At 35.8% G+C, this 57,671-nt stretch carries 48 protein-coding genes, 1 riboswitch and 3 other annotated features (1 of these 52 running past the window's edge); of the genes, 12 read left to right on the plus strand and 36 right to left on the minus strand.

The features are described from left to right. Window positions 1-781: IS256 family transposase (locus TE34_RS03870; RefSeq protein WP_047983079.1), on the plus strand; the 781-nt coding region annotated here is incomplete at its 5' end. A 244-nt stretch (window positions 782-1,025) separates the two neighbouring features. Here TE34_RS03870 and mbcS read toward each other — a convergent pair. Next, on the minus strand, window positions 1,026-2,594 hold the full coding sequence (mbcS, locus tag TE34_RS03875) for an acyl-CoA synthetase MbcS (protein ID WP_047983514.1): 1,569 nt from the start codon (window positions 2,592-2,594) through the stop codon (window positions 1,026-1,028). A 189-nt stretch (window positions 2,595-2,783) separates the two neighbouring features. Then, window positions 2,784-2,869, plus strand: a riboswitch (cyclic di-GMP riboswitch). A 103-nt stretch (window positions 2,870-2,972) separates the two neighbouring features. Between mbcS and TE34_RS03880 the strand changes: the two genes are divergently transcribed. The 4 genes from TE34_RS03880 to TE34_RS03895 all read left to right on the plus strand — a co-directional run bounded on the left by TE34_RS03880 (window position 2,973) and on the right by TE34_RS03895 (window position 10,878). Beyond that, complete coding sequence (locus TE34_RS03880; RefSeq protein WP_053074957.1) at window positions 2,973-5,531, plus strand: EAL domain-containing protein; 2,559 nt, start codon at window positions 2,973-2,975, stop codon at window positions 5,529-5,531. Between the two features lie 502 nt (window positions 5,532-6,033). Continuing rightward, window positions 6,034-7,269, plus strand: a complete 1,236-nt coding sequence (locus TE34_RS03885; RefSeq protein ID WP_047983515.1) for an MFS transporter — start codon at window positions 6,034-6,036, stop codon at window positions 7,267-7,269. Between the two features lie 527 nt (window positions 7,270-7,796). Next, window positions 7,797-7,992, plus strand: a binding site (T-box leader). 63 nt (window positions 7,993-8,055) lie between these two features. Beyond that, window positions 8,056-8,249, plus strand: a binding site (T-box leader). A 67-nt stretch (window positions 8,250-8,316) separates the two neighbouring features. Further along, window positions 8,317-8,509, plus strand: a binding site (T-box leader). Window positions 8,510-8,599: 90 nt separating this feature from the next. Then, window positions 8,600-10,015, plus strand: coding sequence for a Na+/H+ antiporter NhaC (gene nhaC, locus TE34_RS03890; protein WP_047983516.1), 1,416 nt, complete (start codon window positions 8,600-8,602; stop codon window positions 10,013-10,015). Next, complete coding sequence (locus TE34_RS03895) at window positions 10,012-10,878, plus strand: MBL fold metallo-hydrolase (protein WP_053074958.1); 867 nt, start codon at window positions 10,012-10,014, stop codon at window positions 10,876-10,878. The genes nhaC and TE34_RS03895 overlap by 4 nt, the downstream gene beginning before the upstream one ends. Before the next feature lie 202 nt (window positions 10,879-11,080). On the opposite strand, the gene TE34_RS03900 is transcribed toward TE34_RS03895, so the two are convergent. The 9 genes from TE34_RS03900 to TE34_RS03940 all read right to left on the minus strand — a co-directional run bounded on the left by TE34_RS03900 (window position 11,081) and on the right by TE34_RS03940 (window position 20,680). Next, a complete protein-coding gene (locus tag TE34_RS03900) occupies window positions 11,081-12,265 on the minus strand; it encodes a M24 family metallopeptidase (protein ID WP_047983518.1) in 1,185 nt (394 codons plus the stop codon). A gap of 14 nt (window positions 12,266-12,279) precedes the next feature. After that, window positions 12,280-13,248 carry an ABC transporter ATP-binding protein gene (locus TE34_RS03905; RefSeq protein ID WP_047983519.1) on the minus strand — a complete coding sequence of 323 codons (969 nt, stop codon included), beginning with the start codon at window positions 13,246-13,248 and terminating at the stop codon, window positions 12,280-12,282. Between the two features lie 21 nt (window positions 13,249-13,269). Next, window positions 13,270-14,283, minus strand: coding sequence for an ABC transporter ATP-binding protein (locus tag TE34_RS03910; RefSeq protein ID WP_047983520.1), 1,014 nt, complete (start codon window positions 14,281-14,283; stop codon window positions 13,270-13,272). 18 nt (window positions 14,284-14,301) lie between these two features. Then, entirely contained in the window at window positions 14,302-15,135 is an 834-nt protein-coding gene (gene nikC, locus TE34_RS03915) for a nickel transporter permease (RefSeq protein WP_047983521.1), read from the minus strand. Window positions 15,136-15,147: 12 nt separating this feature from the next. Next, the gene (locus TE34_RS03920) at window positions 15,148-16,068 is read right to left on the minus strand and encodes an ABC transporter permease (RefSeq protein ID WP_047983522.1); all 921 of its coding nucleotides are present in this window, start codon (window positions 16,066-16,068) and stop codon (window positions 15,148-15,150) included. A gap of 143 nt (window positions 16,069-16,211) precedes the next feature. Beyond that, window positions 16,212-17,786 carry a glutathione ABC transporter substrate-binding protein gene (locus TE34_RS03925; protein ID WP_047983523.1) on the minus strand — a complete coding sequence of 525 codons (1,575 nt, stop codon included), beginning with the start codon at window positions 17,784-17,786 and terminating at the stop codon, window positions 16,212-16,214. Window positions 17,787-17,808: 22 nt separating this feature from the next. After that, entirely contained in the window at window positions 17,809-18,840 is a 1,032-nt protein-coding gene (locus TE34_RS03930) for a succinylglutamate desuccinylase/aspartoacylase family protein (protein ID WP_047983524.1), read from the minus strand. Window positions 18,841-18,844: 4 nt separating this feature from the next. After that, entirely contained in the window at window positions 18,845-19,663 is an 819-nt protein-coding gene (locus TE34_RS20160) for a tetratricopeptide repeat protein (RefSeq protein ID WP_236687097.1), read from the minus strand. Window positions 19,664-19,699: 36 nt separating this feature from the next. After that, window positions 19,700-20,680 carry a dipeptidase gene (locus TE34_RS03940; protein ID WP_047983525.1) on the minus strand — a complete coding sequence of 327 codons (981 nt, stop codon included), beginning with the start codon at window positions 20,678-20,680 and terminating at the stop codon, window positions 19,700-19,702. A 227-nt stretch (window positions 20,681-20,907) separates the two neighbouring features. On the opposite strand from TE34_RS03940, the gene TE34_RS03945 reads away from it, so the two are divergent. Further along, window positions 20,908-22,083, plus strand: a complete 1,176-nt coding sequence (locus TE34_RS03945; protein WP_047983526.1) for a CdaR family transcriptional regulator — start codon at window positions 20,908-20,910, stop codon at window positions 22,081-22,083. A gap of 632 nt (window positions 22,084-22,715) precedes the next feature. Next, complete coding sequence (locus TE34_RS03950; protein WP_053074960.1) at window positions 22,716-24,938, plus strand: YcdB/YcdC domain-containing protein; 2,223 nt, start codon at window positions 22,716-22,718, stop codon at window positions 24,936-24,938. Between the two features lie 234 nt (window positions 24,939-25,172). Here the strand turns inward: TE34_RS03950 and TE34_RS03955 are convergent, their stop codons facing one another. The 10 genes from TE34_RS03955 to TE34_RS04000 form a co-directional block, all read right to left on the minus strand. After that, window positions 25,173-25,862, minus strand: a complete 690-nt coding sequence (locus tag TE34_RS03955) for an SDR family oxidoreductase (protein WP_047983528.1) — start codon at window positions 25,860-25,862, stop codon at window positions 25,173-25,175. Between the two features lie 67 nt (window positions 25,863-25,929). Further along, entirely contained in the window at window positions 25,930-26,829 is a 900-nt protein-coding gene (locus TE34_RS03960) for a DMT family transporter (protein WP_047983529.1), read from the minus strand. Continuing rightward, entirely contained in the window at window positions 26,826-27,722 is an 897-nt protein-coding gene (gene rbsK, locus TE34_RS03965; RefSeq protein ID WP_047983530.1) for a ribokinase, read from the minus strand. Before rbsK ends, TE34_RS03960 begins: the two co-directional genes overlap by 4 nt. Next, a complete protein-coding gene (locus TE34_RS03970; RefSeq protein WP_047983531.1) occupies window positions 27,719-28,546 on the minus strand; it encodes an energy-coupling factor ABC transporter ATP-binding protein in 828 nt (275 codons plus the stop codon). Before TE34_RS03970 ends, rbsK begins: the two co-directional genes overlap by 4 nt. Continuing rightward, window positions 28,546-29,400 (minus strand): energy-coupling factor ABC transporter ATP-binding protein, encoded by an 855-nt coding sequence (locus tag TE34_RS03975; RefSeq protein WP_047983532.1) that lies wholly within the window; start codon window positions 29,398-29,400, stop codon window positions 28,546-28,548. The genes TE34_RS03970 and TE34_RS03975 overlap by 1 nt, the downstream gene beginning before the upstream one ends. Beyond that, a complete protein-coding gene (locus TE34_RS03980; RefSeq protein WP_047983533.1) occupies window positions 29,397-30,140 on the minus strand; it encodes an energy-coupling factor transporter transmembrane component T in 744 nt (247 codons plus the stop codon). The genes TE34_RS03975 and TE34_RS03980 overlap by 4 nt, the downstream gene beginning before the upstream one ends. Before the next feature lie 88 nt (window positions 30,141-30,228). Further along, window positions 30,229-30,849 (minus strand): ECF transporter S component, encoded by a 621-nt coding sequence (locus TE34_RS03985; protein ID WP_047983534.1) that lies wholly within the window; start codon window positions 30,847-30,849, stop codon window positions 30,229-30,231. Continuing rightward, a complete protein-coding gene (locus TE34_RS03990; protein WP_047983535.1) occupies window positions 30,842-31,816 on the minus strand; it encodes a nucleoside hydrolase in 975 nt (324 codons plus the stop codon). Before TE34_RS03990 ends, TE34_RS03985 begins: the two co-directional genes overlap by 8 nt. Next, window positions 31,813-32,832 (minus strand): LacI family DNA-binding transcriptional regulator, encoded by a 1,020-nt coding sequence (locus tag TE34_RS03995; RefSeq protein WP_053074961.1) that lies wholly within the window; start codon window positions 32,830-32,832, stop codon window positions 31,813-31,815. The genes TE34_RS03990 and TE34_RS03995 overlap by 4 nt, the downstream gene beginning before the upstream one ends. A 501-nt stretch (window positions 32,833-33,333) precedes the next feature. Continuing rightward, on the minus strand, window positions 33,334-34,362 hold the full coding sequence (locus TE34_RS04000) for a YeiH family protein (RefSeq protein WP_047983537.1): 1,029 nt from the start codon (window positions 34,360-34,362) through the stop codon (window positions 33,334-33,336). Between the two features lie 112 nt (window positions 34,363-34,474). Between TE34_RS04000 and TE34_RS04005 the strand changes: the two genes are divergently transcribed. Then, entirely contained in the window at window positions 34,475-35,389 is a 915-nt protein-coding gene (locus tag TE34_RS04005; protein WP_047983538.1) for a LysR family transcriptional regulator, read from the plus strand. Between the two features lie 287 nt (window positions 35,390-35,676). Here the strand turns inward: TE34_RS04005 and TE34_RS21585 are convergent, their stop codons facing one another. From TE34_RS21585 to TE34_RS04055, 11 genes are all read right to left on the minus strand, one after another. Beyond that, window positions 35,677-35,805, minus strand: coding sequence for a hypothetical protein (locus TE34_RS21585; protein WP_269083146.1), 129 nt, complete (start codon window positions 35,803-35,805; stop codon window positions 35,677-35,679). 100 nt (window positions 35,806-35,905) lie between these two features. After that, window positions 35,906-37,246 carry a hypothetical protein gene (locus tag TE34_RS04010; RefSeq protein ID WP_047983539.1) on the minus strand — a complete coding sequence of 447 codons (1,341 nt, stop codon included), beginning with the start codon at window positions 37,244-37,246 and terminating at the stop codon, window positions 35,906-35,908. A gap of 794 nt (window positions 37,247-38,040) precedes the next feature. Further along, a complete protein-coding gene (locus TE34_RS04015) occupies window positions 38,041-39,009 on the minus strand; it encodes a carbohydrate kinase family protein (protein WP_047983540.1) in 969 nt (322 codons plus the stop codon). Between the two features lie 102 nt (window positions 39,010-39,111). Beyond that, a complete protein-coding gene (locus tag TE34_RS04020) occupies window positions 39,112-40,563 on the minus strand; it encodes a glycoside hydrolase family 32 protein (protein WP_053074962.1) in 1,452 nt (483 codons plus the stop codon). A gap of 13 nt (window positions 40,564-40,576) precedes the next feature. Beyond that, window positions 40,577-42,181: an extracellular solute-binding protein gene (locus TE34_RS04025; protein ID WP_047983541.1), complete on the minus strand. Its 1,605-nt coding sequence runs from the start codon at window positions 42,179-42,181 to the stop codon at window positions 40,577-40,579. Window positions 42,182-42,300: 119 nt separating this feature from the next. Beyond that, window positions 42,301-43,179, minus strand: coding sequence for a carbohydrate ABC transporter permease (locus TE34_RS04030; protein WP_047983542.1), 879 nt, complete (start codon window positions 43,177-43,179; stop codon window positions 42,301-42,303). 18 nt (window positions 43,180-43,197) lie between these two features. Further along, the gene (locus tag TE34_RS04035) at window positions 43,198-44,133 is read right to left on the minus strand and encodes an ABC transporter permease (RefSeq protein ID WP_407944350.1); all 936 of its coding nucleotides are present in this window, start codon (window positions 44,131-44,133) and stop codon (window positions 43,198-43,200) included. Window positions 44,134-44,498: 365 nt separating this feature from the next. Next, window positions 44,499-45,470, minus strand: coding sequence for a LacI family DNA-binding transcriptional regulator (locus TE34_RS04040; protein WP_047983544.1), 972 nt, complete (start codon window positions 45,468-45,470; stop codon window positions 44,499-44,501). Window positions 45,471-46,131: 661 nt separating this feature from the next. Then, window positions 46,132-46,689, minus strand: coding sequence for a hypothetical protein (locus TE34_RS04045; RefSeq protein ID WP_047983545.1), 558 nt, complete (start codon window positions 46,687-46,689; stop codon window positions 46,132-46,134). Window positions 46,690-46,864: 175 nt separating this feature from the next. After that, on the minus strand, window positions 46,865-47,428 hold the full coding sequence (locus TE34_RS04050) for a DUF7686 domain-containing protein (protein ID WP_047983546.1): 564 nt from the start codon (window positions 47,426-47,428) through the stop codon (window positions 46,865-46,867). A 201-nt stretch (window positions 47,429-47,629) separates the two neighbouring features. Continuing rightward, window positions 47,630-48,601, minus strand: coding sequence for a DUF2971 domain-containing protein (locus tag TE34_RS04055; RefSeq protein WP_047983547.1), 972 nt, complete (start codon window positions 48,599-48,601; stop codon window positions 47,630-47,632). A gap of 394 nt (window positions 48,602-48,995) precedes the next feature. Between TE34_RS04055 and TE34_RS04060 the strand changes: the two genes are divergently transcribed. The 3 genes from TE34_RS04060 to TE34_RS04070 all read left to right on the plus strand — a co-directional run bounded on the left by TE34_RS04060 (window position 48,996) and on the right by TE34_RS04070 (window position 51,527). Then, a complete protein-coding gene (locus tag TE34_RS04060) occupies window positions 48,996-49,949 on the plus strand; it encodes a ParB/RepB/Spo0J family partition protein (protein WP_047983548.1) in 954 nt (317 codons plus the stop codon). 422 nt (window positions 49,950-50,371) lie between these two features. Beyond that, complete coding sequence (locus TE34_RS04065) at window positions 50,372-50,911, plus strand: DUF6932 family protein (protein ID WP_047983549.1); 540 nt, start codon at window positions 50,372-50,374, stop codon at window positions 50,909-50,911. Window positions 50,912-51,089: 178 nt separating this feature from the next. Then, a complete protein-coding gene (locus TE34_RS04070) occupies window positions 51,090-51,527 on the plus strand; it encodes a helix-turn-helix domain-containing protein (protein WP_047983550.1) in 438 nt (145 codons plus the stop codon). Between the two features lie 240 nt (window positions 51,528-51,767). On the opposite strand, the gene TE34_RS04075 is transcribed toward TE34_RS04070, so the two are convergent. After that, the gene (locus TE34_RS04075; RefSeq protein WP_047983577.1) at window positions 51,768-53,453 is read right to left on the minus strand and encodes a tyrosine-type recombinase/integrase; all 1,686 of its coding nucleotides are present in this window, start codon (window positions 53,451-53,453) and stop codon (window positions 51,768-51,770) included. A gap of 489 nt (window positions 53,454-53,942) precedes the next feature. Then, complete coding sequence (locus TE34_RS04080) at window positions 53,943-54,149, minus strand: hypothetical protein (protein ID WP_047983551.1); 207 nt, start codon at window positions 54,147-54,149, stop codon at window positions 53,943-53,945. A gap of 330 nt (window positions 54,150-54,479) precedes the next feature. Between TE34_RS04080 and TE34_RS20165 the strand changes: the two genes are divergently transcribed. Beyond that, window positions 54,480-55,160 (plus strand): helix-turn-helix domain-containing protein, encoded by a 681-nt coding sequence (locus TE34_RS20165; RefSeq protein WP_053074963.1) that lies wholly within the window; start codon window positions 54,480-54,482, stop codon window positions 55,158-55,160. A 59-nt stretch (window positions 55,161-55,219) separates the two neighbouring features. Here TE34_RS20165 and wecB read toward each other — a convergent pair whose 3' ends face one another. From wecB to murJ, 3 genes are all read right to left on the minus strand, one after another. Further along, complete coding sequence (wecB, locus tag TE34_RS04090; protein WP_047983552.1) at window positions 55,220-56,320, minus strand: non-hydrolyzing UDP-N-acetylglucosamine 2-epimerase; 1,101 nt, start codon at window positions 56,318-56,320, stop codon at window positions 55,220-55,222. 149 nt (window positions 56,321-56,469) lie between these two features. Continuing rightward, window positions 56,470-57,570: an O-antigen ligase family protein gene (locus TE34_RS04095; RefSeq protein ID WP_047983553.1), complete on the minus strand. Its 1,101-nt coding sequence runs from the start codon at window positions 57,568-57,570 to the stop codon at window positions 56,470-56,472. A 56-nt stretch (window positions 57,571-57,626) separates the two neighbouring features. Continuing rightward, window positions 57,627-57,671 carry the end of a murein biosynthesis integral membrane protein MurJ gene (murJ, locus tag TE34_RS04100; RefSeq protein WP_047983554.1) on the minus strand. Its footprint extends 1,488 nt past the window's final position, so only the last 45 of its 1,533 coding nucleotides appear in the window; the start codon falls outside the window, past its right edge; it ends in the stop codon at window positions 57,627-57,629.

Here is a 57,671-nt window from a genome sequence, read left to right on the forward strand (position 1 = left end):
GCCTGAACTAGAAGACTGGCAAAGTCGTCCTTTAAATGAATGTTATCCTTTTGTTTTTGTAGACTGTATGTATACAACCATACGCAATCAATACGAAACTAAAAAGTATGCCGTTTATACTATTTTGGGCTATACAATGGAGGGCAAAAAAGACATCCTTGGCTTGTGGCTAAATGAAACAGAAAGCAAGCATAAGTGGATGCAAATCTTTGATGAAATTAAGGCAAGAGGAGTTGAAGACATCTTCTTTATTTCCATGGATGGTGTATCTGGATTAGAAGAAGGAGCTCGCTCTATTTTCCCTGATGTCACTGTCCAAAGATGTATTGTCCATTTAATTCGTAATTCCATTAAATATGTTCCAAATAAGGATTATAGAGCTTTTACATCTTCTTTAAGGAAGGTTTATGGAGCTCAAAGTCTAAAGGCCTGTCAAAGTACGTTTGAATCCTTTAAGCAACAATGGTCTGCCTATCCTGGAGCTATAGATGTCTGGGAAAGAAACTTTGAACATGTAGAACAATTATTTGACTACGGTAGTGCTGTCCGTAAAATCATGTATACAACTAACGCAGTAGAAAGTATCCACTCTAGTTTTAGAAAAGTAACGAAAAAAGGAGCATTTCCCAACGAAAATGCCCTACTTAAAGTACTGTATTTAAGAGTGAAAGAATTAGAAAATAAGTGGAATGGTGGCGGCTTTATTCAAGGCTGGTCTCTAGCCTTAAACCAACTATTAATGAATGAACGATTGAAGGATAGGGTTCTCAAATATAGCTAGTGTGTATTAGAACTTACACACTTTATTTGACAACCCCTACTCATTCCTCCTTTTCCTCACTAAAATATCCCAAGGCAAACGCCTAAACCAACCAATTAGGCGCATCTACAATCCCACTTACCCTTAATTCTGCTGTTACTCTACACAACATGAACGCCTTTCGACCACTCATACCATGCACATTTGCAAAATCATTGACCTCTAGTTCTTATTTACAACTAAATTCAAACGTAATTTCACCGCACTAAACTTCCCGCTGTCTCAACTCAACCCGGCGAATTTTCCCTGACGATGTCTTCGGCAGTTCATCCATAAACTCAATCTTCCTCGGATATTTATAAGGAGCCGTCATTTGCTTCACATGATTTTGCAGTTCTTTTACTAATTCCTCTCCTGCATCCACCACGTGTTCCTGTAAAACAACACATGCTTTCACAACACTCCCACGAATCTCATCTGGACTCGCGATAACTGCACATTCCTTCACAGCTGGATGTTTGACTAGGGCATCTTCCACTTCAAATGGCCCAATCGTATAACCAGAGCTAATGATAATATCGTCATTTCTACCCTCAAACCAGAAATATCCTTCTTCATCTAGTTTAGCCTGGTCACCAGTAATATAGAAAGTACCACGATGAGTTTTCTTCGTCCGTTCTTCATCCTTGAAATATCCTTTAAATAAAGCTGGCGTATTTAGTGGAATAGCAATATCGCCAACTTTCCCGACCTCTACAGGATTTCCGTCTTCGTCTATTAATTGCACATCATTTCCTGGAATAGGTTTCCCCATCGCACCAGGCTTTACTTTCACACCTTTTAAAAATCCTAGCAATAACGTATTTTCCGTTTGGCCGTAACCGTCGCGAACAGTAATATTAAAATACTTTTCGAATTGATCAATGACTTCACGGTTCAGCGGCTCACCGGCAGATACCGCACTGTGGACTGCAGATAAATTATAGTCTTGTAGATTATCCAATTTCGCCATCAGCCGATATTCCGTTGGTGTACAACAAAATACATTGATTTTATTTCCTTCTATTAATGATAAATATTTCTTCGGTTCAAACTTACCACTATAAACAAATCCCGTCGCACCTGTTCCTAACACGGATAAGAATGGACTCCATACCCATTTCTGCCAACCAGGTGCTGCTGTTGCCCAAACGGTGTCGCCATCCTTAATTCCGAGCCAGTGCGCCGGAGCAGAACTCATATGAGCATAGCCCCAAGCATGCGTGTGCATGACAGCCTTTGGATTACTCGTTGTACCTGAAGTATAAGGTAAAAATGCAAGATCATCCCTGGATGTTGCAACAATTTCGAGTTGATCGGAAGCAAACTCTTTTAAACCATCTAAGTGATTCCAGCCCTCTACAGAATCGCCAACAGTAAATCTCACAAGTGCGTCATACTCATCAACCTCAGTGAATTCTTTGGCAAAATCGGAATGGCATACGACCCCACTTACTTCACCATGTGAAATTCGATACTGTAAATCCTTTGTCCGAAACATTTCTGAACTAGGGATGATGATAATTCCAGTTTTTAATGCCGCAATATAAACTTCGTATGTTTCAATGAGGCGAGGCATCATAACTAGTAATCTATCACCCTTTTTAAGACCATGTTCTAAAAATAGATTGCCAATCTTATTCGCATTCTTAATTAAGTTTTCATAGGTAATATCTCTTCTGTCACCTTGTTCATTCTCCCAAATAACCGCAACACGATTAGGTTCTTTCGCATATTTCTCAAATTCCATCACAATATTATAATCTACAGGTGCAATTAAATCGTTCCTTTTCAAGAATACCACCTCGCATTTAATACTAGATACTAGCTTCTAATCATTATACCAGATATAATTGTTTTTAGTAAGGGAGACATGACCTTTAACCAATTAATTCATCCAATGTAAAAAATCACTAAGCGTGAAAGATCGATCCCTCTTCCGTTACCTCAACGGTTATAGTAAAATAGTACTAAATATATTTAATTTCGATAATGGCAAACCTATTGAAAGATAGGGACGCAAAACCGAGGACCTAAGGCCAAGTTGGCTATGGTAGTCTAGTCACCGAAGAAAATTTGTTTAGATGAGCCATTTTCTTTGGCTTATCTTTTTTGTTTATTTGTAGAAAATGAACCTATACAAATAACTAGTAACTTTTAAGGAGAAATAGAAATGGATAAATATAACAATATGAGCACACAATTCACTGATGAAGCTGTTGACTCAGATATGTTTTACCACTCATTGTTTTCGCACAATCCAGACATGGTATGTTTTGCAGATAAAAAAGGGTCAATAACCGCTGTAAACGATAGCTTTTCTACAACACTAGGCTTTTCAAAAGAAAAAGTGACAACTTTCACTTTAGATTATATATTCCCCAAAAGTGAAACACCCAGGATTAAAGATCTAATTAACCTTTCTTTATCTGGAAGAGTTCAAAAAGTTACGACGTCCATATTAGATAAAAATAGAACCGCTAAACAAGTTGAACTCTCAATTATCCCAGCCCGTTCTAAGAAAGCAACAACAGGGGCATTCGTAGTTATTAAAGATATTACCCAGTACCAACTGACAAAAACCGAGCTAGCTGAATCTGAGGCAAAATTTCGAAATTTAGTAGAGGAGATTAATACTGGGGTCTTCATTATACAAATGGACAAGTTATTATATGGAAATCCAGTACTATACAAAATATTTAATCTGGATCCATCCATTACAAGATTTAATATAAAAGAGTACATCCACCCCGATGACAGGGTAGAAATTTCTGCACTTATTCAAAATCTTCCAATTGGAGAAGAAGTCGTTCATCATTCACTAAGAATGATGAACGAAAACGGGGCAGTAATTCATGTAGAGATTAAAGCAAAAAAATTGTTGTATCATAACCATATAACTACTATTGGGACAATTACTGATATTACCGACCGAATAAAGACTGCAGAAAAGAATAGATTTTTAGCCTACCATGATCCATTAACAAAACTTCCAAATCGTAGTTTTCTTAATGAAAAATTAGAACAGGAAATTCTAATTAGTAAAGCACTGCAAAAAAAGTTTGCCCTCATGGTTTTCAATTTAAATCGTTTCAAGTATGTAAACGATACACTAGGACATACCATCGCAGACAATTTACTACAGGAATATGCTAAACAATTAAATAATTATTTTGGGGACCATGCTTTTATAGCTAGGGTAGGGCCAGATGAATTTGCTGTGCTATTATCAAACAATGTAGTAACAGAAGAAGTTATTGCCTTTGCTAAAGAGCATATAAAATTATTAGATGAGCCATCTTATATTGATAGTTACGAACTATTTATTTCCACTAGTATTGGTATAAGTTTTTACCCAACTGATGGGGAGGACATTGAGACACTTTATAAACATGTGAATTCTGCCCTATATAAGGCTAAAGCCAAAGGACATAGTGCATACCAAATCTTCACTTCATCGATGGATGTTGAAACATATAAAACATTTACCTTAGAAAGTGAACTACGAAAAGCTTTGAAATTGAACCAGTTTGAATTGTTTTATCAACCTAAAATAAATCCAAAGGATAACCAGATTATTGGCGCAGAGGCTCTCATAAGATGGAATCATCCCGAGTGGGGTATGGTATACCCTAATGAATTTATTCCCTTAGCTGAAGAAATAGGGTTAATTATTGAAATAGGAAAATGGGTAATAGAAACCGCATGTAATCAAAACAAAGCATGGCTAGATCAAGGATTACCAGCAATTCCAATCTCTATTAATTTCTCTGCCCATCGGTTTCTTGAAAAAGACATGCTTGTTAATATTAAAGAGATCTTAAATAAGACTCAACTTGCACCTGAGTATTTTGAAGTTGAGATATTAGAAACTTTTCTTCTTGAAAATGAAAATAAATTTCTAACTACCTTGGACGAATTAAAGAAACTAGGTATACGGATTGCTCTAGATGATTTCGGAATCGGTTACTCATCACTTTCTTATTTAAATAAGTTTAAAGGTAGGGTTGACACGCTGAAAATTGATAGGTCATTTATCAATGACTTAAGCAACACTAATCCCGATTCTTCCAATTTTATTACAAAAACCATTATCGAATTAGCCCACCACCTTAATATGGATGTTGTAGCTGAAGGCGTCGACAACATAGAAAAGCTAGAAATATTAAAGCAATTTGGATGTAATGTCGTCCAGGGATATCTTTACTCCGAGCCATTACCGGCAGATCAATTTGTTATTCTACTGCAAAAAGGAAAAATAAAAACAAAAGTGTCTGATAAAGAAAAAGAAATCCAAAATAGACGAAATTTTTTCCGTGTTAACCTTGATTTCCCTTTAAGTGCAACAATGACACTTACACGAATCCATGGTAGAAATGTTGAGCTTGGAAAAACAGAAGTATTGATTGAAGACATCGGCATAGGTGGTTTACGTTTTCTGTCCAATATAAGGTTAGCGGTACATAAAGACTTCATATTGGAATTTCAAACAGAGATTTTAAGCAATCTAATTACCTTTCAAGGTAACGTGGTATGGATGAATGAGATAAAAGATGGAGTTTATGAGTATGGTGTTGAGTTTTTACTAGATGAAAGTGAAATTGGTATTATCACTCCATTACTAAATAAACTAGCGATTATGTTAAGAAAAAACCCTATACCTTCAGGGTGCAGTTTTATTAAGGAAGATAAGTATCATTTCTTTAAATCTAAGAAAAAGGTTGTTAAATAGCGCTGTAATTTAGCTATAGTTTCTTATAGGAGACCATAGTGATTTTTGTGAGAAAGAAGGTATATTTAGGCGATTTCATTTGCTTAATATACCTTCATACTATACAGTTCCCCCAGACCTAACCAATAACCTTTATCTTCTCATACAATACCTAGTTACAAGTATATTTAGTTAATTATAGTTTGGCTTTATATAGCCATATCACCCATATGATGTTCAACTGCCAAGTAAAAATTGTTGGAGATGATTCAGAGTTTAACACCATACTAATGAAATTTTTTGATAAGATTTTCCGCATGTTAAGTTAATATAGTCTTTATCTTATCAGATTATTGACTACGATTGAGTTAATTATGTATCTCCCGTATGAACCACTTGGTAACCACGCCTTCCAGCCTTTCTTCTATTTCTAAAATGAACACCAATAACAACTCCATAACTTCATAAATAACTCCATTAACTGTACAATAGCCTTATAGATTACTAGAAAGAAGGACATCTAATGGAAAAAGCTATACCTAATAAAACCCAAGTCATCACTCGTGAAAATCAAACCGTCTATCGCGTGCTTTTTATTATCGCATTATGTCATTTATTAAACGATTCCCTTCAAGCGGTGATTCCAGCGATGTTTCCAATATTAGAACGATCGATGGGATTAACTTTTACACAACTTGGTCTTATTGCTTTCACATTAAATATGGTAGCATCCGTGATGCAGCCTCTTATTGGAACGTACACAGATAAGAAGCCTATTCCTTTCGCCTTACCAATCGGCTTAACAAGTAGCATGTTTGGTATTCTTGGGTTGGCACTTGCTCCGAACTTTTGGTTCGTACTAGTTAGTGTGTTATTTATCGGACTTGGCTCTGCAGTGTTTCACCCGGAAGGTTCTCGGGTCGTTTACCTTGCTGCAGGCCATAGACGTGGACTTGCGCAATCAATTTTTCAGGTTGGGGGAAATTCTGGACAAGCTTTAGCTCCAGTTATAACTGCGCTAATCCTTGTACCACTTGGGCAAAAAGGTGCCATATGGTTTACGTTAATTGCTGGACTTGCGGTTATATTCCTTACCTATATTGCCCGCTGGTATAAAGGCCAGATGGAACAACTGGCTAGGCAAAAGAAAAAAACGGTTGCCACCAAGCTAAATCCTGCAATTGCCAAAAACATTAAAATTGCGATTCTTATTCTTGTATTCCTTGTATTTGCTAGATCATGGTATGGAGCAGCTATCTCGAACTTTTATGCCTTTTACGCGATTGAAACATACAAAATTACGATTGCCAATTCGCAAGTCTATATATTCATCTTTCTAGCTATGGGAGCAGTTGGCACGTTTGTTGGCGGGCCTTTAGCGGATCGTTTCGGGCGAAGAAATGTGATTCTTTTCTCACTTATTTCAGTTAGTCCATTCAGCATCCTGTTACCTTTTGTTGGATCAACCTTTGCACTGATACTACTAGCGGTTATCGGATTAATTCTCATGACTAGTTTTTCCGTTACAGTAGTGTACGCACAAGAACTTATCCCGGGAAAAATTGGAACCATGTCTGGTCTTATTGTTGGATTAGCATTTGGTATGGGGGCAATTGGAGCTGTAGCATTAGGGGCTTTTATTGATTTGTTTGGGTTGACGACTACGATGGTTATGGCTTCGTTGTTGCCGTTGTTGGGCTTTCTTACCTTTTTGTTACCTACGGATAAAAAAGTGCGAGGATGGTATACGGAAGTATAAAGATGGGTTTCTAGCTAGATATTTTATTGAAAAAAGACTTTGCACTGCATATATCTACACAATCCGATAACAATAATCCTATGGAATAATCATTACAAACATAGGAGGTATAACCATGGTTAAAGACTCACACGCACCAAAAGAAAAACAAAACAAAGCCAAAAGGCCAAATGAACAAAGACGTAATAAAGGAAAGTCTAATGCTAGAAATACAGATAATTAATTGCATATAAGTAAATTTCAAGGACTGCTCAAGAAATAATAATCACACCATAAAACTATAAGTGATTCTTGTTGCTGAGGCAGTGATTACTAAAACAAAACGAGTTGCTTACTATAAGCAGCTCGTTTTATTTATTGTCGTTTAACTATTATAAAGTAGAAATCTCAACTGTCTCCTTTTCAATTTTGCAAATGGCAATTATAGCTTCAGAGGTATAAACTAAGATTCATGGCTAATCAACTAATTCAAATTGCCCCTTGACAATCAATTCTAAATACCTTAATATTATTCATAATTTAATGACACAAATGCGTTGAACTATTCTAGTAGCTTTTACATACTTGAAAATTAGAGACCTGGTGGGTGCTGCAAACTAGGCAAGGTGTATAGCGAAGTACAAATAGGGAGCTGACTTTTTCCGGTTTAGGCCGTTATCTAATTAAGCGAGCAGAATTTATTCTGCTAACTAGGGTGGTACCGCGGAGCTTTCCGTCCCTTCTTTGGGATGGAGGCTTTTTTTGTTTCCATTTAAATCTGGTAATAACAATTACAACTTCATATTTACAAAAGCTAAGAACTATTCTAGTAGTGTTACATACTTGTAATCAGAGACCTGGTGGTGGGTGCGAATCAGGCGAGGTGTAAGGCGAAGTACAAATAGGGAGCTGATTTTTTCCGGCTTTGGCCGTTATCGATTTGAGTGAGCAGAGTTTTCTTCTGCTAATTAGGGTGGTACCACGGAGCTTTCGTCCCTTCTTTAGGGGATGAGGGCTTTTTTTATCTTCATTTTTATATTAGACAGTAACAATTACAACTACATATCAACAAAAGCAATGAACTATTCTAGTAGTGTTACATACTTGTAATCAGAGACCTGATGGTAGGTGCGAATCAGGCGAGGTGTAAGGCGAAGTACAGATAGGGAGCTGATTTTTCCGGCTTAGGCCGTTATCGATTTGAGTGAGCAGGGTTTTCTTCTGCTAATTAGGGTGGTACCACGGAGCTTTCGTCCCTTCTTTCGGGGATGAAGGCTTTTTTTTATATACAAAAACACTAGAAAGTGGGACAAGGGACCTGTCCCTGCATCCCACGCAAGGAGGAATTTTTATGAAAAAGGAAATGTCTGTTAGTTTTGCGTTATTACCGATTCTTGCAATTATCGTTACTGGAGGATTATCTGTTTTTGTTTGGGGAGCTGGTATGCATTTCCCATTGATTTTTGGAATTATTGTAGCTGCACTTATTACGTTCCTATGTGGATGGAAATGGGAAGAGATTCAAACCATGATGGTAAATGGTGTAAGTAGAGCATTACCAGCTGTATTTATCTTACTGATCATCGGTACAATCATCGGATCCTGGATCGCGAGTGGTGTTATTCCTACGATTATCTACTACGGATTAACCATTATTAAGCCAGAAATATTTGTACCGATCGTGGCATTAGTTACTGGAATTGTCGCAGTAACACTAGGAAGTTCTTTCACATCCATAGCAACGATAGGCCTGGCATTTATGGTGATTGGAGAAGGTCTTGGTTTTCCTTTAGGACTTGTTGCTGGTGCTGTTATTTCTGGCGCATTTTTCGGGGATAAATTATCACCAGTATCAGATACAACGAATATCGCACCGGCAATGGCAGATACTGATTTATTTAGCCATGTTAAACATATGCTTTGGGATACTATTCCAGCATTTATCATTTCACTCATTTTATTTTGGATTGTCAGTAACACGAGCGCTGGGGGTGGCACTTCTGATGCAACAACCATTCTTGGTATTAAAAATGGCTTAGATGACATTTTTGTTATTCACCCATTACTACTTTTGATGCCAATTATAACAATTGCCCTAATGATTAAACGAACACCTGCCATACCGACACTAATCACGGTTAGTTTACTTGGAGCGTTAATAGCAGTTGTTGTTCAAGGGGTGCCAGTTGGTCAAATTATTCAAACAATGACAAGTGGTTTTACAGGGGAATCGGATATAGCGGCTATTAACTCGTTATTAAATCGAGGTGGCTTAACTTCTATGCTAGGAACGATAGCAATACTAATCCTGGCCACCGCCCTCGGGGGTATATTGGAAAGTTCTGGAGCATTTAATGTATTAACTAGAAAAATGATGGCCAAGGTCAGAAAAACTGGCTCTCTAATTACATCAACAGTTCTCTCAGCATTTCTTGTTGCCTTCTCAACAGGTGCTCAGTTTTTAGCAATTATTTTACCTGCTAGAACTTTTGTAGATAAATATAAAGAATTAGGTATTGATACGAAAAACCTATCCCGCGCAGTAGAAGCTGCAGGTACTGTTGGGATAAACTTAGTACCTTGGGGTGTTCCAGCAGTATTCGCAGCGGGTATTTTCGGCCTGAGCCCAGGAGAATTTATTCCGTTTTCCTTCTTTGTATTCCTTGTACCTCTTGTGAATATTATTTTTGGATTTACAGGATGGACCATAACGAAGAAAGATTATTCCAATGAATCTACATTAGAAAAAGGGGAGCAGTCAGCATGAGTAACGTTATCTTATCCGTAATGGGGACCGCACAGGATGGCGGTCTTCCCCATCCAAATTGCTTTTGTGAGAATTGTAGTCGGGCTCTAAATGATCCAACTTTCAGACGAACCGCTTCAGCACTTGCGATTGTTCTACCAGAGGAGAAAAAATGGCATTTAATTGATGCGACCCCGGATTTAAAAGAACAGATGAGCAAACTGCAAATGAAGTTTCAATTAGAGGGAAAAATAATGAGTAGCATCTTTTTTACGCATGCACATATGGGACATATTCCAGGTCTATTATTCTTGGGTAAAGAAGGAATGAATACGAACAATGTTCCGGTATTTGCTGGCGAAAAACTGAAAAATATGTTGGAGAATAACGCACCGTGGCAGTTGTTAACGAAACTTGATAATATTTTGCTAAAGGATATTCGAAATGATGAAGAGGTAAAAATTGATGATCGAGTGTCCGTTACACCTGTTATAGTTCCACATCGAAATGAGTTTTCGGAGACATTTGCATTTTGGATTAATGGACCAAATAAAAAAGTGTTGTATATTCCAGATATCGACCGGTGGGAGGAATGGGAGACAGATATTCTTGATGAATGTAAAAATGCAGATATATGCTTATTGGATGGAACCTTCCACTCCCCAAAGGATTTAGAACATATCGGGAGAGATTTCAAGGAAGTTCCACATCCATTAATGACAACGACAATGGAGAAACTTCAAGATTTAACCGATCAGACGAAAATATACTTTACACATCTCAATCATTCCAATCGGGTGATTGTTCCAGATAGTAATGAACGGAAAGAGCTTTTGGAAAGAGGGTTTTATATTGCTGAGGAAGGGATGGAGTTTAGTATTTAGTTGAGGGGGACAGACCCTCAACTACATGGTTATTTCTTTGAAATAGATGAAGATGAAGTTGAACTTGCAATATTGGAGATAAGTGGGTATATAAGTGTGAAAAGAAAAAAGTAAGGGGTGTCTTGTTTTCAGACTCCCCTTCTACACAAAGGATTTTATTATTACATAAAGCCGAACTAAACTGTTCCAAGAAAAGATGCTCTTACAATATCAAAAGTTCCCGTTCCAGTGGCGTAAGTAATTCATACCCGTCTTCTGTAATTAAGATATTTTCCTCAAGGTTAAACATACCAACCCCTTCCTCATAAATGGAAGGTTCAATTGCGAAGACCATTCCAGGCTGTAGAACAAGGTCCGATCCTAGTTCAAAGTTAGGCATCTCATGAATAGACGTTCCAATGGAATGACCAATCCAACCTCTCGTTACATAGAGATTACCATAGCCGCTTGAATCTACAAAACTATCAACAATTTGGCATACCTCACCACATGTAATGCCAGGTTTAATAGCTTCTAAGCCCCTCTCACAAGCCTTTACTGCAAATTCATGTAACTCCTTTTGCCTTTGGGTAGGTTTTCCAATAATTGCTTCTCTTATGATATCGGAAAAATACCCTTTATAACCCGGTCCACCATCCACTAAGATCATTTCTCCTTTTTGTATTGCTCGGTCACTAGGAGGAGAGTTCCCCTGTGAATAACGATCTACCCCAGCCCTAATACCTAAAGGGAACACTTCATCTGCTCCAAAATCAAACATCGCCATCGATATCTCTTTAAATAACTCTTTTTCAGTCATTCCAGGATATATACTATTTAAGCCTTTGTTAAATGCCTTTATATTTATTTCACATACTTTACGAATCCTTTCTATTTCTAAATGGGACTTAATCATACGAATATCCCAAATGATGGGAGCTGCATCTACAAACGTAGCATCTACTAGACTCTCGGTTAGTTCTTTATAGTCCATCATATTTAAATGAACACGAAAACCAGTTCCTAACTCCATACCAATCCGACCGCTATGAACACCTTTTTCACGAAGAACATCCAGAATAGCATCTGGGAAATTTGTCTTACTTCCGTTTCTACCAAGGCGATCCCAAACACGAATTTCTTCCACCCATGTATAAGCCATTAGAGTTTCACTATTGCTTTTCCCACCAACCATTGTGACATCCCCATTACTTGTAACTATGAGACAAGCAGGCTTAGATATCCCACTCCCCCATACAATTAACTGGTAACCTGTAAAATAACGAGTATTTTCTTTATTAGTTAGAATCACTGCATCAATTTGTTCTTCTTTCATCCTACGTATTAAATTATCTATCCTTTGCTTATATTCTGTTAATGGAAATTCTAATAATGCTGTTTCCCTCATTTACAACTCCCCTTTTATTCATATAAATGGCAAGCAACTAACTGTCCATCACCTATATCTTTTAGTTCTGGTTCAACCTTACGACATATCTCTGTAGCAAATTTGCATCGAGTATGAAAACGACAACCAGTAGGAGGATTCGCAGGACTTGGAATATCTCCTTCTAGAACTTCGTTTGTAGTCGCTACTTCCGGGTCTGTAACAGGAATCGCACTTAATAATGCCCGAGTATATGGATGAGCAGGTTTTTCGAATAGCGTTTTTTTGTCAGCAGTTTCCACAATCTTTCCTATATACATAACCGCTATACGATCACATATATGATGTACAACACTTAAGTCATGTGAAATAAATAAATAGGTTAATTGAAATTCCTTTTGTAGGTCTTGCATCAAGTTAACTATTTGAGCTTGAACAGATACATCTAATGCTGATACTGGTTCATCACAAATCAGAAGTGATGGATTTAATGCTAGAGCACGTGCGATACCTATCCGCTGTCTCTGTCCACCACTAAATTCATGGGGATACCGATTGAAATGTTGAGCACCGAGACCGACAGCTTCTAAGAGCTGAATAATTCTTTCTCGTTTCTCTTTCCCCTTTGCTATTTTATGAATATCAAGAACTTCACCTATTGTTTTACCAATTGTAAAACGTGGATCTAGTGAGGAGTATGGATCCTGAAAAATAATTTGCATTTCCCTACGAAGTTTCTGCATCTTATCCTTAGGCAAATCTAGAATATTTTCACCCTTATAGATGATTTCTCCTTCAGTGGGCTCTATTAATCGTAATATCATTCTTCCTGTTGTTGATTTTCCACAACCACTTTCACCAACAATTCCAAATGTTTCTCCCTCTTGAATAGTAAAGCTAATGTCATCTACAGCTTTTACATTCTCTGAGGAGTTAAATAATAACCCCTTTTTCATTGGAAAGTACTTTTTTGCATTCTTAACCTCTAAAATAGTCTTTTCCATTGCCTACCTCCTTTCTGAATTTCAAACCTTTTCAGAGTGATGGTCTTTTGACACAAAAGTCTTTTCTTCAATGTACTTCCAGCACCTCACTTGTACATCATCTTCGAGCTTTATTAAATCTGGACCTTTCTCCTTACAAATCTCCATCGCATATTTGCATCTAGGATAAAAGCTACATCCAGTTGGAAAGTCATTGGAGCTAGGAACCGTACCTGGGATTGCTGATAATCTATCAACTGGTTTGTCAATCTTCGGAATGGAGTCTAATAATCCTTCTGTATAGGGGTGTTTAGGGTTTTTAAAAATACTTTTCGTATCTGAATATTCCATAACCTTACCAGCATACATAACTATTATTTTATCTGCAGTTTGTGCAACCACACCAAGATTATGTGTAATGAGAATAATAGAGGTGTTAAGTTTATGTTTCAAGTCATCCATAAGCTTTAAAATTTGGGCTTGTATTGTAACATCTAAAGCAGTTGTTGGTTCATCTGCTATCAGTAATTCGGGATTACACGCAAGAGCCATAGCAATCATTACCCTTTGCCTCATTCCTCCACTGAGTTGATTAGGATACTCATGAATACGACGTTCAGGCATAGAAATCCCCACTAATTTCAGCATTTCAATTGTTTTTTCTTTAGCTTCGGCTTTCGAGAGTCCTTGATGGTGCTTATAGACTTCCATTATCTGTTTACCGATAGTAAATACAGGATTTAGAGAGGTCATTGGTTCCTGAAAAATCATAGATATTTCATTACCTCTAATTCTCCGGTACTCCGATTTACTTATTTTACATAAATTCTTATCTTTAAAATTAATCTGACCATCTACAATTTTCCCTGGAGGATTTGGAATTAGACCCATAATAGATAGGGACATCATACTTTTCCCGCTACCAGATTCCCCTACGATTCCTAAAGTTTCTCCTTTGTTTAACTCTAAATCCACCCCATCAACGGCACGAACAGTTCCTTCATCCGTAAAGAAATAGGTTTTTAAGTTCTTAATTTCTAACAGTTCTTTTGTCATCTTGACCACTACCTCCAATTAATTTTTCAATTTAGGATCAAGAGCATCTCTTAGACCATCTCCAACAAGACTAAAACTTAATACTACAAACGTTATAGCTGCACCGGGTGCTATAGCAACAAGTGGTGAACTTCGCAACAATTCTCTTCCTTGACTCAGCATTGCTCCCCACTCTGGATTTGGCGGCTGAACGCCTAAACCTAAGAAGGATAATCCTGATGCGATTAATATTGCAGTACCAAGCATAAGTGTTGCCTGTACAATTAGTGGTGATAAGGAATTGGGTATAATATGTTTTGTTATTATCCTAATATCACTAGCTCCTGCGGCTCTACAGGCTTCAATAAACTCTGTCTCCTTTAACGAGATGACCGAAGAACGAACAATCCTAGCAAAATCTGGCACAGAGAAAATAGCAACAGCAATCATCGTATTCACTAAGCCATTACCTAAGATAGCAACTATAGCAATCGCTAAAAGTATACCTGGAAAAGCTAGCAAAATATCAACAAAACGCATTATTAAATTATCAACTCTCCCACCATAATAGCCTGCTGTCACACCTAATGACACACCAATGATGAGAGCTAATCCTATAGATGCAAGACTAATTCCTAATGAAATTCTTGCTCCATAGATTAAACGCGACAATGTATCTCTTCCTAAATTATCAGTACCTAATAGATGATCGGAACTAATCCCTTTATAACTGTTAGCTAAGTTTTGCTGTAAAGGATCATATGGAGCAACTAAAGGACCAAAAATCGCAGTTAAAATAAACATAATAATGATTAGTCCTCCAAAAACTGATACCTTCCTCTTTAAGAATCGCTTAATCACTTGTTGATCCATGTCTCATCCCTCCTATGTATAACGAACCCTAGGATCTAGTAGTCCATAAATGATATCTACTAATAGATTAATCAATACAAAACTTACAGCTACCACTAATACAGTCCCCTGAACAACTGGGTAATCACGTATTAGTACAGCTTCTACCATAAATCTACCAATTCCTGGTACAGCAAACACGCTTTCTACTAAAACAGTACCTGCCAACAAACCGCCAAATCGTAGACCAACTACTGTTACAACAGGAATTAAAGCATTTTTAAATGCATGAATATAGATAACAACTCGCTCTGGTAATCCTTTAGCTCTAGCTGTTCGAATATAATCTTGTCTTAAAACATCTAACATACCCGATCTAGTCATACGAGCGATTAATCCCATCGCTTGGGCTCCTAGCGTAACAATCGGTAATATATAATGAATAGGGGTGCTTATTCCTATGGTAGGTAACCATCCAAGGTGTAAGGAGAAAACTAACATCAGCAATAAACCTAGAAAGTAGGATGGAGTTGAAACGGATAGCAAGGATATAACCATTGTGAGACCGTCACCAAATTTGTTATGATTGATCGCTGCTATGATCCCAAATAACATCCCAAAAAAAGTTGCAAATATCGTTGCCCCTATAGCTATATTTATAGTTATAGGTAATCGATTAAGAATCTCTTCCGTTACTGGAAGGCTAGTTCTAATAGATTCACCCAAGTCACCTTTTATTGCATTTCCCACAAATGAAAAAAATTGCTCATGTAAAGGCCTATTTAGCCCTAACTCTTCTCTAGCTTGTTCTATCTGTTCTGCAGAAGCCTCAATACCAACCATAGTTCTAGCAGGATCACCAGGGATTAAATGCAGCATGGAAAATACAAGAATAGTAATACCTAGTAAGACAGGAATTACTTGAAATATTCTATTGATGATAAATCTTAACATTTGAGACACCTCCATTTTCACTCGAGGATTTTATTACAAAGTTGAAGTTCAATAGACTTTACTATGAAAGTATCGCTTGATAGTAAATGTTTAAAAGTATTTAAATACTACTATCAAGCGAATATTGTTGTTTTCTGATTATTTTATTCTTCTACAAATGCCTTCTCAAAAGTTATTAAGGAAAGCGGACTAACATTGACACCTTTTACCTTATCTCTCTGTGCAATTATGGAATATTGGTCATATAACCAAAAAGCCACCGGATCTTCTAAATATACAATTTCCTGTGCACGTTTATATAGTTCTTTACGTTTATCAAGATCCGTTTCTTTCATCGCCTGTTCTATGAGACTATCAAACTCTTTGTTAGAGTAAAAACCATAGTTCTGTTCATTTGTCTCAGCAGTATAATAAATTGGTCTTAATCCCCAATCTGCATCTAACGTTGATGGGCCAGCCCCCATGATAAAGATTCCCTGTTCAAACTCATCGGCAGTTAAGCCACCCCACTCTTGCACAATGGTACTCCATTCTTTTACAATAATCTCAGCTTCAATTCCTACCTCTTTTAATTGTTCGGCAATTACTTCAGCAAGCTGTACTCCTTGTATATACCTATCCGTTGTTGTAATCATTGTCTTAAAACCATCTGGATATCCAGCTTGCTTTAAAAGCTCTTTAGATTTCTCTGGATCATATGGTATTACTCCAAGATCAGTGTACCCCCAAGTAACCTTTGCCAAAGCGCTCGTCGATAGCTCTCCCAGTCCTGGTACCACATGGTCTAATATTGCTTGTCTATCAATTGCATAAGACACCGCTTGTCTGACAAGAGGATCATCATATGGCTCCGTTGTAAGGTCAAATCTAAATTGCCTTTGCCCATTGGAAGACTTTTTAATGATTTCAATTCCATCAACATCTTCTAACCTCTTTAATTCATTGGCAGGAATCTGCTGAATAACATCTACTTCGCCTGTCTCTAAAGCCATTACGCGAGAGGCATCCTCTGGAATAGGTCTGTAAATAATTGTTTTAGTTACACCTTTTTCACCAAAATAATCATCAAATCTTTCTAGTACAATCTCTTGGTCTTTTTTCCATTCAACAATTTTATAAGGTCCTGTTCCAACAGTGGATTCCGCTAACTCTCCTAGATTTTTCCCGTACTCATCGATGGCTTTAGGACTTAAAATCCCACCAGATGTGTGGGCCATAATAGCTGGAAATGCTCCAAAAGGCTCAAAGTTAATAAATTTGACAGTAAATTCGTCTACTACTTCAACTTCCTTAATCATTTCGTACAATTGATAACGATTTAATCCATTTTCCTTATTAATAACCCTGTCAAAACTTTTCTTCACTACTTCTGCATTAAAATCCGACCCATCATGAAACTTAACACCTTCCTTTAAATTGAAGGTCCATTCCAAGCCGTCATCAGAAACCTGATAATCTTCAGCAAGGTCGCCTACTATTTCGGAGTCCTCATTAAATCTGAGTAGCCCATTATAGATCATCCGAATTACTTGTTCCGAAGTATTGTCATTCATATGTTGAGGATCTAAGATTACAGCATCTGTGTTGGGAGCAAATATTAACGTGTCCTTCTTTCCTGATGATTCTGATGCATTATCTCCAGAATTGTCCTGTGATGAACACCCAACAACTAATAATATAGCCATCAAAATTAGTGAAAAGAAAAGTAACTTTTTCATTTTATACCTCCTAATATATTTTTTAAATTTTCTCCCACGTGCTTTTCCCATCTTCTAAATTGGCTATGCCAAATGCCCACCCCCCTGGCCTACTCATATATGCTCGACACATATAAAAGATAATGCCTTTACCTGGGGAAACTAACTCTTCCAACACATCAAAGGTATAGGGGTCAATTACTTTGGCTAATACCTCCTCTTTTTCAACCTCAGTGAATTGTCTCTCTAGTCCGAATAACGGCTCTATGTACCCAGCATTCTTCGGACTTACTCTCCAATAATCGTTAATAAAAAGGTATTCCTTACAATAATCTACACTTCCCTCTAGCATCCCAATATATTTCATCGTGCCAATTAGACCCTGAATATTCTGCTCTAGCCACTCTTTCTCTTGCACTTCCCCAAAACCAAGTCCTCCAATTTCAGGTACTATCGCAGGGATATTATATTTAATACCTGCACTTCCCATCGAAGTTCTAGCGCTATGGGTACCTCTAGAACTAAGACTCATAGAATGAATCATTGGGAACCCATAGGAAAGTGCCATACCCTTACTAATTTCCGAAATCTTAGGATCATCATAGTCCATTCCATATCCTATATCTGCCATGGTACAACCCCAATCACCGATATGATAGTCTATTAAATAATCAGTCTTACTAAATAATTCCTCTTCTATTACTCTAGTAATTTGATTCGTAAGCCAATTATACTTACCATCAAAAGCTCGGTTTGCATCCGGTTCATCTGAGTCATCTATAATAGTCCTACTAGCAGTTCCGAATGCTACTTGATTTGCGACAGGAACAGCAATTATATTTCCTTTTAATTCACTTACATCAATACGCTTTAGTAGTTCCTTCAGAATTAAGACCGAGAACCATTCATTTCCATGAAGCATGGATAATAGAAGAAGTGTTGGGCCATTTTTCTCACCGGTTAATATATGTGTATAAATATTTACATCTCCACTTAAATCTTTTGTTACTGGAATCTTTACTACTTTCCTACTACCACTCTCTATATTTACCCCAGCAATACTTATTTCTCCCATATGATTACTCCTTACCATTATTGAGCTCTGCCTCAGCAGCTAGGTACCCAAAGGCAGACCACATTGTTGATTCTTTAACGATACGATGAAAGAGTTCAAATGCTTTCTCTTTCTCGTTGTTTACCAGATAATAAACACCTAATCCATATCCTTGTGTAGCTAGTTCTAAATCTGGGTGTGCCGCATCATCAAAGGATAAGAGTTCCTCTGAGCTAATCATCCCTTTATAGAGTTGTAATCTTCTAAGGTAAGAAATATTTTCACCTGGATCAGTACTTTCTGAGATCGGGATTAGTAGCTTTTCTGCTTCTTGGTCCTTTCCTAATCGTTTCAATGTCATCCAAAACCAATCAGCAATAGCAACATACAATTCATCACTTTTTGTCAATTCTAAGCATCGCTTATATGCATTTTCAGCACGTTCATAATCACCAAGTAAGTAATAGGCTAGGCCAAGGTGGTACCAGGTATCCCAATTGGTTGCATCAATACGAGAGGATAGTTCAAAATCTGCTGCAGCCTCTTTATACATTCCTACTGAAACAAATCGGTGTCCTCTATGTCTGTATACTAGAGCGTGGAAAGGATCGTAGCTCAAAGCTATAGAATAAGCATCGATAGCTTCTCTAAACTGCCAGGACTTAGAGAGCGCTAAACCCTTTTTCATCCATAAGTCTGGATTACTAGGAGTTTCTTTTATTTCTTTTTCAATCTCTAGTACTTCTGGAGAAAATTCTATTTGTGAACCTCCCCATACTTGTTGGTTTTCTTTTGAATCTGTTAACTCATTTACAGAGATACTCATGTATGTCCCTTTTTGCATTTGCACCAATTCCTTCCCCATTTTTAGTGATTAAATTTATACTTCTTTCCATACTTGCTGTATTACCCTTGAAAAATTCCCACCAAGAAATTGTGCTATATCATTAGAGGAATAACCTCTATTACGAAGTCCATTTATAACATTATTAATATCCTTAGATCCTTTAGCATGTCTTAACTTTGGATCGGTACCTACTCTCTCGTTGTAGTTAGCTACCACAGTTGGGTATAAATAGGCTTGAGCAATTGTCCCCTCTTCATCTGTTGCACCATCTAAGGTGTCATCACTCCCAAATCCTACGTGTTCAATACCAACTAAATTTATGACATACTCAACATGGTCCAAATAATCATCTAGTGAGGGCTGTAATCCTGTTTTGTCATTCCAACATAAAGGGCCCCAAGGTGTAAGACCAATTACTCCACCCTTTTCCGCTATCATTTTTACTACTTCATCCGTTTTGTTCCGTGGATTACTGCATAATTGCTGGACATTAGCATGTGAACATATAACTGGTTGTTCACTTGCTTGAATTGCTTCTAATGTCGTCAAATGACCACAATGTGAAAGGTCAATAAGCATACCAATCCGATTCATTTCTTTGATTAGTGTTTTACCGAAGTCTGTTAATCCTCGGTCTACATATTCTGTGCACCCTGAACCAATAAAGTTAGCTTTGTTATAAGTAAGTTGCACTACTCTAACCCCTAATTGATAAAATACGTGAAGGTTTCCCAAAGAATTTCCAATAGGGTATGGTTCTTGGAACGTAAGGATTAAACTTTTTTTATCCTGCTTAGATGCCTTTTGTAAGTCTTGGTAAGTTCTAGCAATTGATAACTTGCTCCCCGGAGTTTCAATATACTTATAGATTTGGCCAATAGACTTAACTGTCTCAGTAAATCCTTTTTCTGAATTAGGAAGCGTAAGAAAAAAAGCATCAACACTAGATTCTAAATTCTCATTAGATAACCCGTTAAATTCTCCTTCACAGAAAACACATCCATTAATACTCAAAGTACTAGAGTTATTTATGATGAAGTCACCACCTTTCCCTTTCCTTTAATTAAGTTGTAGAGCACTTGAAAAAAGCTATAGCCATCAAGATTATATTTGATTATATATTAAAAATATTTGGAATCATATGTACACTTATACCGAAAATGGGTATAATTATTTCAAAATTATTAGACGAATCGTACAAAACCAGTAATATAGGATAAATAATAAGGGGGATATTTACTATGAATCTAATTGAACAGATAGCTCAAGATGTAGTTGAAAAGACTGGGGCAATCTTACATTACCGTGTCAGCATAACCGATACAAAAGGATTTATTATTGGATGCACTGATAAAAATCGCATAGGCATCTTTCATGAACCTTCACTAGAGGTAATCCATAAAAATAATACAGTAACTTGTGAAAGGGATATCGAAAAGAAGATTTTACCCGGAATATCCATTCCTTTGAAATTTAATAATGAAGTTATTGGCGTATTGGGAGTTGTTGGTGAACCAAGCGAAGTGGAAAGAGATGTTCAACTTGTTAAGAATCAAGTGGAAATGATGTTTCAAGAGGAATTTAAACGTGAGATCCAAGTCTTAAGAGAAAAAATGGTAGAGATGTTTGTTCTTCAAATCATTCATTATAATAAGAATGAAAATAATGACCATATATTAGAGTATTCGAGGCTTATTGACTTTGAAGCCGATATAGAAAGAGTATGTTTATTAATAGATATTGATGGACTATCAAAAAAGATTCTTTCCCATAAACATATACAAAGTGTTCCATTTCAAAGAGAATTCTTAACTTATCTTAAGCTAGTTTTTAAAGATCAAGATGGGGCTATCGTCTCGTTGCTGAGTATGAATAGATATATAATTATTAAACCTCTTCGAACAAAACAATCGTACTCTAAATTACTAGAGAGTCTAGAAAGTAGGATTGAAAAGATTAATTCTTTTTTGACAAGGGCTCATAATGTCTCAGCATGTATTTCAGTTGGAGGTATAGGTAGAGGAATTGAAGGAGTAGCCAATTCTTATAATGACGCTAAGAAAACAATGGAAATTGGGAAAAGATTTTACGGAGGAAAAACTTTCTATCTTTATAATGAAGTCCGGATATTAAAAGAGATGCTGCCTGGTGAACTTTCAGATACTTATCAAAATAAACTATTAAACATAGTACAGCCTTTGATTGATAACGACCACTTTGATACCCTATCCAATACTTTTATTACCTATTGCGAGAACAATATGAATCTTAGTCAAGCTTCAAAAAACATGTTTCTACATAAGAATACAATGATGTATAGACTTAAAAAGATTGAAGAAATTACATCTATCGATACTAAAAGTTTTGAGGAGTGTATGATACTATATACTGCTATTAAATATTATAAAGGTTGGTAAGAATCTGGGTATGAAACCCACTAATAAAGAATTGATTTAGAAAAGATAGCTAATTCACAGACAGTAGAAATAAGATATGATGGCGATACAATAGCAGAAATCAGACCTAACTAACACACATAAACATCAGATTAAAGAATGACTATGAATTTGACATTTCGCATTATAAGAGTTGATATGTTATGTCGGTGCGTTTCCTATAAGACATTTAAGGTTATACAATGTGTAAAAGTAAAGTCAGAGCTCAATTACCAAGACTATTATAAGTAGTTATTCCAGTCTGCAATTACCATTAGTAAAAAAAGTGGTGAAGTAGCTATGAGCACAGTTAGAACATTACACTATTAATTAATATCCAATGTAACACCTCCAATAGCAACAATAGATTAATATCAATTTATTGTAAAAAATACCAAAATTAATTATATATAAATGTTGAGAGGTAATTTACCATAATCTCTGTATGGGACTAGGTGGGTTACTTCTTTTTTCTTTAGTGACAAATGCGATATTAGTTATTGTTGATATTAGTTAGTGTACCTTTCCCTACACTCCCTCCTCACTAATTGTCATATTTTTCTATCCCCTATAATACTATCTAATAATCTATCTACTATTTAAGGGGGATTATTTTGAAGAAAATTAGTTTAGTAGCTCTATCATTAGCATTATCTTATGGAACATTCGTATCTGCCGCACATGCACAAGGACTTGCAGAGAATTCATCAGAAAGAGTTGCTGTGGAAGTACAAACAGAAGAAACAGAAGTCTCAAAGGAGGAACTAATTAAAAAGTTTAAAACGTTATTTCCAAAGCAATTTGATTTTTTATCGAATAGTGACTTTCATTTAAGTAATGGTCATTACTATCCAGATGATGAACGAACTCGCTATGAATTAAGCTTTAACAAAACCGTAAAAGGAAAAAATCTGTTTGGTCACATCGTATTTGTTGGAGAGGAATTGGAGCTTGAGAATTTCCACTTTGAACCTCTCAATACACTGGACGCACTGTTCCCACCGAAAGTTTCTCAAGAGGAAGCAGAGAAAATAGCACTCTCACTACTAAAGAGAATAGTTAATGGAAAAGAGTATGAATTAGTTCCAAGCATGGACATGCCTTATTATTCCAACCAACCAATTACCGAACCAGTGCGTTACGAATTTTCATTTGTACAGAAGAAAAATAATGTTCCTCTAACAAACCAACAAGTTCAAGTAACTGTACTAGGAAGTGGTGAAGTCGTTAGTCTCTATCGCCATGTAGGAGAAGCAAAAGACACAACCTATGACGATGTGACAAAGGTAAAAAGTGAAGAAGAATTATTACAAAAATTGAAGGATCATCTAGAGGTCAATCTAACATACCAAGTAAACTATGACTATCAAACAGGAGAAGAGTCCATAGCACTTGTATACAACCCATCCATCCGATTGGGTGTACATGCCATTTCTGGTGAATGGCAAACAGCGAATGGATTTACGAAAAAAGCACCAACCAATTCAAAAATCGAGAAACTAGCAACAAAAGCCTTACCAGCCAAACATGAAAATATTACTGCAGAAAAAGCTATAGAAATTGCCGAACAATTATTAGCTATCGATTCTGACGATGTGAAATTAATCATCCACTCCGTCGAAGAAATGGATTACCGTAACGGACAACCCGTATTAAATATTCACTACTCCTACGATTTTGCAAATGGTGGCTACGGTTCTAGCATCATCTTGAATAAAGAAACAGGTGAAATCATCTCTTATCATGATATCAAACGTGAGGTCCTAAGAGAAAACGGCAAAAGCACGGAGAAAGATGAGAAGAAAATTACCGAAAAACAAGCATTAGCCAAAGCAATCAGTTACTTAAAAGAATGGTCTCCTTCCTATTTACACCGTTACGCAAAACCAATGGGTAAAGCTCATTATTGGGAACCAGAAGGAATCTATCACTTCTCTTTCCCTCGCGTAGTCAATGGAATCATCGTGGAAGGACATACTATTAATGTTGGAGTAGGAACGGATGGTTCTTTATATAGTTTAGATGTAAACCATCAAGAAAATGTAGAATGGCCATCGCCTGAAGATGTTATTTCTGAGGATGAGGCAAAGAAAAAGTTAATCGAGGCGTTAAGCTTAAAGCTCCAATATATCAATCAAGGTAATGCGTCAAAAGAAAATCACTATCAACTAGTATATTCACCTGTTTATAACGGAAAGACCTACAACTATTTAGATGCAAGTACTGGGGAATGGAATGATTTATTCAGTCAAAATGAATTGCCAACTGTGAGCCATCCAACTGCTGAAACTGAATTAAATTATCTCATTCAAAACCGCATTTTAGAAATCAAAGATGCGGCCACATTTAATGCTGACACCTCCATTTCCAATGGAGAAGCGTTAAAAATACTAGTAAAATCATTATCGTATTTCTATGAGTTCGATACACCAGAAGGAGATCCTAGCCAAACATTTGAAAATATTGTTCCAGACCACCCTTATTACTCGGTAGTAGAGAGAGCGGTAAGATTGGGCATCTTGAATCCAGAGGATACCTTTAATATCGAGGAAAAACTCACTCGTGAACAGCTAGCTGTTTGGTATGTTCGTACATTAGGTCTTGAAATTGCAGCGAAGTATCATAATATCTATAAGCTACCATTTGACGATGCAGATAACATTCAGAAGGAATATAAAGGATATGTTACTTTAGCTGATTCCTTACAGTTATTAAATGCGGAGAACAATCGATTCAATCCAAAGGTAGAAGTGACGTATGCTGATATTGCCGTAACTATCTTCGACCTGGCCCATGCGATTCATGAGCATGGGAGAGGGTATCATTTGTATTATTAGCATCAATTGGGAAGGTTCATTAGTCAAATTCTATTAATTATCTGTGGAACTTGCCCCAAGTATACCTTGTCGGTCGACTATGACCTTTCTTAGTAGCTTTTTTAACCCCGACATAGAAATAACAAATAAAAAATTACAGACGATTATAAGTTTTGCTACAATTCCAACTGACTATTATTAAATAATAAAAAGCCCTTTCCTAATTAGAAAAGGGCTATTTTTTCATGTTCAGTACTACTTATTCTTTATTACCACTTCAGTAACAGCTAAGTTTTTTCGTTCTTTTATATTATCCATAATAATATCAGCAACATCATCAGGCTCCATTAAATGCTGGATTTCCTCTTCTGTATAAATTCCGTCCCAAAATGCGGTTTTCATTCCGCCCATATAAGCAGCATAGACCATAATATTCGTATCCGTTAGTTCTACTAACAGACTTTCAGTAAAGCCTCGAACACCAAATTTACTAGCGCAATATACCGATTCTGTAACTTTTCCTTCAAGACCTGCAGTAGAAATTACATTGGCGATTATCCCTTCATTTCGCTCCTTCATATTAGGCAAAACTGCTTGTGTACAAAATATAATCCCTTTTAAATTAACGTCTATCATATTATGAACAGCAGTCTCTTCAATTTTTTCAGTAAGGGAAAAAACACCCAGACCCGCATTATTAACTAATAAATCGATAGGACCGATTTCTTCAAGGATCGACTGAAAAACACGATCTACATCCTGTTTAGAAGTAACATCTAGCTCATAGATAGCATGGTCAGAAATTAATGTTTCTGCTACCTTTTCAAGATTACTTCTCGTCCGTCCAATCAAACATACATAATATCCTTTTTTGGAATATTTCCTAGCCAATGATGCGCCTAGACCGCTCCCAGCACCTGTTATCGCTACCACTTTTCTATCCATGACATACACATCCTTTTAAAGAAATATGCTAAAGCAACTTGTCCAACTCTAGATTAATAATCTTCCCTCATTCAACCACCCGTACTTCTTCCGTTACAACCTCACGCTGACGTTTAATATTCATTACAATCAAACTAACAATCATTAATGGCAATCCTATCCGAATCCCTAAATGAAAAGGTTCTCCTAGAATGGAAACACCCAATAATATTGTAATAAATGGAATAATAAATGTTGTAAGAAGCGCAAAAACAGGGCTTGCTGTCATTACCAAGTAATAAAACAAAACATACGCTAGGCCAGAACCTAAACAACCTAGCACAATTAACGATCCCCAGACCTCCGGATCTCCTAGTGCAAGTATAGCTTGTGGCTGTTGAACGACACTGACTATACCGTTACAAACAGCTGCAATTCCAAGTGTCCACATCCCAAGCTGCAAAGCAGTAATCGTAGGGTAAAACTTTTTCACTAATATGGAATTTAATGCATAGCATGACGTAGCAACTAACACTAACAAAGCATGTATAAAAGAAAATTCCGCGTTAGAAGCTTGTCCTGAAAATAACAGCAAAGATAAAACTGCTAATAAGCCAATAATAATACCAACAACTTGGTTACGGTTTGGTTTGTCATGTAGTATCCATACTGAAAGTAATAGTCCAAGGACTGGCGTAGTTGCATTTAAAATTCCAGCAATACTTGTATCCAATGAAGTTAACGAAATACTAACGATCGTCCAAGGGATTGCCGCTGCAAGCGATATGATTAATAAAAACCATATGGTTACTCGAAATTGAATCTTCCCTTTACTACGTAGCCAAAATGGAACTAGTGCAATTAACCCAAATATACATCTAAAGAATACAAGAGTCGCCGGTTCAAAATACACCAGCAACTGCTTCGTCCACAAAAAAGAAGAACCCCATAACAAACTTAAGGTCAGTAATACGAGTAATGCTTTCATGACTCGTTCCAGCTTAAATCGGTAGGGATTTTTACTTGGGCTCCCTTTTGAGTCACGACGTATCCCGATACATTAACTGCATATTGAATAGCTTCCACTAATTTTAGATTCCTACACAGTCCAACTGTTAATGCTCCATTAAATGCATCACCTGCGCCAGTTGTATCGACAGCCTGTACGTTTCGTGCAGGGACCCATCCACTCTCTTTACCGTTAGTAAAATAAGCCCCCTTATCCCCCAACGTTACCACAACGGTTTTTACACCTTGCTCGATTAGCAAGTGACTCGCATCCTCAATGCTCTGATTAGTGCTTACTTCCATCCCACTCAATATCGCAAGTTCTGTCTCATTCGGTGTTAAAACATCCACCAATGATAACATATCCTTAGCTAATGGTTGGGCTGGTGCTGGATTTAATATAACTGGGACCTGGCTTTCCCGGGCAATCATCATACCAGTAACTACCGATTCCAAGGGGATTTCTAATTGCATCAAAACTGCATCCGCAGACTTAATAAGTTCCCTTGCTTCTTTTACAACTACCGGTTTCACGTCCGAATTGGCACCCTCCATTAGAACAATCGCATTTTCTCCTGTTTGGCTCACTTGAATCAACGCATTCCCGGTTATACCAAATTGATGTACATGATTAGTAGAGATACCATAGTTATCTAGATTCTCTATCGCTCGCTTACCAAAATCATCCTGTCCTACACAACCAACAAAATCAACATCCGCACCTAATTGAGCCATAGCAACTGCTTGGTTAGCACCTTTGCCTCCGAAAAAAGTGTCAGAATTAGAGCTAGAAATTGTCTCGCCAGGTTTTACAATATGAGCAACATCATATACTAAATCAATATTGACACTTCCAATGACAGCAACCCTCATTGTACTTTTTCCCCATTTACATATTGTTCTTTTAAGTACGCAACTAATTCACTTTTATGCAAAAGCCCCTTCGGTAAACCTAATAATGCTCCCATTTGTGCGACTGCCGGCGGCTTTAACATGCTTTCCTGTAGAATATCCTCTTGATAGAAAATGTCGGACGCTTTTCCATCTGCAATAATACGGCGATTGGCCATGACAACAATCCGTTCAAAATGCTCCGTGACAAATTCCATATCATGGGTAATCGTAATAACCGTCTTTCCTAGTTTCTCCAATTCCTTTAGCATTTTCCCCAATAGGGCAAGCCCAATCTTATCTTGCCCTGCTGTCGGTTCATCCAAAATAATTACATCACAATCCATAGCAATCACCGAAGCAATCGTTACAAATTTACGCATAGAATATGGCATATTATACGGATTCTCTTCTCGATAATCACTAATCCCACACAGGTCGATAGCCCAGTTCGTTATATCTTCTATTTTTTCATCATCAAATCCCATATTCCGTGGACCAAATCGTACCTCATCAATCACTTCATTATGGAAAATTTGATCATCGGGGTTTTGAAAAACATACCCTACTTTTCTTGATAACTGTGCAGTTGTTTTATCCTTCGTATTCCATTCACCAACATGCACTTCTCCAGCAGTTGGCTTTAAGAGTCCATTCATTAATTTTACCGCAGTCGTTTTACCTGCCCCGTTTTGTCCAATAATGGCTACCCTCTGTCCACTTGGAATGTCTAGGGATAAATTTTCATTGGCGGTTGTACCATCAGGGTATGTAAAACTAACATCATCCAATATAATCTTTGTCATCATACATCCCCCCTATTATGCTTAAAGCAAGTTGTTATCTCAGAATCTCGTATCGGTACAAAGTTCAAATCGACTCCCATCTCTTGAAGTTCTAAGGCAATTTCAGTTACATGTGGGTACTGGATGTTTGCTTTTCTAAACAGTGGATCTGCTAGAACATCTCGAGTAGGTCCTTGCATTAACACTTTTCCTTGGTCCAGTACAATTAACTCATCGGAATACTCAGCAACTAGATCCATTTTATGTTCTACTAGAATAATAGTTTTACCTTTTTCCTTCATTAAACGAATGATTTCAAATACTTGTTCTGTCCCAATAGGATCAAGCTGGGATGATGGTTCATCAATGACTAAGATATCTGGTTCCATCACAATAATCGAAGCTAGTGCAACACGCTGACGTTGTCCCCCAGAAAGCTCAAATGGATTTTTATCCCGTAGATGTTGTATATTTACTAGTGTTAGTACTTCTTCTACTCTTTCATAAATCTCTTCCACTGGCACTCCTAAGTTTTCCAATCCATAAGCAATCTCGCCAAAAACATTATCTTTAACACCAGAAATTTGGATGAAAGGGTTTTGAAACACAAAGCCAACTTTTTCTCCTAGCTGACCTAGCTGAAAACCAGATAAATCTTGACCCTCTAAAGTGATCGCCCCTTCCAATTCTCCCTTATGGAAGTGAGGAATAAACCCTCTTAGGATATTACAAAGTGTGGTTTTCCCAGAGCCATTATTTCCAACAATAGAAACAAAACTACCTTTTTTAATCTCTAGGGAAACATCCTTCAACACCCACTCTTCTCCAATTGGGTATCGATACGATACATTTTCTAGTTGAATGATAGCTGTCATAAGAAAAACCTCCAAACAAGTAGTCCAATACTAAGGATGAGATACGTCCAATTTAATATTCGATCGATAGGGCGCTTTGTTAATTGGTGTAGACTAGTTTTTGGCCCAGGTGCTGAAAAGGCTCTTGATTCCAACGTAATCGCTCTTTCCTCCGTGCTTGCAATGGAAGATAGAATTAATGGGGTTAATGTCGGAAAGAAGGCCTTTGCCCGAACCTTTAATGATCCCTCTGTTTCCACGCCCCTTGTTTTTTGAGCCTCCATAATCGTATTCGATTGGCGGCGCATTTCTGGAATGATCTGCAGTGTAGATAACACGATATAGGCACCAGTTGGTGGTAAGCCAATATCCTCAAGTGCTTTTACAAAATCTTTTACATCTACAATACGGAAAAATAATATAAAAGCAGCACCAATTGCTAAAATACGTGACGTTAACTTGAGTCCATATTGCAACCCTTCCGAGGACATTTCAAAAATCCACCATGTACCAATCACACTGTCCCCTGGATAGAAGAATAATTGCATTAAAAATACAATGGCTAATAAAATTAGTAGTGTTTTTGAGATAAAGGAAATAAATGACTTGGCCACGCCTGCAATAGCAGCAATAATAATTAAAATGGGAAACCAAGCATAAGCAAAAAGATAGCTTGGTACAATAATGACGGAAACAGTAATGAATACTGCTAGGTAGAATTTCGTTAATGGATGCAAGGCCAGAATTGGATTTTGTTTCATGATGTAACTCCTTTCAGTACAGTAATAAAGAAAAGTTCCCCACCGTATATATATCCGTACGCTCGTGCTGAAGGTGGGGAAATGTCAATTAAGAAGCCTTTTTGTTGCTATTATTCTTGCTTTTTTTCATATATAAATGACCGTATTTCATTTTAGATAGATAACGATCAGATATACTCTTCACAACAAAATATACTAATAATGTAGAGATAACTTTGTCTGCAATCTCAGTAATAATAGTAGAAGAAAATACAGCTCCCCAAATATTTTGACCCATAGCTAAGAACGCTGCAGTAATTGCAGAGGAAGTGTTACCAGTTGCTCCACCGAAGAAAAGAACGGTGATCGGTGCAGATACAACAACAGCAATTAATGTAATAACAAGACCTGAGAATATTGTTTTATAAATATTGCGGAACATTCCATATTTCGATAGGAGACCAGCCGCTACACCAATTGCCATGGAAGTTACAACATATGGGAAATATACTGGGTTAAAAATTGCCGTAATAGAATTTGTGATAAGTGCACCTATTAAAGCTACCCAAGGTCCAGCAATAACACCAATCAGAATCGTCCCAATCGTATCTAAGAAAATTGGAAGTCTCAGTATCTGAGCTACCTGAAATCCAACAAAGTTTACTGCGATACCAATAGGAATAAGTAAAATGGCTAACAAACTAAAATCTTCCTTAATCTTTTTAAACATCTCTTTTTCCTCCTTTAATTAATTGCTCTGCTTTTTGAATTGCCTCTATAAACCTATCAACAAACTCCTTGCGTTTTACCGTATGAAGTACATGGACATTTTTTGGATACGGTAACGACTGTGTGTAATCTACTACGGTTGTTCCCTTTGTGAGCTTCCCTTCTGTTTCAATCGCTACATAGCAATCATCTCCTTGAAATAGATTTGGTTCTACGACATAGGCAACTGCACATAGGTCGTGTAACCGTATATTAGTAGCAAAGCCTTCTTCATGAAAAGCTGTTTGTTTAGCTGCTCTTCTGTAAAATTTCATTAACTCTACTAATCGATCAGAAAGCTCTGTTCCAATTTCCTCAATTTCCTTTAGATCACTCTCATCTAAAAAGGCTTTATGCGTGACATCCAAACCACTCATTACAATAGGTACACCAGAGCGGAATACAATATCGGCTGCATGCGGGTCAACATATACATTAAACTCTGCTGTCGGTGTCATATTGCCCCCTACAGCAGCTCCACCCATAAAGGATATGTACCGAATCTTAGCTTTCACCTCTGGATGTGCTAAAAAGAGTGCACCGATATTTGTCAATGGCCCTGTGGCAATTAGAACAACCGGTTCCGGACTTTTCGTAATCCTCTCATATAACGCTTGAATTGCTGATCGACTACTCTCTTCAAAATCCGGTTCAGGAAAAATAACATCCCCCAACCCTGACTCACCATGAACGTCTTCAGCCACTTCTAACTCCTGAAAGAGTGGCTGCTCTAAGCCACGAGCAACTTCAATTTCCTGATTCATATAGCTAAGAAAGCTTCTCGCATTGTACGTAGTCTTCGCTTGTGTTTGGTTTCCTGCTTCAGTTGTAATTAATAAAATATCTAGTTCTGTCCTGACAAAGGCAAACAAAAGCGCCATCACATCATCAATGCCTGGATCACAATCAATAATTACTGGTATTCTCATTTCTGTTCACTCCTCACTAATGGAATCGTACTTTCCCTTATGACTAACGTTGGCTCGTATAGCAACGATTCTACTGGTTCTTTATTTATTTTTTTAATTAACAATCGGACACTATCTTGGCCCATTTGATAGGTATTCTGCCTAATAGTAGTCAGTTTTGGATGCAGCACCTGTGCGAATGGAATATCATCAAATCCTACTACGGAAAGATCATTTGGAATGGACATCCCTAATTCAAAAATAGCTTGATAGATTCCACAAGCCATTAAATCATTTGCTGCAAAAATAGCAGTAGCCTTGTTCTTTTGGAAGAATTCCTTCGCTTGGACGTATGCATCTTCTAAATGATAGTTTCCATTTAATATGTAATATTCCGGAACAGAAATATCATGCTCATCCATTGCCTGTAAAAAACCTTTTAAACGTTTAGTAGAATTCATCACATCTGGTGGCCCTGTCATACAGGCAATTTGATGATGCCCCATCTCAATGAGATGTTTTCCAGCTAAATAACCACCTTGAAAGTCGTCTAGCAACACTCTTGACGAATTGGAATCCTCACTTCCTCGGTCCATCAAAATATAGGGAATGTTGGATGCGGATAAGAACTCCTCACTTCTACTAGTCAACTTGTTCATACTTGCTAGTAGGACACCATCAACTTGTTGTTCCTTCAGTAACCGAATATACTTTTCTTCTTTATCCGATTGATCATCGGAATTACAAATAATTAAACTATATCCATTCTGAGCCGCCTCATCCTCTGCCCCCCTGCAAATCTCTGGAAAGAAAGGGTTTAAGATGTTTGGAACAATTAACCCAAGCAAATTGGACTTCTTCGTAATCAAGCCTCTAGCAAAAGAATTAGGCTGATAATTCTTTTGCCTCGCTACTTCCAAAATCCTTTCCCTAGTTTCCTCCGACACCCCTTCTTTTTTATTATTTAATGCACGAGAAATAGTTGTAATCGAATAACCAGTTTCACGAGCGAGATCTTTAATCGTATACTTACTCAAGTGATCACCCTTCATAGGGAAAACGTTTTACGAAAACGTTTTCGTTATAGTTCATATAATAATGTAAGGGTTTTCATTAGTCAATACAATTTAAATTATTTTTTGAAAAATCTGTACTGATGCACTACTTAAATAATAATCGATTCATAAATTTCCGGTATAACCAGCTATTGATGGATGACCGTTAAAAGAATGGGGTTCTATAATTTATCTAAGTGTGTAATCCAGACTTACATACTTTATTTGACAGACCCTCTTTCGCAAATGAATAGGAGAGACAGTATTCATTAATGGAAAAACACTCCCTTGTAAAACAACAAAATATCCCACTAAGCACACAGCCTAGTGGGATATTATATCAATCTCTACTAAATACATCTCGAGTATAAACCTTATCCTTAACATCTCTCAACTCATCAGACAACCTATTAGCAACAATCACATCACTTACATTCTTAGGATGATTTCCAAAGATCCTTAATCCCTCTACATAAAACCCCATCACACAATAAAGAAAACAATAATCGATAATGCAACTGAAGTTAACACCATTGCCGTTAAAGGTCGTAGTGCTTTGGTACGAACATCTTTTAAACTAACATTTAATCCAAGTCCCACCATAGCAGCAGTTAACAACCACGTAGTAAATGTAAATACCCCTTCCATGATGTTTTCAGAAACAGGAATGGTGTGCCCTAGCACATAACTTCCAAGTAGGCTACAAATTATAAAACCAACTAAGAACCAAGGAAAATCTATTTTTGAAGTTGCAGTTTCTTTACTTCTGTATCGCATGATTCCAATCAGAATAAAGCACAGTGGGATAAGCAAGAAAACACGCCCTAATTTCGCCAAAATACCAACTGCCAATGCGTCATCTCCTGCTGGAGCAGCAGCTAGTGCTACATGAGCTACCTCATGAAGGCTAGTTCCTGACCAGACACCATATTGAAGAGCGTCTAGCGGGATCCAAGGGCGAATAATAATATAAATTATCGAAAAGATAGTTCCGATTAATGCGATAATACCAACGCTTATTGCTGTATCCTCATCTTTGGATTTGACGATTGGGGCAACCGCTGCTATAGCTGCTGCTCCACAAACCCCGGTTCCAACTCCTAGTAATAAAGATATTTTTTTATCTACCTTAAATAGTTTAGCAAGTCCGATTGTAGTCAAAATAGCAAAAATGATAACACCAGTATCACGTAACAAGAGCCATATACCATCTTGAAGAACAGCTACCATATTCAATTTTAATCCATATAAAATAATTGCTGCACGTAGTAATCGTTTGGATGAAAAGTTAATTCCATTTCTCAAGGTTTCCGGATACCCGAAGAATTGCCGATACAAAATGGCAATAAGTATTGCACATGCTAATTGCCCAATATGGCTAAATCCAGGCACTAATGCTAATATATAGCCAATTGAAGCAATTAAGAAGGTAAAGCCCACTCCCATACTCCATACAGTTCCTTGTGGTAATCTTTCCATTTTGGATTGTATGTTTAATCTCTCTGATGCCATTTCAACACCTCCATCTTTTACTATAGTAATCTTTCAAGTATAAGGAAAATAAATATATATGAATATTACCATAAGTGAAATGTTATAATTGTGTTATCGAGGAGGGCTAGGGATGGATCAACAATTACAAGTTTTTATTGCTGTAATAGAAAACGAAAATTTCACACGCGCAGCAGAAGAACTACATATGACACAACCTGCGGTCAGCCAATATATCCGTACTTTTGAAGAAAATTTAGGGGTAAGACTCTTTGATAGAACAAATAAATATGTTCGTGCTACGAAGGCAGGCGAAATTGTCTATCATCATGCAAAGGAAATTGTCGGTCTGTATACTAAAATGGAGAGTTTATTAGATGATTTAACCAACCATGTGAAAGGACCATTATCCATCGGTGCAAGTTATACCTTTGGAGAATATGTATTGCCACATCTTATCGCAAAAATGAAGAAACAGTACCCGGAAATAAAACCGACTGTCACAATTGGAAATACAGTAAAAATTGCAGAATTAGTCCGATCCCATCAATTGGATGTAGGTATTATTGAAGGGCCATTGAAAGGTGAAAAACAATTAGAGATACAAGAATTTGCTGAAGACTTAATGGTATTAATCACCTCAACCAGTCATCAATTGACTGTAAAAGGAAGTGTTCCAACCAAGGAAGAATTGGAAAAGGAGACTTGGATATTAAGAGAAAAAGGATCTGGCACACGTGAGGCCGCTGATAATATATTTAAACAACTACGTATTAACCCAAATAATATGATCTCTTTTGGAAGCACTCAAGCTGTTAAAGAAGCTGTTGCTGCTGGATTAGGAATTAGCCTACTAAGTCAGTTAACCGTTCAGAAAGAACTCAAATACGGAACAATAAAAATAATAAATATCCAGGATGTTCCATATATTAGACAATTCTCTATCATTACCAATTCACCATTTCAGACAAAAGCAACTCAGGAGTTTATTTCAGTGTTGAAGGGGAACGTTCTATTGGCCTATATTATGGAAAACAAAAACTACTAAGTTAGATTAGTAGCAATATCGTCCAAGAAATCACCGAATAATAAAAAATAGATCCACCATAAAGGGCGGATCCATTTCTTGTATTTCCCTAATTTAATAATGATGCCAAAATCATTCTAGAAGGTATGGGGACAATACATTATTAGGAGACTAGGAGAGGGGACAGTCCCTCTGTGAAACATTTCACAGTCAACTGCCCCCTGGTTCCTTCAATTCGGGGTGTAAAACTTAAGTTGTAAATAGTCTTTTTCATCCATTCATATTCACTTTAGCTAACCTTAATCGCGTTACATTAAATCTGCTATTACTTGTAAAGCATTAGCAATATCTGCTATCTGATTAGCAATAAATGCTAAGGATAGCGCTGCTACTATAAAGCTAGCTAATTTAATGTATTGATAAGTTTTGTCATTCATACGTACTCACCCCTCTTTTATCAAGATAACAAATTCTTGCTTGTTATCTAAAACCTATGAATCTAAGTATAATTATTTTAATTTTACCCATGAAAATCTATTAATAATCATAATTCACATCAATCTTTTGGTAGGCTCTAGTTGTACTTCCTTGTGATCCTGGAACATGGAAATAGACATAATCTCTGATATCCATACTCGCGTAAGTTCCAGATGATTTCCAACCTGTTGATGGAATGAATCGTTCTCCACTGCTATAGGTAGACATGGTCCATCTTGCATAATCATAATATTGGCTTCCGATTTCATTTACATTTGGACCAGATGACATGGAGAAACTATAGCTAATGCTAAATGGCCAGGATAAGCTGACACTATATGTTGGTCCGCCTGAATCACTAGGTCCCCATTCTCCAATTTCATCACTATCATATGGAATATCATGATCTACCTTTACATCTTCAATAAATGAACCATTATAAGTATACGGTTGCATATATTCTTTTACGACAAAATAATCGTATCCAGATACAGATTCACTGGTTTGTTGATATAACTTCCAATCCGTATAGACCTTTCCAAACGTCGTATAGTTATACTTGGCATAGGCTATATGATCATAAGAATCCTTTCTCAACGTTAATCCAGCTAAAGCTGCGTTTTCTTGAAACAAGCCCATCGAAGCATTTTTATCAGATTGATAGGATTCTTCGATTTCTGCAGTTCTTATCTGGTCATCTAGTATCACTTGAAGGTAATCCTCTAACCGTAATTTTAAATTGCCATTTGGTCCCTCACTATTGATTGTTGCCGAAAAAACTTTATTTACAGCAGTATTATCTAATGAATAGCCAATTACTTGTTTAGCATCTTCATTTTTTTCTGCCAGACTATGTGGATTTTCCTTTAATTTACCCTTTTCATTATTCACACTGTCCTCTAAAAAAGAAAACTGCATGGATTCCCCGCTATCCCCTAGAACATCTACCGTAACATCAGATAATCCTAATAGGGTTTTATATTCATTAAACGTTACATTTTCTCCGTACAGATAAATCTTTTCCCCATTCTTTAACATTTGCTGTAACGACTTTTGTAACGAGTCATTACTTCTTACTTCATTAATCGGGAAAGCTAGACCATCAACTTTTTCTAGATTACTTATTTGCTTTGCTTCCGTTAGTGCCAACGTTGAAACATTTAAATTTCCATTTTTTAAGGTTTGTTGAATCGGAACTAAAGCTTCATCCTTATTGGCAAGCAAGTTTTGAAAAGCTGTGCTCGCTTCATCGTTAGCAAAAAACATAACACTCTTTCCGGAGTTAGGTGAATCAACCTGCGCCATTACATTTTTCGTATTAATCGAGTACGGGGCTAAAAGCATCACTGCTACTAAACCAACAACACTTAATACTGTCAAAAAACGTTTCCACTTTAACAATCTAATCTCCTCCTAATTCGTTTCTAATGCTCCGAACAAATAATGCTTCATAGAATTTTTGTCTACCACCCACCTATCCGAGTAATTTAATTTATTTTATATGGGTTGTAGTTTTAATTAGAGAATAGTTATATCATAGGATTCATCTTGTAATTTTCAATAATTGGACGCTCATTATAAGAATTCTAGCGGTTACCCATATGAAATCTAGTTAATTTTTATAAAAGGAGGACTTATTGTTTTTTCTTCATGTCATATTGTAATATAATTGCGAATATTTTGAAATGGGTAATATTTACTGAAAATATTTGTAAAATAACGAGTATTATGGTGTGCTCTTAATTGCATAGATTGGTGAAATTTTACTATTTTCATCCGCGAATTTTAGCCACTTGTAAGTCGGCAGTCACAGTTACTGTCCCTCTGTCCCTCTGGGAGATCTCTACTGTCACCTGTCTCTATCAAATAAAGGCTGGTATGAAAAGGTTCCGGGACAAGGGGACAGGTTCACTGTCCCAGCCCAGCTATTGCTTGGGACAAGGAACCTGTCCCTCTGTCCCAGACAGAGTGCAACCAACACCCTGCCTAAGTAACACACCTCGTATAAATAACAGCTAACTATCAATGGTTGAAGTCCTGAGAAGAAGTAATCCCCCACACTTTGCTCTAACAGAGGTGGATTACTTCTTCTATTAATGACAAGTGCGACAATAGCAATAATCGTTGTCAGTCCTAACTACTGGCATCTGCTTCTTAAGAACATGTGATCCAACAGTAGTTATAAATAATCTTTCCTAATCTCTCTCAATAGATTCAATTAAAAAGTCCTCAATCTGATGTAAAGCAGGCATCGATGGAATACCTCCTCTACGCTCAGCAACATACGCTCCCATCGCATTACCAAATTGCAAAACTTCTAATAAGCTTTCTTTAGCTATTTCCCTGTTTAATAGATTATTGACCAACAAGTAATGTAAAACGCCCGCAAAAAATGCATCACCACATCCTGTTGTATCAACAGCTTTTACTTTATAACTCTGACAAAAAGAAAGCTCGCCATTATGAAATACGTAACTTCCTTCCGATCCTGATGTAACAAAAAGTAAAAATAGATTATATGTTTCATATAATTCTTTTGCTCCAGTTTTTATATCATCTGTCCCAGTTAAAAACTCTAACTCTTCTTCAGATACTTTTACAATGTCCGCATATTTCATGACGGTGAGAATTTCCTGTTTTGCATTTTCTAGGTTACCCCATAAAGGTGGTCGTAAATTTACATCAAAAGAAACCTTCACTTTTTGAAGTTTTGCATATTCTAGTGCTTCTATTGTTGCAGTACGTGACGGTTCATCAGTCATGGATAAAGATCCCACATGAAAGATTCGTGAATTAGCGATAATATCAAAGTTAATATCTTCCTTTGCTAGCATCATGTCAGCACCTGGATTTCTGTAAAAGCTGAATGATCTTTCACCATGATCGTCAATATGCACAAACGCCAATGTCGTATTAACCTCTGAATAAACAATACCCTCAGTTTGCACATTTTTGGACTTCAATGTAGATAATAAGATATCGCCGAAACTATCTCTACCTATACACCCAATAAAATTGGTTCGCATGCCCAAATTAGACAGTGCAACAAGAACATTTCCCGGTGCCCCTCCAGGGTTAGCCTCAAAAACAGGATTACCTTGTTCATTTTTACCTATAGGAGTAAAATCGATTAGAATCTCTCCTAGTGCAGTTACATCATTCATCAAAATCACCTTCACCTTATATAAAAATAACTAGAGGGTTGTTATTTCAAACACTCCCTCTAGTCTAATGAATTAATTAAATAGTCTTATAGATAATAATTATTACACAGAAGGAACTTTTATTTTCCCCTGTATCACGTTAACTTGACCATTAGTAGTAAAAAGTGAAATACTTTCACATGTTTTATCAGGATATACTAGACTAGTCAGTGAAAGTTCTCCATCATTCACAAGAACTTCTAACGATGATGAGTCCATAATAATCCGTAGATTAATTTTCTCCGTTCCATTTAACGTTAAACTCTGTGGTAAAGAGAACATATCAGAAAAATCAATCTCACCTGAATTACTTCTATCTAAAGTTAATGTGCTTGTAACTGTATCTATACTAATTATAGAATATTGGTCTTCTGTATGATATATTTTCAGACCGTAGCTTTTGGCATCTGTATTATCAATAGTAAGCTCTACATCTGCATAGGATTCATTAAGCTCAAAACGATGTTCGCTCTTAATAGGAAGGTCACTTATTTCTTCTCTAATTTGGAAATATGAAGTTAGTTCCCTTACAGGCTTTTGAACAACTAGCAAATCCTCATTTACCTTACGAAGCGTAAGCTCCCTTGGTAAACTCATCTGCCCTCTCCAACCATCAGTTGGCACCTGATTAGCATATCTCCAATTAGTCATCCATGAGAGATAAATTCTCCTACCATCTTCCATAGGTATATCAGAGAAGCTAACACCTGCATAGTTATCCTTACCAAAATCTAACCATTTTGTTTCCGTATTATCTGGTTTAAAACTTGAACCATCAAAGGAACCAATAAAGTATTGTGTTCTTGAGCCATGTTCGGTTTTTCCGTTATCACCAACACTGACGAATAGAACCCACTTTTTATCATTAGAATTTTCAATCGTTAATTCAAATAAGTCAGGACATTCCCAAACTCCTACATGTGAACCGATATCCTCGCCAAACTCGCTTTCAAAATTCCAATCAATTAAGTTAGGAGAAGAGTAAAAGGAGATGCTTTGACCTGTAGCCAAAGACATGATCCACTTATTAGTCTGTTCGTGCCAAAAGACTTTTGGATCTCTAAAGTCAATTTTTGTTTGATGTTTGAGAACGGGATTTCCATCATACTTCTTCCAGGTTCTTCCTTGATCCGTACTAAATGCCAAGCTTTGTGTCTGTACTGGGGGCAATTCTTGACCACGGTCTAGGTGGTGTGTGAATATCGCTACAATTCCTGGATCACCTTCTGGAAAAAGACCAGATGTATTATTCCAATCAATTACAGCACTCCCTGAAAATATTGTACCGAGCTCATCTGGAAATAAAGCAATATCCAACTCATTCCATGTAATTAAATCTTTACTTACAGCATGTCCCCAATGCATGGGGCCCCAAACACTATCATTAGGATTATGTTGATAAAATAAATGATATTCACCTTTGAAATATACCAGCCCATTTGGGTCATTCATCCAATTACTTTTAGGGGAAAAATGTAATGCTGGTCTATATTTCTCAACGCTATTAATTTTCAATTTTTACCTCCTGTTAGTTCACTGTTCTGTCATAAGCCTCTTGTTTAAGTTGAAGCCAGCTGTCGATGTTTAGTCTTTCAAGTTCTTGTAAATATTCATCCCATTCTTCGTCTACTGTTCCATTCATTATCCATTCAGCACGTTTTCTATTTGTATACTCTATTAGATCTGTTTCAATAGTTGTAAGCTCTTCTATTTCTTCTAATGAATAATAAACATGTGGATAATAATTTTCATTCTTAATGTATGGAACAATATACTCTTTTAATAAATCTAGTCTCCATGCAGCATCGTCTGGTTTAGTAGTAACCGTTCCATAATATTCATCAAGAATAGCAAGTGGACCAGCAATATTTGTTTTTTCTCTTAATTCAACAGGCGCTGAGCCTTCTAATGGAAGATGCTTTAACATACCTGTTGCTTCATCTAATTCAAAGATATTTTGTTGTTCTGTGTCACCATAAGTACCCCAGTTATTTTGGACAGAATGATGTGGATCATATAGTTGATCAATCCACTTGGCTGTTAGCTCTAAATTTTTATTGGAGCTAGTAATAACCATTCTTCCACGGTCAAAACCTACACCGCCATTTTGTTGCACTATAATTCTTTCACCTGTTGGACCTTCTAATGTAGGTAACACTTGATAGTCATCACTCATACCAGTGACATTCGCTTTATCCCATGTGAAATATAACCCGTATCGATCACCTTTAGAAATAAATGTGTTCCAATCTTGTTCAAATGCTTCTTGATCTATTAGACCAAGTTCATATAGCTCGTTCAAGTAATTAATCTGGTCTTTATACCCTTCCTGCATAGCAGTAAATATTACTTCACCATCTTCTGAAACAACAGTATGATCCCCGTTATCCCCTAATCCAATGGAACCTAATATAATTGCTGGATCTTGATCCCAACCATTAATAATGGTACCCATTGGTATTTCATCTTGTTCACCATTACCATTTGGATCTTGTGTTTTAAAGGCTATTAATACTTCTTTTAACTCTTCATAATTAGTTGGCATATCTAATCCCAATTCATCTAACCATTTAACGTTAATCCATGGTAAACCACCAACTACTTGAATACGCTCCGTTCCATTTCCTAATTCCTCAATCCAAGGAAAACTATAAATATGCCCATCAGGTGCAGTAATCCAATCTCTATATTCAGGTCTAGCATCTAGCACCTTTTTAAGATTAGGCATATGTTCGTCAATAAGATCTTCTACTGGGACAATTGTTCCATCTTCCGCATAATTTAGTAAATCATAATTACTAAAACCAGCATCTAAAATTGCATCTGGTAATTCCCCACTTGCTAGTGCTAAGTTTCTCTTTTCAGTAAAAGCATCATGCGTATAATTTTTCCAATCAATATGAACTCCTGTTTTTTCCTCAAGTCTTTGATATATGAGCTTTTCGTTAGGGTCAGTAGGCGCTAAAGGAGAACTCTGCGTCATAAATTTAAGTGTTACTTCCTCTTCTAATGGAAACTCTACATTCTCTAATTCATAATTAGGTGAAGATGCACTATCTTTATCACCACTGCAACCTGCTAAAATAATTCCGCTTATTAATAAAATTGATAATATCTTAGTTATGCCTTTCATAATAAACCTCCCTGTTTTTATACTCATCATTGATAAATTAGATTGAAATCTAAGGACCATTTTACTAGATGAATAACAATATACTAGTCACCACCTCCTTAATTAATTTCATCGAACTATTATTTCAATGATCCAACCATTACTCCCTTTTCAAAGTATTTTTGGAAGAATGGATACATTATAAGTAAAGGCAAGCTAGAAACTACAATGGATGCATATTTTATTTTTTCCGCGATTTTACTTAACTCTGCTGCAGCCTGCATATCATTGATCATGCCAGGTTGAACTTCATTTTGAATAAGAATGGATCTTAATACAAGTTGTAATGGATAAAGATCTTGGTCTTCTAAGTAGATCATTGCATTAAAATATGAATTCCATTGACCTACAAAGGCGTATAGTGCAATTACAAAAATAACAGGTTTAGCTAATGGCAAGACGATTTTCAGAAATATTTGAAGTTCTGAAGCACCGTCCATTTTTGCTGCCTCTTTTAATTCCTTTGGAAGTCCCTTAAAAAATGTCCTTACCAATATAATGTTCCAAACCGCAACGGAACCTGGTAGAATAATTGCCCATATTGAATTGATTAAACCTAAATCTTTTATTAATAAATAGGTTGGTATTAATCCCCCATTAAAGAACATAGTTACTAAGAAAAATATCATAAAAAAGTTTTTTCCTTTAAAACCTTCTACCGACAGTGGATATGCAGCAAGAACAGTAAAAACGATGGTTATTAGTGTAAAGCCCACTGCATAAAGGATAGAGTTTAAAAAGCTCCTAACGATTAAATCATCTTGAAACACTCTTCTATAACCTTCAAGCGTCCAATCAGAAGGATTAAAGGATATTCCTTTACTTAACAGAACACTTGGATCTAAAAATGATCCCAAAAGCACATACAATAAAGGGAATATTATAATTAACGCAATAAATACTAGTAAAATCTTATTGAAAAAAAGTATCGCTCTATCTTTTCTTGAATAATTATGCATCCTATTATTCCCTCCCTTTTAATATAGGCTTTCACCTTTAGATAGTTTTTTAACAACATTATTGGCAAATATTAGTAGTACAACATTAATGATTGAATTGAACAACCCAACCGCTGTAGAGTAGGAATAATCACCTAATTGTAAACCTCTCTTATACACATAAGTTGGTAAAATCTCTGAAGCTGGTAAGTTTAAATCAGTTTGTAATAGATAGGCCTTTTCAAATCCAATAGCCATGATACCCCCAACAGAAAGGATTAACAACACAGCAATCACTGGCTTCAATGTTGGCAAATCAATATGAATCATTCTTTGAAAGAGTGACGCACCATCTAATGTTGCGGCTTCATGTAATTGTGGATCCACATTTGCAAGTGCTGCAACGTAAATTATGGATGCCCATCCAGCTGTTTGCCATATACCAGAAAAGATATAAATAGGTCTAAACATGTCTGGGTCTGTCATAAACGGGACGGGACTATTAGTAAACATAGAGAAAATGGTATTAATCGGACCCGTTGGTGATAATAGGATAAAAATCATCCCCGCAACAATTACTACCGAGATAAAGTTTGGTGCATAAAGTACTAGTTGAATATTTTTCTTTACCATTGCTCTCCTAATCTGGTTAAGCATTAAAGCTAATATAATAGGGATTGGAAAGCCGATTATTAATTCTAAGAAACTTAATTTAATCGTATTTAAGAAAATGTTCAAGAAGTTTGGAGATGTTAGAAATTCCTTAAAGTGTTCTAAACCTACCCAATCACTCCCTAATATCCCTTTCATAGCACTAAAATCTTTAAATGCAATTAGCGCCCCATACATAGGTATGTAATTAAAAATAAAAACAACTATAACTGCAGGTGCTAAAAACAAATATAACGTGTAATTACTTTTAAAATATTGTAAAAAGCTTTGTTCTGTTCTATCTTTAATCTTGCTTTTTTTCATAGATTTTATTTTCTTATTTATGGGCTCTTCCATACTTGATAAACCTCCCCCTACAATCCTCAAGCTAAGTTAAATACTGTAAAAATACTTTTTCTATATTCCAAACAGCTGATAGAGTACATTAATTTCCATATGTCAACCGCTTGATATATTTTCTATATTAAACGCTTTCATTTTTTGTGTCAACCGCTTGACCTATATTTGTAAAAAAATAAAAAACAAATTGTGACATTTTTTTCATAATGAACTTGCATATGCTTAATGAGAAAATTAAAACCACCCATAAATGAGTGGTCTTAATTTTTGAGCTGACAATACCTTCAAAGGGATCACTTATCAAACTACTACTTTTTGAGTTACTAAGGCTAAGTTGTACTATTTTTAACTAACTGTACCGCTAGAACACTCTCCGTATTTCTCTCAATCTCAAAGTCATTAATAAGTTTGTTAAGTATCAAAACTGCTGTGTTAGCTATTTCTTCGATAGGTTGTTGAATAGTTGTTAAATGTGGAAGTAAGCTTAAAACTGTATCGGTACCATCATAACCTACTACTTTTAAGTCATTGGGGATACTAATATTCAACTCATCAGCAACATTTAAACAGACAGCTGCAGTTATATCATCACTAGCAAATATCCCATCTACATCTGGATGATCTCTAAATATTTTTCGTATTGTTTTAGCTGTTTCTTCCTCATTAAATAGATTATTAAGCTCATACGTAATTGGATTATCAACTATTTCTTCATATGCCTTTCTTCTATTCTGAGTTGGAGTTTCTAAATCACCTGGCCCATTTATATGAATTATTTTTTTGCATCCTTGATCTATTAAATGTTTTACGGCCAAATATCCTCCCTGATAGTTATCGGAACCTACCACCGGAATTGTAGGGGATAAGTAATGATCTATTGCAACAATCGGAAGTCTTGGGTTATCATAAGCTTCAATACCCCTATTGTAGGAACAAACAATAATCCCATCAACTTGATGTCTAATTAACATCGTTGCATATGATTTTTCCTTTTCAAATTCTCCTAGACTATTACATAGAATTACTTTAAACCCGAGATTGGAACTTATTTTTTCAATATAGAATGATAGCTCACTAAAAAAAGGATTATTTATTGTTGGTACAATTAACCCTATAAAATTAGTTCTTTTTTTAAAGAGAGAGCGAGCAATATCATTTGGATAATAATTTAACTCCTCTACAGCATCTTCTACCTTTTTTCTAGTTTTATCACTAATATATCCCCTATTATTTAGTACACGTGAGACTGTCGTTGGGGAAACACCGGCTAATTTAGCCACATCTTCTAATTTCACTTTCATATGTATCACCCTATAATTACTAGATATTTTTTATATGTCAACCGCTTTCATATATCTTAGCATATTAATTCTTAAATATCATCTTGGATATATTAAGTTCTTACTACATGTTACGGACTTGTCCGTTCCGCACATCATAGAAAAAGACTTCAACCTATGAAATAGATCAGCCCAACTGGTGATACTTTTTGAAAATGGGCTAGTTATGAAAAAGAACTTTCCGCATACTACGAGTCCGAAGCCCCGTGGTTATTGAAGAATATTAACTCTACTAAACTATCCTTAGTGGGATATAATAAAATATTGTTAGTATAGTCACATATGCAGGGTGGGTAGTGACTACTCCAGTGAAAAGGGAGGTGTCGCTATGTCAGACTACGAGGTTCTAAGCATCATGATCAGCACCTTGGTGTTTTTTGTAGCAGTAGTTGCAGCAGTTATTTCTTTTTTTAATCAAAAGAAATAACCCACTCTGTAACCGGCTAGTTATAGGAAGATGGGTTATTTCATTCGCCTATATAGAGCCACTGCACTTCTCGCAGCTAACCATACACAGTAAGGATCAGTTAACAGCTGTTCCTATTATTAATATTTTCTTAGATGTAAGACAATGCAGACTCAATAAAAAAAGGATAAACCTAATGCATGCAAATTACCATAACTACTCTTTATCATCCCTATATGAATCATATAAAACACCAATATAATTACTATTAATTAACTTTGCATGAATGATAGCCAATTCAACGATAGACTCATATCCCTTTAGTGTAAGATCATCAAAGACAAAGTTAAAATAGGATTCTGGTTGCAATCTACGCATGGAATGATGCCAGGTCATGTTGCTATCTCTTAACTTTTTAGAAACTGCATTATTTATTTCACTTAATAGGCGATAGCTATTTCCACGAAGATTCTCTGGCAATTCTTCTAATATATCTCTAATAAAGCTATGTAACCAAATTGCTGCTATTAACTCTTGGTTATCATTGGCTTTAACTAAATACTTTAAAGTCTGTAAGGTCCCTTTATTCAACGATTCCCCAAAATGTAGAAAATTGAATGAATCATTAGTAACAATGTTAACACGGCTTCCATACTCATCTATACGCACCCAATCGTAACCATAAATGCTATGCTCTGTATCATTATATTTAAACTTAATATGCGTAATCGGAACAGGTTGTAGTAGTTCCGGTGCAGTGCTAGAAGCTATCATCTTCCAAAAGTCGTATATTTTTTCCCATTCTATTTAATTAGTCAAGATGTTCTCCCTCCTAAAATGTCTTCTCCTTCTTCAAACCGCCGCCCAAAATGAGTAATTCACTAGGTTCATCCTATACCAGCAATTCAATCTTTTCAAGCAACCACAATATAATTTCCCACAGCTAAACCTACTCCACATCCTCCGTCATATCAAACATCTCTAACTTAAACTGAAATCCTTCAAACGAAGTAACCATCTTACCTACTTCAGTCCAAGTAAATGGCTTTCCATCTATAATTACAAGCGGAGAGTCACTGGATTCTTCATTATATTCAAATATTCCTTTGAGTTGGTTACCCGTAATGGTTTGGTATTCCTGTCCACTAGGAAAGAACTCTGTTTCTACATGTTGCTTTGTTATTCCTTTTCGTGTTTTTTCTACCAACTTGGAGAGTAGTTCCTGCTGGTCAGCATCTAATTCACCATGCACAGCAAATTTGTAGCCATATTCTATGTTTTCGACAGCCTCTAAGTATATTCCATTCGGGAATAGATGTATTTCCACATGAAAAGTACGGCTAATACCCTGATTATCCTTAAGTGAAAATGTCTCTACTGGCTGCTCCAGAGTTACTCCAAGATCATCTGACATCCTATTATTGAAACATTCGTTACATAGATTTATAGATTTCCCTTGAAGTTGCAAACTAACTTTTACTTCCTTGTTACCACAGTCAAAGCACTTATCCAAATCTCTCACCTACTTTCATGATTTTTTAAAAATTAAACCGGTGTCTACTACCCTTTTAAACTTATATGAATTTTAATATCGCTCTTAATGACTTTATAGGAAATTCATATTGTTGTTTCTTTAGAAAGACTAATAGTAACCTCGGCTTCTCCACTCTCTTAATGATGATGATGCTAGACCCGTATCCGCTATTGTCCTTCTCTAAATTATTCTTTTAGCTATCAACTTAAACTGGTTATTCTTCATTTCCATTTGATAAACGGGTATATCCTTCTTTTCAGCTATCTCTATAATTATCTTTTTATAGCGTTCAATCATTTTAGTTCCTAGGTAAATAGCTCCTGGTTGAAAAAAATTTCGATTAAAACCAGCCCCACTCCCTATTGGAAATACTATTCTCCATTCTTTTTCATAAGACCATTCAAGGGATTTTATGATGGCAGCATATGTTATAATTAAGTTATTAAAGTTCTTTTTATTCATCGAAGCCTCCTGCAGATAATTAGACAAATCAAACATTTCTTTACTATAAACCACTGGTTGCAAAGACCTTGTTAATATTGGATCAATACCTTCTTTTTTGAAATTATATTCTACACAAAAACCAGTGTGACTATTTGCATAGTGACTCCACATTAGAATCGAATTATTCACTTCACTGAAACAGCTTATAAATGTTCCACCTTGAGAACGTTCTAATATTCGCGCTAAATGTTCATCGTTAAATTCATCAATAGTTTTTTTAATCGCTTCTGCATATTTAGAAATTTCATTATTCTTTCCTTCCAGTTGCTTATCAAGACTAATGACAAACTTCATAACATCAACAAAGTCCCCTTTTTCCAACTCTGTCAGTTTATCATTTGGTATTTCCTCTAAGTTATGATTTTTAATAATGTCTGGAATATTTCGAATGGTTGCTAGTTTGATGCGTTTTTCAATGAAATCATTTTGGCTAATTGTTAAAGCACAATCATATGGATCATTTAAACTATTTGCTGGACTAAACCAAATTTCATCTTTAACTAGATTTTCCAATGAGTAATTGCTGACGGATCTGTATTTGTAAAGTTGGGTTGGAATATTTGCATACTTAAGCTTCATAGCAGATTCCATTTCCATATCCTTTATATTTTCTGGAAACATTAGTCTTACGTACTCATCTTTCCACATAACAAAACCTCACTATATATTTTTCATCTCTTACTAGATACCTTTTCCTGCTTGATTAAAAGGTAATTTACAATTGGTTGTAAGAATAAATTTATTAATAAATTTATTCTACTGTAGTCAAACCTACAGATATAAATCAAACTAAAAATACTGACTTTGCGTCAAATACGTTCAACGTATCATTCATAATATTTTCCATGCTTTTCCGCCTACTTTCAATAAGACTATTCGACAAGAATTGAGTGAATTCCTGCCCTTAAGAAGGAATTGACCCTAAATTGATGAAAACACAAGATAAATGAGTCAACTTATTTCATGCACCTAAAAGAAACTATGTAATAGGACAAATTATCCATTGCATACCCATTAGTAAAAATGAAATGGGTGGTTCCTCATGAATTATCAACTGAAGAAAATAAAGCTATCTGATATAAGACTGGAAACAGATTATCGAAATACCGATAAAGACCTAGATTTCATATTAGATATAAAAAGAAATGGTTTACAATATGCATTATTAGTTGAAGAAGAGGGGAATAATCAGTATGTATTAGTTGATGGATATCGTAGGTATTACGCCCTGGAGTACATAGGCATTACATCAGTAAATTGCTTTGTTGAGGTTAAATCCACCGAGGAAGAAAGAATAATTAAGAGATTAAGGAAAGAATTCCATACAAAAAGAAGAACTGCTTACCAATTGGAAAGAATGATTAATCGATTATTAGAAAATGAGAAATATCATCCCAGGCTTATAGCAAGTCTATGTAATGTTACAGAGAATACCATTACTAAATACATTAAAGGATCCAGCGTTGATCCAGATTGGCTCAGGAGAGGAGAAATGGCTGGTGTAGGAAGACATGCTTTTACAGATATACATAACCTAAAAGTTAATGAACAGATAAAACATTATTTAGCTGATAAATATATAAATAGAGAGATTACAAGAAATTCAATTGATGCCGTAAAAAAAACTACAAAGTTAGCTGCTTTTGATAATATAACTGATGAAAAGATAAAAGATTGTATTGATGAAATCATTTTCTTACATTCTAAAAGTGTTAATAAAATAGAAAATGTTGTTAATAAATATTCTCTAAAAGCAATCTACAATATTAGCAGCCATACATTTATGCATTATTATACTATGGAATTATTTGATAGTATTGAGGAAGTTTTGAGAACTAGAAACTACTTTGACTATCTATCCGATTATCAAAAGGATGAGTTAAATGAAGCAGTTAGGAAACTGCAACAGATTTTGAACCCACCTATTAATTGGGCAAAATTCCCTGATGAAAAAGTCGATAACTACTTTGAGGAGAAAGATAACTTAGATCATTAGTTATTATTCTTTATACTTTCAGGCATTGATTACTATGAATGAAGAAAAGCGTGAGAAGAACCTATTCTCACGCTTTTTTACTACTTAAGATATCAATAATCTAGCAAAGGGACGCCTCTCGTACTTATCTGGAGTGGTTCAGGCAGGCCAAATTAACTCCTTCTAGGCAGAATAGACAAATAGACACAGGTTTTCTCAGGACACGTTAATACCTTATCAAATACTCCTATTGAAACGTCTGGAATCCTCCTAGCAATTCACACAATGCACAACCGGATGTGTATAACAAACTAACTTGTTGCGTACTTACAAGTAGCATACACTCCCCTCTTTACAACAGAAGACCAGTTATGCTAAAATTAAAGTTAACAAATATGTAAACTTTACATTAATGTTAATAAAATAACAGGAGATCTTATACAATGGAATTTAATGATTATGGACTACTTCCTCCAGGTGATTATGCACTAACATTACCAGAGTTGAAAAAATCTATACTTGTTGTTGGACCACAGGATGGAACTCCTTGGGATAACAAGTGGCGCCTCTATCTAGTGGAACAATTAGAGATTATGGTAAAGCAATTATGGAAGGTAGGTGTAACGGAAATATTTATTGATGGGTCATTTGTAGAAAAAAAGGCCCATCCCAATGATATTGATGGTTACTTTGAGTGTGATGTATTCGATTACCCAACAATTATTCAAGAGTTGAACATTATAGAAGTTGATAAAATTTGGACTTGGAATAGCGCAAGTCGAAAACCATATCATGGCTATACAAAAAAACAACTACCTATGTGGCACAAATACCGTGTTGAACTCTATCCACACTTTCCGAATCATCAGCTAGGGTCAGGAATAACTGATGTACATGGGAATAACTTAATATTTCCTGCAGCTTTCAGACAAACCAGGGATACATTTATGCCAAAAGGTATTGTAAAAATCATTAAATCTTAGTCTATTACCAAAATATAAATTGGATGGATATAACCATTCCATCCGATTTATCAAAGTTCAGCTATTAAATCCATTTAAAAATAATTTCCTTTTTCATAATAAAAACTGTCAAATATGACAAATACTTTGACTATAGAGTTTCACAAATAAATATAAATTTAATTTAAGGAGTATTAAAATGATTAAAACTGAAAGTGCTTATAGAGAGGCTATAAATAAATTAAAACAGGATCAAGAATTTATAAAACAACAGAGAGAGACTTTTAAGAAAATGGGACTTGATTCAGATCATATAGAACTAGCACTTCAACCTTCTATATCGTTTCATGAACAGCTTAAAGAGGAAGTAGAATATTATGAAAAGATTAAGAGAGGCGATTTTGAACCAATATTTAATTTAAAAACAATGGGGAAAACTTTAATAGCTTATAGAATATATATTGGCATGAGCCAACAACAACTTGCAGAGAAATTGGGGGTATCTGCTTCTCAGGTTTCTCGTGATGAGAAGAATGAATATTATGGTGCAACTATTGAAAGAATTCAGGAAGTTATAGAAGCATTGGGCATGGTTTCAATTACAAAAGTAAATCCTAAAGAAGTGGTATCTGCATGACAATTAGAAACAGCCCGTTACACTATACCTTTTTCAGAACAAATTATAAATATAACTATAATAAAGTAAAATAGACAGAGTACTACCAACACTCTGACTGTGCAACACCTGAAAGACTGATCTTAATTGGTTGAAATTCAAAAAGAAGTAATCACCCTACTCTTTTGTCTAGCGGAGGGCGATTACTTCTTTTCTATTAAACGACAATTTAATAATGTTATCAATCCCGTTGTAAACGTATTAAAACACATCAAACTCCCCTCTCCCAACCACCGCATCAAAAACCTCCCTCTTCGTCTCCTCCAAAATCCTCACATAGCTTAATGTAGATTCAGGAGTACCATGTGCCATAATCCCCTGAACTGTAAGAAGATCCGCTCCCCCATTCAACATCTTCATTGCAAACGTATGCCGAAATTGATGCGTTCTGAAGTGGAAGGGACGCCCGGATTCATCTTTAATCTGATGACGGATAGAAAACTTTCTTAAATGTGCTCGAATATAAGTCTGATTGATAGTTTCGCCCTTGCGTCTACCTTTCGTTATAACAAATAAAAACCTTTCTGGATTATAAGTGGCGCTGCTTTTCTCAATAGTAGACTCAATAATCCCTGCTAAATGACTATCAATCGGGATACGATGCCCTTGGATTCTACTCTTCCGGATATCTGCTTCTAGCCAAAATTGATTATCACGTTTGATGAGACAGTCATTCTTTAATGATAGAATATCAGATATCCTAAGCCCGGTTTTGAAAGCTATCATAATCACCGCTCTGACATCAGGATGTAAATCATTCATATGCTTAAACAATTGTTTCAAGACAAAGTCAGGAATCATATCAATTTGATGAACCGATTTTTTCTTTATCTTTGGAATATCCTCAGGAAAGATCAAATAAAAAACATCCGTTTTAGGAGCAATTCTATAGCCATAACGTTGAATATCTGATATAAACTTCTCTACTATGACAAGAGATTTTGCAACAAACATCTCTGAATTGGCCTTCTCACCTTTACTTTCAATGATGTGTGCATTTAAGTACTGAATGTATTCAACGATATGATCTCGCTTTAATCCTTTTATGTCCTTCCACTTGGGTTTGAGCTTACGTATGAATCTAAAGAACTGCGTAAGGATGGTGATATAATTTTTGGCTGTACCCCAGGCAAATTTATGTTTACTAAGTAACCTCTGCCTAAAATATTTCTTTACCTCATTTCGAACACCCAGTATCTCAATCCTACTAAAATCAATCGTGTACTCAGAAACTGTCTTATTATAATCAATGCCATATGCATCTTGTAAATTACGCACATCCCACTTATCTTTCGTCCATTCGTCTGGTTCTTCCAGTTTTGCAGCTTCTGCTAAGTCTGTATATACCTTTCTCAAGATGGTCACTACAGACGTGTGAAAAATAACATCATTATGGGGCGGGAGACGTTTCTTTAGTCGTTTCGTTCTAATTCCTTTCTCTTGTAACCAAGAAACATATTCCTTCTCGGTTCTATTGATATTTAGCTGAAGAAAAGAACTTATACCTTCCATATTTTCATTTATAAACTCCGTCAAACGTCGGATTGGACTCTGAATGGATTGAAACATTGTCGTCACTTTCCACTGATTAGTAAACAAACGGTGGAAAAAAATGTACTTTACCTCTAGATTCAGAGAAGGCTCTTCAAATTGAAATCTAATATTTCTTCTTATAGTAGGACTATTATCTACCATCTGTTTAAATTGATTAATTCCACGTATTTTATATAAGCTCCATTTATTATTATCTAGGAAGTAACTATCATATCGATGGCGAAAGTTCACAGATCCATCCTTACTAGTAACCTTCACAGGAAACGATGTCATCTTCTGCATTAGCTCATCATGAAATTCTGAAATAAATGAATTACTTAATTTAGTCTCCATTCCTAGCCTCCAATATAAAACATATCTTATCAGTCTAATCAACGGAAGAATTAATATACTTTTAATTTTGTTTTGTTATATTTAACAGAACTGCAAACTCACAGCGACCTGCTCCTTGCCGATTTTAATAAAAAACTCACTCATTCTCTTTTCCTCCTATAGACCGGCAAGGAGCCGTAGGGAAAAAAGAGACAAAAAAATAAGCCGGACATAGAACGCCCAACTGCATTATTTGCAGGGCGATCCATGTCCGGCTTATAGGTAGTTCACACCACGACTCCATTGCTCGGTACCGATTATTTTTGATTCAATGTGCATTCACTTGCTAGATGATCATTTCTTCTCAAAATATCTGATCATCCGGCATGGGTAATGCATACGATTCCTCGCTCGGTATTATCGTGGTATGAACTTTTAGTAAAAATTAAAAGGCCCAGGTATATCAGCTTTACTGATTTCCCGGACCTTAAGGTAGAATTAATTGGCATCTCATGGCGAATCGCTATCTCCTTTTCGTCTCGCTATAGGTTTTCCGCTTACTTGCTTGAATTCTTCTGTCGAGAGTTCAACTTCCCAAACTCGCTTACATTTGGTGCACTTCGTTTGTACAGGACCAGCAGCTTTATCCCCTTTATCCATTAACCTGTGACCACACACAGGACATTCCACTCTTACCAATACGTCTTCTATAATCATTCGTTTTCCTCCCAACTGTTGTAATAAAGCCTTTTTATGAAAGTATTATTCTTCTATTATATTTTATAACGGAACATATGTTCTGTACAGTCGAAATTCCAATTTTCTACCTTTCCCAATTTACAACATCATTCATACCTTCCTTCTGCAACGAACTTTACCTTGTTGCATTTTTGGGAAATATAGATAAAAAATATATTACTAACAATTTCCATTATACTTCGACACAATATTTACGTCAATCCCAAATATGCAACTAATATAAAAAGTTGCATAAATTATTATGCTGACTTATACTATGATTGTAGTAAGAATGTGGAGGACAATTTTATGAAAAAAAAAGAAATGAGCAAGGCTGATCAGGAAATACTACGTAGACGTCTTAAAGAAAGACGACTCTTTTTAAATATGACCTATCAAGATTTGGCGGATAAGACTGGTATCAGTAAGTCATCTTTACAGCGATATGAAACGGGAAGCATTAAAAATATTCCTTATGATAAAATATTTACTTTATCAGAAGCATTAGAGGTAAGTCCTGAATATTTTACTGATTTGTCGAAGGATTATACTGGAGAATCTGCTTTTGAAGTAAAAATGGTAGGGAATGATAGTAGAATAAAGCATTTGGAGCATATTAAAGAATTTGAGGAAAGGGCAATCAGGTATATAACTCCAAACTTAGTTTCTCAGGGGTATAATATAGAACGTCACAGTCATGGCTCTGTTGGGGATATCGTTGCAACTAAAGGGAAGGAAATATGGCATATTGATTTCCTTTATACGAGAGATGTAAAGAAGTATCCACCACAAACGGGTATGGGGAGACAACAGCTTCTGCTAAGGTTTGGTAGGCTTGCCGTTTACGACAAACCGATAACTAAATACTCCATAGTAATGGACATGCGTGTATTAGCTGAGCAATATATTCAATTGAAGCCCATTCACTTGGATATAGAGACGAGTATCATTATTTTACGGGGAACAGATTACGAAGAATTGCATTTCTAGGAAAAAGTAAGCGACACAAATAAGCCCGCCGAGCCATTAGCCCCGCGGGTTTTTGTTCCTTACATTTTCCCCTCTAATACATCAGCAATTCTTTTACTTGCACATCCGTCTCCATAAGGGTTACTTGCTTTACTCATTTTTTCATATTCTTCATTATCTTCAAGGAGTAATTTAAAATTTTTATAGATGTTTTCTTCATCTGTACCTACTAGTTTTAATGTACCAGCAGCTATGCCTTCAGGGCGCTCTGTCGTATCACGCATAACTAGAACCGGTTTACCTAAACTTGGTGCTTCCTCTTGGATACCGCCACTGTCAGTAAGTATTAGATATGATCTTGAAAGGAAATTATGGAAGTCTAACACTTCCAACGGCTCAATAATTCTTACTCTATCATTACTTCCTAGTATTTCATTAGCCGCTTCCCTGACAACCGGATTCATATGGATTGGATATACTGCTTTGATATCTGGATATTCATCTACAATCCTTTTGATTGCCTTAAACATATTTCTCATTGGCTCACCAAGATTTTCTCTTCTATGAGCAGTAATCATAATGAGTCTACTATCCGATGCCCATTCAATTTGATCATGAGAATAATCTTCTCTAACCGTAGTATTAAGTGCATCAATAGCCGTATTACCTGTAACATAAATAGATGAGGGGTCTTTGCCCTCTTTTAATAGGTTCTCTTTGGACAATTCGGTTGGAGCAAAATTATACTTTGCTACAATGCCTACAGCTTGGCGATTAAATTCCTCTGGATAAGGTGAGTAGATGTTATAAGTTCTTAGCCCTGCCTCAACATGTCCAACAGGTATTTGTAAATAAAAGCAAGCTAAAGATGTTACAAAAGTTGTAGAAGTATCACCATGAACTAACACCACATCTGGCTTAACCTCTTCAAGAACAGCTTTCATTTTTTCCAATATATTTATGGTTACATCAAATAGCGTCTGTTTTTCTTTCATTATTGATAAATTAAAATCTGGAACAACGTTAAATGCATTCAGTACTTGAGTTAACATTTCTCTGTGCTGACCTGTAACACAAACAACTGTATCTAACTTATTTCTTGTTTTTAATTCTTTAACTAAAGGACACATCTTAATTGCTTCTGGTCGTGTTCCGAACACTATCATTATTTTTTTCTTCATTCTTCAACCAACTTTCTATAAAATTACTGCAAACGAAAAAAGGCTTTAGAAAACTTTTAAAATTTTTGTGATTATCATAGGTTAACATATAAAAATGGTATTAATAGTAATTATTTTTAATACTGAAATAAAATGATCATATACAACACTTACTTATTAAGAACCGGCTTACTCTCATTAAAAAGACTTCCTAAATACATAAAAAACAATAAATGAATAAGAGTCATTCTGGATTCAATAAAAAAAAGATTCTCAGCTAAGCCTAATAAATAAAAGGCTAAAAAGAAGCATAGATATTCAATATTTTTGTGGAATTGAATCGATTTGATAATGATTAATATAGATAATAATAAAAAGAGGATAAAACTTACCAGACCGTACGCACCTAAAATTTGAATAAAGCTATTATGTGCATCTGCTATACCAAACATATAACTAAAGTATGATTCTCCATTTCCGAACAAGGTTACTCCATATTTATAAGTACCTTCCCACATAATACTTCTACCAGATGTTAAGTCCTCACTTGAACCACTATATTTGTGAAATAACAAATTTACTATAAAGTCATAAGATATATATAATAAAATGAAAGAAAACAATACCAGTATTGTTCTTTCAAATAATTTCCGGAAAGAAACATTTTCACTTTTTAAATTTATAACTATATATAAACAAGATACTACAAAAAAAGTAATTAATGATGTTCTAGATTCTGTTAGGATTAATAATATACTTATAAAGAAAATAAAGAAATATTTATACTTAATATCCTTATTTTTCCAATTAAGCAAAATTAGTAAATTAATACCTACAACACAAATATTTATTGCTAAACTATTCCCAGGTGCTATAAGAAACAAGAATGGTATAATAGAAAATACACTGGACGCTAGAAATATTCCTTTATATTTTAATATCCCATTACCAAAAAAACTTAGGGGGATAACAATAAAATAAAGAAGAAATTGGAAGAAGTTAAACTCTCCATGTATATATTTTGAGATAAATACAGAAATAATTAATAGTTCCCATAGTAAAAGAAGCACAACTTTTCCCTTAAGACGAAATCTATATTTAATTACAAAAATTAGAAGTATAGTGCTTATTAACAACACAACTATCCAAGAATCAGGAAATATCAATCTTAAATCAAAAATATTTAAAGTTATCAAATTGCTTATGAATAATAGAACACTAATTAACACTAAAAAAATAGCTTTCCTAAATTTATTTACGCTTATAGACATTTATAGTACTCCCAATCTCATTTTCGATAATATTTATTAATAAGATAAGATCATCTTCATCTAATATTTTTTCGGGGTCCAACCAATTTTCTTTTAAATGA

The sequence above is a fragment of the Ornithinibacillus californiensis genome (assembly GCF_001038485.1).
In the GTDB taxonomy this organism is placed as follows: domain Bacteria; phylum Bacillota; class Bacilli; order Bacillales; family Amphibacillaceae; genus Ornithinibacillus; species Ornithinibacillus californiensis.

Bases quoted from the DNA above. Each gene is read 5' to 3' on its own strand.
- TE34_RS03880 (WP_053074957.1), top strand. From the start codon at position 2,973: ATGGATAAATATAACAATATGAGCACACAATTCACTGATGAAGCTGTT.
- TE34_RS03885 (WP_047983515.1), top strand. From the start codon at position 6,034: ATGGAAAAAGCTATACCTAATAAAACCCAAGTCATCACTCGTGAAAAT.
- nhaC (WP_047983516.1), top strand. From the start codon at position 8,600: ATGAAAAAGGAAATGTCTGTTAGTTTTGCGTTATTACCGATTCTTGCA.
- TE34_RS03895 (WP_053074958.1), top strand. From the start codon at position 10,012: ATGAGTAACGTTATCTTATCCGTAATGGGGACCGCACAGGATGGCGGT.
- TE34_RS03900 (WP_047983518.1), bottom strand. From the start codon at position 12,265: ATGAGGGAAACAGCATTATTAGAATTTCCATTAACAGAATATAAGCAA.
- TE34_RS03905 (WP_047983519.1), bottom strand. From the start codon at position 13,248: ATGGAAAAGACTATTTTAGAGGTTAAGAATGCAAAAAAGTACTTTCCA.
- TE34_RS03910 (WP_047983520.1), bottom strand. From the start codon at position 14,283: ATGACAAAAGAACTGTTAGAAATTAAGAACTTAAAAACCTATTTCTTT.
- nikC (WP_047983521.1), bottom strand. From the start codon at position 15,135: ATGGATCAACAAGTGATTAAGCGATTCTTAAAGAGGAAGGTATCAGTT.
- TE34_RS03920 (WP_047983522.1), bottom strand. From the start codon at position 16,068: ATGTTAAGATTTATCATCAATAGAATATTTCAAGTAATTCCTGTCTTA.
- TE34_RS03925 (WP_047983523.1), bottom strand. From the start codon at position 17,786: ATGAAAAAGTTACTTTTCTTTTCACTAATTTTGATGGCTATATTATTA.
- TE34_RS03930 (WP_047983524.1), bottom strand. From the start codon at position 18,840: ATGGGAGAAATAAGTATTGCTGGGGTAAATATAGAGAGTGGTAGTAGG.
- TE34_RS20160 (WP_236687097.1), bottom strand. From the start codon at position 19,663: ATGCAAAAAGGGACATACATGAGTATCTCTGTAAATGAGTTAACAGAT.
- TE34_RS03945 (WP_047983526.1), top strand. From the start codon at position 20,908: ATGAATCTAATTGAACAGATAGCTCAAGATGTAGTTGAAAAGACTGGG.
- TE34_RS03955 (WP_047983528.1), bottom strand. From the start codon at position 25,862: ATGGATAGAAAAGTGGTAGCGATAACAGGTGCTGGGAGCGGTCTAGGC.
- TE34_RS03960 (WP_047983529.1), bottom strand. From the start codon at position 26,829: ATGAAAGCATTACTCGTATTACTGACCTTAAGTTTGTTATGGGGTTCT.
- rbsK (WP_047983530.1), bottom strand. From the start codon at position 27,722: ATGAGGGTTGCTGTCATTGGAAGTGTCAATATTGATTTAGTATATGAT.
- TE34_RS03970 (WP_047983531.1), bottom strand. From the start codon at position 28,546: ATGACAAAGATTATATTGGATGATGTTAGTTTTACATACCCTGATGGT.
- TE34_RS03975 (WP_047983532.1), bottom strand. From the start codon at position 29,400: ATGACAGCTATCATTCAACTAGAAAATGTATCGTATCGATACCCAATT.
- TE34_RS03980 (WP_047983533.1), bottom strand. From the start codon at position 30,140: ATGAAACAAAATCCAATTCTGGCCTTGCATCCATTAACGAAATTCTAC.
- TE34_RS03985 (WP_047983534.1), bottom strand. From the start codon at position 30,849: ATGTTTAAAAAGATTAAGGAAGATTTTAGTTTGTTAGCCATTTTACTT.
- TE34_RS03990 (WP_047983535.1), bottom strand. From the start codon at position 31,816: ATGAGAATACCAGTAATTATTGATTGTGATCCAGGCATTGATGATGTG.
- TE34_RS04000 (WP_047983537.1), bottom strand. From the start codon at position 34,362: ATGGCATCAGAGAGATTAAACATACAATCCAAAATGGAAAGATTACCA.
- TE34_RS04005 (WP_047983538.1), top strand. From the start codon at position 34,475: ATGGATCAACAATTACAAGTTTTTATTGCTGTAATAGAAAACGAAAAT.
- TE34_RS21585 (WP_269083146.1), bottom strand. From the start codon at position 35,805: ATGAATGACAAAACTTATCAATACATTAAATTAGCTAGCTTTATAGTA.
- TE34_RS04015 (WP_047983540.1), bottom strand. From the start codon at position 39,009: ATGAATGATGTAACTGCACTAGGAGAGATTCTAATCGATTTTACTCCT.
- TE34_RS04025 (WP_047983541.1), bottom strand. From the start codon at position 42,181: ATGAAAGGCATAACTAAGATATTATCAATTTTATTAATAAGCGGAATT.
- TE34_RS04030 (WP_047983542.1), bottom strand. From the start codon at position 43,179: ATGCATAATTATTCAAGAAAAGATAGAGCGATACTTTTTTTCAATAAG.
- TE34_RS04035 (WP_407944350.1), bottom strand. From the start codon at position 44,133: ATGAAAAAAAGCAAGATTAAAGATAGAACAGAACAAAGCTTTTTACAA.
- TE34_RS04040 (WP_047983544.1), bottom strand. From the start codon at position 45,470: ATGAAAGTGAAATTAGAAGATGTGGCTAAATTAGCCGGTGTTTCCCCA.
- TE34_RS04045 (WP_047983545.1), bottom strand. From the start codon at position 46,689: ATGATAGCTTCTAGCACTGCACCGGAACTACTACAACCTGTTCCGATT.
- TE34_RS04055 (WP_047983547.1), bottom strand. From the start codon at position 48,601: ATGTGGAAAGATGAGTACGTAAGACTAATGTTTCCAGAAAATATAAAG.
- TE34_RS04060 (WP_047983548.1), top strand. From the start codon at position 48,996: ATGAATTATCAACTGAAGAAAATAAAGCTATCTGATATAAGACTGGAA.
- TE34_RS04065 (WP_047983549.1), top strand. From the start codon at position 50,372: ATGGAATTTAATGATTATGGACTACTTCCTCCAGGTGATTATGCACTA.
- TE34_RS04070 (WP_047983550.1), top strand. From the start codon at position 51,090: ATGATTAAAACTGAAAGTGCTTATAGAGAGGCTATAAATAAATTAAAA.
- TE34_RS04075 (WP_047983577.1), bottom strand. From the start codon at position 53,453: ATGGAGACTAAATTAAGTAATTCATTTATTTCAGAATTTCATGATGAG.
- TE34_RS04080 (WP_047983551.1), bottom strand. From the start codon at position 54,149: ATGATTATAGAAGACGTATTGGTAAGAGTGGAATGTCCTGTGTGTGGT.
- TE34_RS20165 (WP_053074963.1), top strand. From the start codon at position 54,480: ATGAAAAAAAAAGAAATGAGCAAGGCTGATCAGGAAATACTACGTAGA.
- wecB (WP_047983552.1), bottom strand. From the start codon at position 56,320: ATGAAGAAAAAAATAATGATAGTGTTCGGAACACGACCAGAAGCAATT.
- TE34_RS04095 (WP_047983553.1), bottom strand. From the start codon at position 57,570: ATGTCTATAAGCGTAAATAAATTTAGGAAAGCTATTTTTTTAGTGTTA.